Annotated in this window: 51 protein-coding genes, 1 tRNA gene and 4 pseudogenes (1 of these 56 running past the window's edge); 29 read left to right on the top strand and 27 right to left on the bottom strand. The window is 61.0% G+C overall.

Annotated elements, in window-relative coordinates:
* Together GM910_RS13450 and GM910_RS13445 are read left to right on the top strand one after the other, a co-directional pair.
* Positions 1-820 carry the 3' portion of a LacI family DNA-binding transcriptional regulator gene (locus GM910_RS13450; protein WP_159588071.1) on the top strand. The gene continues 212 nt to the left of window position 1, outside the view, so only the last 820 of its 1,032 coding nucleotides appear in the window; the start codon falls outside the window, past its left edge; the stop codon is at positions 818-820.
* Positions 821-945: 125 nt separating this feature from the next.
* Positions 946-1,953 carry an aldose epimerase family protein gene (locus tag GM910_RS13445; RefSeq protein WP_159588070.1) on the top strand — a complete coding sequence of 336 codons (1,008 nt, stop codon included), beginning with the start codon at positions 946-948 and terminating at the stop codon, positions 1,951-1,953.
* Between the two features lie 170 nt (positions 1,954-2,123).
* Here the strand turns inward: GM910_RS13445 and purU are convergent, their stop codons facing one another.
* From purU to GM910_RS13420, 5 genes are read right to left on the bottom strand one after another with little or no spacing between them, the layout of a single operon-like run.
* Entirely contained in the window at positions 2,124-2,984 is an 861-nt protein-coding gene (purU, locus tag GM910_RS13440; RefSeq protein ID WP_159588069.1) for a formyltetrahydrofolate deformylase, read from the bottom strand.
* Positions 2,985-3,034: 50 nt separating this feature from the next.
* Complete coding sequence (locus GM910_RS13435) at positions 3,035-3,838, bottom strand: 3-methyl-2-oxobutanoate hydroxymethyltransferase (protein WP_159588068.1); 804 nt, start codon at positions 3,836-3,838, stop codon at positions 3,035-3,037.
* Positions 3,835-5,028 carry an NAD(P)/FAD-dependent oxidoreductase gene (locus tag GM910_RS13430; RefSeq protein WP_159588067.1) on the bottom strand — a complete coding sequence of 398 codons (1,194 nt, stop codon included), beginning with the start codon at positions 5,026-5,028 and terminating at the stop codon, positions 3,835-3,837. The genes GM910_RS13435 and GM910_RS13430 overlap by 4 nt, the downstream gene beginning before the upstream one ends.
* Before the next feature lie 5 nt (positions 5,029-5,033).
* Positions 5,034-5,348: a MocE family 2Fe-2S type ferredoxin gene (locus GM910_RS13425; protein ID WP_159588066.1), complete on the bottom strand. Its 315-nt coding sequence runs from the start codon at positions 5,346-5,348 to the stop codon at positions 5,034-5,036.
* A gap of 23 nt (positions 5,349-5,371) precedes the next feature.
* The gene (locus tag GM910_RS13420; RefSeq protein ID WP_159588065.1) at positions 5,372-6,448 is read right to left on the bottom strand and encodes a fatty acid desaturase family protein; all 1,077 of its coding nucleotides are present in this window, start codon (positions 6,446-6,448) and stop codon (positions 5,372-5,374) included.
* A gap of 136 nt (positions 6,449-6,584) precedes the next feature.
* Here GM910_RS13420 and GM910_RS13415 point away from each other — a divergent pair, with 136 nt between their 5' ends.
* The 13 genes from GM910_RS13415 to iolB all read left to right on the top strand — a co-directional run bounded on the left by GM910_RS13415 (position 6,585) and on the right by iolB (position 20,939).
* Complete coding sequence (locus tag GM910_RS13415; protein WP_159588064.1) at positions 6,585-7,616, top strand: LacI family DNA-binding transcriptional regulator; 1,032 nt, start codon at positions 6,585-6,587, stop codon at positions 7,614-7,616.
* Positions 7,617-7,796: 180 nt separating this feature from the next.
* Positions 7,797-8,630, top strand: coding sequence for a TIM barrel protein (locus GM910_RS13410; protein WP_159588063.1), 834 nt, complete (start codon positions 7,797-7,799; stop codon positions 8,628-8,630).
* Between the two features lie 229 nt (positions 8,631-8,859).
* Positions 8,860-9,804 carry a sugar ABC transporter substrate-binding protein gene (locus GM910_RS13405; RefSeq protein WP_159588062.1) on the top strand — a complete coding sequence of 315 codons (945 nt, stop codon included), beginning with the start codon at positions 8,860-8,862 and terminating at the stop codon, positions 9,802-9,804.
* Between the two features lie 100 nt (positions 9,805-9,904).
* Entirely contained in the window at positions 9,905-10,948 is a 1,044-nt protein-coding gene (locus GM910_RS13400; RefSeq protein ID WP_159588061.1) for an ABC transporter permease, read from the top strand.
* 100 nt (positions 10,949-11,048) lie between these two features.
* Positions 11,049-11,828: an ATP-binding cassette domain-containing protein gene (locus tag GM910_RS13395; RefSeq protein ID WP_159588060.1), complete on the top strand. Its 780-nt coding sequence runs from the start codon at positions 11,049-11,051 to the stop codon at positions 11,826-11,828.
* Between the two features lie 63 nt (positions 11,829-11,891).
* A complete protein-coding gene (locus GM910_RS13390) occupies positions 11,892-12,671 on the top strand; it encodes an SDR family oxidoreductase (RefSeq protein ID WP_159588059.1) in 780 nt (259 codons plus the stop codon).
* A gap of 53 nt (positions 12,672-12,724) precedes the next feature.
* A complete protein-coding gene (gene iolG / locus GM910_RS13385; RefSeq protein WP_159588058.1) occupies positions 12,725-13,729 on the top strand; it encodes an inositol 2-dehydrogenase in 1,005 nt (334 codons plus the stop codon).
* A gap of 193 nt (positions 13,730-13,922) precedes the next feature.
* A complete protein-coding gene (locus tag GM910_RS13380; RefSeq protein WP_159588057.1) occupies positions 13,923-14,756 on the top strand; it encodes a MurR/RpiR family transcriptional regulator in 834 nt (277 codons plus the stop codon).
* Positions 14,757-15,022: 266 nt separating this feature from the next.
* Entirely contained in the window at positions 15,023-16,939 is a 1,917-nt protein-coding gene (locus tag GM910_RS13375; RefSeq protein ID WP_159588056.1) for a bifunctional 5-dehydro-2-deoxygluconokinase/5-dehydro-2-deoxyphosphogluconate aldolase, read from the top strand.
* The gene (gene iolD, locus GM910_RS13370; RefSeq protein ID WP_159588055.1) at positions 16,936-18,759 is read left to right on the top strand and encodes a 3D-(3,5/4)-trihydroxycyclohexane-1,2-dione acylhydrolase (decyclizing); all 1,824 of its coding nucleotides are present in this window, start codon (positions 16,936-16,938) and stop codon (positions 18,757-18,759) included. Before GM910_RS13375 ends, iolD begins: the two co-directional genes overlap by 4 nt.
* A complete protein-coding gene (iolE, locus tag GM910_RS13365; protein ID WP_159588054.1) occupies positions 18,760-19,659 on the top strand; it encodes a myo-inosose-2 dehydratase in 900 nt (299 codons plus the stop codon).
* 241 nt (positions 19,660-19,900) lie between these two features.
* Positions 19,901-20,113 carry a DUF3329 domain-containing protein gene (locus GM910_RS13360; RefSeq protein WP_159588053.1) on the top strand — a complete coding sequence of 71 codons (213 nt, stop codon included), beginning with the start codon at positions 19,901-19,903 and terminating at the stop codon, positions 20,111-20,113.
* A 10-nt stretch (positions 20,114-20,123) separates the two neighbouring features.
* Positions 20,124-20,939 (top strand): 5-deoxy-glucuronate isomerase, encoded by an 816-nt coding sequence (gene iolB, locus GM910_RS13355; RefSeq protein WP_159588052.1) that lies wholly within the window; start codon positions 20,124-20,126, stop codon positions 20,937-20,939.
* Here the strand turns inward: iolB and GM910_RS13350 are convergent.
* Together GM910_RS13350 and GM910_RS13345 are read right to left on the bottom strand one after the other, a co-directional pair.
* Positions 20,936-21,586, bottom strand: a complete 651-nt coding sequence (locus GM910_RS13350; protein WP_159588051.1) for a hypothetical protein — start codon at positions 21,584-21,586, stop codon at positions 20,936-20,938. The genes iolB and GM910_RS13350 overlap by 4 nt on opposite strands.
* 91 nt (positions 21,587-21,677) lie before the next feature.
* The gene (locus GM910_RS13345) at positions 21,678-22,643 is read right to left on the bottom strand and encodes a GGDEF domain-containing protein (protein ID WP_246226096.1); all 966 of its coding nucleotides are present in this window, start codon (positions 22,641-22,643) and stop codon (positions 21,678-21,680) included.
* Between the two features lie 203 nt (positions 22,644-22,846).
* On the opposite strand from GM910_RS13345, the gene GM910_RS13340 reads away from it, so the two are divergent.
* From GM910_RS13340 to GM910_RS13295, 10 genes are all read left to right on the top strand, one after another.
* Positions 22,847-23,269 carry a LysR substrate-binding domain-containing protein gene (locus GM910_RS13340; RefSeq protein WP_246226094.1) on the top strand — a complete coding sequence of 141 codons (423 nt, stop codon included), beginning with the start codon at positions 22,847-22,849 and terminating at the stop codon, positions 23,267-23,269.
* Positions 23,270-23,396: 127 nt separating this feature from the next.
* Positions 23,397-24,326: a glycosyltransferase family 2 protein gene (locus GM910_RS13335; RefSeq protein WP_159588048.1), complete on the top strand. Its 930-nt coding sequence runs from the start codon at positions 23,397-23,399 to the stop codon at positions 24,324-24,326.
* Between the two features lie 29 nt (positions 24,327-24,355).
* Entirely contained in the window at positions 24,356-25,237 is an 882-nt protein-coding gene (gene rfbA / locus GM910_RS13330; protein ID WP_159588047.1) for a glucose-1-phosphate thymidylyltransferase RfbA, read from the top strand.
* Positions 25,234-25,785, top strand: coding sequence for a dTDP-4-dehydrorhamnose 3,5-epimerase (rfbC, locus tag GM910_RS13325; RefSeq protein WP_159588046.1), 552 nt, complete (start codon positions 25,234-25,236; stop codon positions 25,783-25,785). Before rfbA ends, rfbC begins: the two co-directional genes overlap by 4 nt.
* Before the next feature lie 32 nt (positions 25,786-25,817).
* Positions 25,818-26,888 (top strand): dTDP-glucose 4,6-dehydratase, encoded by a 1,071-nt coding sequence (gene rfbB, locus GM910_RS13320; protein WP_159588045.1) that lies wholly within the window; start codon positions 25,818-25,820, stop codon positions 26,886-26,888.
* Positions 26,885-27,778 (top strand): dTDP-4-dehydrorhamnose reductase, encoded by an 894-nt coding sequence (gene rfbD, locus GM910_RS13315; RefSeq protein WP_159588044.1) that lies wholly within the window; start codon positions 26,885-26,887, stop codon positions 27,776-27,778. Before rfbB ends, rfbD begins: the two co-directional genes overlap by 4 nt.
* Before the next feature lie 128 nt (positions 27,779-27,906).
* Positions 27,907-29,760 carry a glycosyltransferase family 2 protein gene (locus tag GM910_RS13310; protein WP_159588043.1) on the top strand — a complete coding sequence of 618 codons (1,854 nt, stop codon included), beginning with the start codon at positions 27,907-27,909 and terminating at the stop codon, positions 29,758-29,760.
* A gap of 25 nt (positions 29,761-29,785) precedes the next feature.
* A complete protein-coding gene (locus GM910_RS13305) occupies positions 29,786-30,703 on the top strand; it encodes a glycosyltransferase family 2 protein (RefSeq protein ID WP_159588042.1) in 918 nt (305 codons plus the stop codon).
* Between the two features lie 86 nt (positions 30,704-30,789).
* Entirely contained in the window at positions 30,790-32,358 is a 1,569-nt protein-coding gene (locus tag GM910_RS13300; protein ID WP_159588041.1) for a sulfotransferase family protein, read from the top strand.
* A 158-nt stretch (positions 32,359-32,516) separates the two neighbouring features.
* On the top strand, positions 32,517-33,080 hold the full coding sequence (locus tag GM910_RS13295; RefSeq protein WP_159588040.1) for a hypothetical protein: 564 nt from the start codon (positions 32,517-32,519) through the stop codon (positions 33,078-33,080).
* Here the strand turns inward: GM910_RS13295 and GM910_RS13290 are convergent, their stop codons facing one another.
* The 11 genes and pseudogenes from GM910_RS13290 to GM910_RS13240 all read right to left on the bottom strand — a co-directional run bounded on the left by GM910_RS13290 (position 33,081) and on the right by GM910_RS13240 (position 47,529).
* Positions 33,081-33,911 (bottom strand): glycosyltransferase family 2 protein, encoded by an 831-nt coding sequence (locus GM910_RS13290; protein ID WP_159588039.1) that lies wholly within the window; start codon positions 33,909-33,911, stop codon positions 33,081-33,083.
* Between the two features lie 5 nt (positions 33,912-33,916).
* On the bottom strand, positions 33,917-35,812 hold the full coding sequence (locus GM910_RS13285) for a glycosyltransferase (protein ID WP_159588038.1): 1,896 nt from the start codon (positions 35,810-35,812) through the stop codon (positions 33,917-33,919).
* A gap of 305 nt (positions 35,813-36,117) precedes the next feature.
* On the bottom strand, positions 36,118-37,458 hold the full coding sequence (locus GM910_RS13280) for a UDP-glucose dehydrogenase family protein (protein WP_159588037.1): 1,341 nt from the start codon (positions 37,456-37,458) through the stop codon (positions 36,118-36,120).
* 72 nt (positions 37,459-37,530) lie between these two features.
* A complete protein-coding gene (locus GM910_RS13275) occupies positions 37,531-38,256 on the bottom strand; it encodes an ABC transporter ATP-binding protein (protein WP_159588036.1) in 726 nt (241 codons plus the stop codon).
* Positions 38,256-39,050, bottom strand: coding sequence for an ABC transporter permease (locus GM910_RS13270; RefSeq protein WP_246226092.1), 795 nt, complete (start codon positions 39,048-39,050; stop codon positions 38,256-38,258). Before GM910_RS13270 ends, GM910_RS13275 begins: the two co-directional genes overlap by 1 nt.
* A gap of 396 nt (positions 39,051-39,446) precedes the next feature.
* Positions 39,447-40,552 (bottom strand): annotated as a pseudogene (locus GM910_RS13265) (IS256 family transposase).
* Positions 40,553-40,730: 178 nt separating this feature from the next.
* Positions 40,731-42,134: a hypothetical protein gene (locus tag GM910_RS13260; protein WP_159588035.1), complete on the bottom strand. Its 1,404-nt coding sequence runs from the start codon at positions 42,132-42,134 to the stop codon at positions 40,731-40,733.
* A 31-nt stretch (positions 42,135-42,165) separates the two neighbouring features.
* Positions 42,166-43,479: an HlyD family type I secretion periplasmic adaptor subunit gene (locus GM910_RS13255; protein ID WP_159588034.1), complete on the bottom strand. Its 1,314-nt coding sequence runs from the start codon at positions 43,477-43,479 to the stop codon at positions 42,166-42,168.
* On the bottom strand, positions 43,479-45,203 hold the full coding sequence (locus GM910_RS13250; protein ID WP_159588033.1) for a type I secretion system permease/ATPase: 1,725 nt from the start codon (positions 45,201-45,203) through the stop codon (positions 43,479-43,481). Before GM910_RS13250 ends, GM910_RS13255 begins: the two co-directional genes overlap by 1 nt.
* A gap of 440 nt (positions 45,204-45,643) precedes the next feature.
* Entirely contained in the window at positions 45,644-46,552 is a 909-nt protein-coding gene (locus GM910_RS13245) for a polysaccharide pyruvyl transferase family protein (protein WP_159588032.1), read from the bottom strand.
* Positions 46,549-47,529 (bottom strand): glycosyltransferase family 29 protein, encoded by a 981-nt coding sequence (locus GM910_RS13240; RefSeq protein WP_159588031.1) that lies wholly within the window; start codon positions 47,527-47,529, stop codon positions 46,549-46,551. The genes GM910_RS13245 and GM910_RS13240 overlap by 4 nt, the downstream gene beginning before the upstream one ends.
* Before the next feature lie 175 nt (positions 47,530-47,704).
* Here GM910_RS13240 and GM910_RS13235 point away from each other — a divergent pair, with 175 nt between their 5' ends.
* Together GM910_RS13235 and GM910_RS13230 are read left to right on the top strand one after the other, a co-directional pair.
* A complete protein-coding gene (locus GM910_RS13235; protein WP_159588030.1) occupies positions 47,705-49,120 on the top strand; it encodes a glycosyltransferase in 1,416 nt (471 codons plus the stop codon).
* 386 nt (positions 49,121-49,506) lie between these two features.
* Complete coding sequence (locus GM910_RS13230; RefSeq protein WP_159588029.1) at positions 49,507-49,890, top strand: hypothetical protein; 384 nt, start codon at positions 49,507-49,509, stop codon at positions 49,888-49,890.
* Between the two features lie 410 nt (positions 49,891-50,300).
* Here the strand turns inward: GM910_RS13230 and GM910_RS13225 are convergent, their stop codons facing one another.
* The 9 genes and pseudogenes from GM910_RS13225 to GM910_RS13190 all read right to left on the bottom strand — a co-directional run bounded on the left by GM910_RS13225 (position 50,301) and on the right by GM910_RS13190 (position 55,233).
* The gene (locus GM910_RS13225; RefSeq protein ID WP_159588028.1) at positions 50,301-51,092 is read right to left on the bottom strand and encodes a class I SAM-dependent methyltransferase; all 792 of its coding nucleotides are present in this window, start codon (positions 51,090-51,092) and stop codon (positions 50,301-50,303) included.
* Between the two features lie 677 nt (positions 51,093-51,769).
* Positions 51,770-51,964 carry a type IV toxin-antitoxin system AbiEi family antitoxin domain-containing protein gene (locus tag GM910_RS13220; RefSeq protein WP_159588027.1) on the bottom strand — a complete coding sequence of 65 codons (195 nt, stop codon included), beginning with the start codon at positions 51,962-51,964 and terminating at the stop codon, positions 51,770-51,772.
* Between the two features lie 107 nt (positions 51,965-52,071).
* Positions 52,072-52,389: a DUF736 domain-containing protein gene (locus GM910_RS13215; RefSeq protein WP_159588026.1), complete on the bottom strand. Its 318-nt coding sequence runs from the start codon at positions 52,387-52,389 to the stop codon at positions 52,072-52,074.
* A gap of 210 nt (positions 52,390-52,599) precedes the next feature.
* A pseudogene (locus tag GM910_RS27285) lies at positions 52,600-52,827 on the bottom strand (DUF2274 domain-containing protein); the annotation flags it as partial.
* Entirely contained in the window at positions 52,815-53,369 is a 555-nt protein-coding gene (locus tag GM910_RS27280) for a TraB/TrbI/VirB10 family type IV secretion system protein (RefSeq protein WP_246226090.1), read from the bottom strand. The gene GM910_RS27280 and the pseudogene GM910_RS27285, both read right to left, overlap by 13 nt.
* A 15-nt stretch (positions 53,370-53,384) precedes the next feature.
* On the bottom strand, positions 53,385-54,017 hold the full coding sequence (locus GM910_RS27275; RefSeq protein ID WP_246226088.1) for a hypothetical protein: 633 nt from the start codon (positions 54,015-54,017) through the stop codon (positions 53,385-53,387).
* Positions 54,014-54,367: pseudogene (locus GM910_RS13200) on the bottom strand (TrbG/VirB9 family P-type conjugative transfer protein); the annotation flags it as partial. The gene GM910_RS27275 and the pseudogene GM910_RS13200, both read right to left, overlap by 4 nt.
* Before the next feature lie 25 nt (positions 54,368-54,392).
* Positions 54,393-54,889 (bottom strand): annotated as a pseudogene (locus GM910_RS13195) (transposase); the annotation flags it as partial.
* A gap of 270 nt (positions 54,890-55,159) precedes the next feature.
* Positions 55,160-55,233 (bottom strand) — tRNA-Gln (locus GM910_RS13190).
* A gap of 266 nt (positions 55,234-55,499) precedes the next feature.
* Here GM910_RS13190 and GM910_RS13185 point away from each other — a divergent pair.
* Positions 55,500-56,846, top strand: a complete 1,347-nt coding sequence (locus GM910_RS13185; protein ID WP_425482681.1) for a Ppx/GppA phosphatase family protein — start codon at positions 55,500-55,502, stop codon at positions 56,844-56,846.
* On the top strand, positions 56,834-57,544 hold the full coding sequence (locus tag GM910_RS13180) for an RlmE family RNA methyltransferase (RefSeq protein WP_159588024.1): 711 nt from the start codon (positions 56,834-56,836) through the stop codon (positions 57,542-57,544). The genes GM910_RS13185 and GM910_RS13180 overlap by 13 nt, the downstream gene beginning before the upstream one ends.
* Positions 57,545-57,671 lie beyond the last annotated feature (127 nt).

Genomic DNA, 57,671 nt, shown 5'->3' with positions numbered 1-57,671 from the left:
AGATCTCGGCAATCCCTTCTTCTCGCGTATCCTGGCCGGCATCGAGCACGTGGCGGCTCCGGCGGGCTTTTCCGTACTGATCGTCGACACCAAGCAGCCGCATGCCGAGGAAGGGCAGCTCTTCACCTACCTCCACAACACGCGCGCCGACGGCCTGATCTCGCTTGATGGCTCGCTGCCGCGCGCGCTTCTGGAGCGGCTGGACGGTTCCAACGGCCTGCCGCCGATCGTCTTCGCCTGCGAATGGATGGCCGGCGGCCTCTTCTCCAAGGTGGTGATCGACAACGCCGCCGGCGCGGCCATGGCCGTCCGCCATCTCCACGGCCACGGCCACCGCCGCATCGGCCATGTGCTAGGGCCGCAGGGCAATGTGCTGACGAGCGCGCGGCTCAAGGGCACGCGCGCGGCCCTCGAGGATCTCGACCTTCGGATCGTTCCCGAGTGGTTCTTCGACGGCGACTTCTCGCTCCAGTCGGGGGCCGAGGCGGCGCGGGCATGGCTGGCGCTTCAGGAGCGGCCGACAGCCGTCTTCTGTGCCAGCGACCAGATGGCCTGCGGCTTCATCTCGGAGCTGAGCATGGAGGGCTATTCGGTGCCGCAGGACGTGTCGGTGGTCGGCTTCGACGACATCGACATCGCCCGCCGCTTCATCCCGTCGCTGACAACGATCCACCAGCCGCGCAACGACATCGGCGCCGAGGCCGCCAAGCTGCTCATCGAGCGCATCGGCAACGGCAAGGCCGCCGCGCCCGCTGTGGAGGAGGTGCTGCCGGTGGAACTGGTGGCCCGCGAGAGTTCCGGACCGGCCGAGCCGTTCTAGCGCAATTCCAGGAAAAGTGGAAACCGGTTTTCTGTCCGGAATTGCGGCAAAACAAGGAGTTAGACCAGTTCATCGATCCCATGAAACGATGAACTGGTCTAAAAATTCACTGGAGTAGAGAGATCATGACGGACGAATTGAAGAAGATCGGCACGTTCGAGGGGCGCGACGTGCTCGAAGCGACGCTTGAAAGCGAGACGGGGGTCAGCATCGCCGTCATCGGCTATGGCGCGGTCATCCGCGACTGGCGGGTGCCGGTTGAGGGCGGCATGCGTTCCGTGTTGCTGGGTTTCGACCGCTTCGAGGACTATCCCGACCACAGCCCCTATTTCGGCGCCATCGCCGGCCGCGTCGCAAACCGCATCGGCGGCTCGTGCTTCACGCTGAACGGGAAGGAATACCGGCTGCCGGCAAACGAGGGGCCGAACCACCTGCATGGCGGGCCGAAAGGCATCGGCAGGCAGGTCTGGGATATGGAGCCGCTGGGTAAGGAGGCGGTGCGCCTGTCGCTTTCAAGCCCCGACGGCCAGATGGGCTATCCGGGCACGCTCGACATCGCCGTAACCTACCGGCTTTCCGGCAATTGCCTGCGCGTGGAGTTTTCCGCCGAGACCGACGCGCCGACTCCGGTCAACATCGTCCAGCACAACTACTTCAACCTGATGGGCGAGGGGAACGTCGGCAGCCACACGCTGCAGGCCCCCGCCAGCGCCTACACGGTGCCGGGGGAAGGGCTGATCCCGACCGGTGAGATCCGGCCCGTTACCGGCACGCATCTCGATTTCCGCAAGCCGCGGCGTCTGAGCGACGAGGCGGGAGAGCCGATCGCCTACGACAACAACCTCGTGCTCGATACCGGCCGCGACCTTTCCGCACCGGCGGCGGTGGCGACCGCACCGGACGGCTCGCTGACACTAACCTTGAAGACGGACCAGCCGGGACTGCAGGTCTATACCGGGGATAAGATGAACGTGGCGGTTCCCGGTCTCGGCGGGCGGCGCTATCCGCGCTTCGGGGGGCTTTGTCTGGAAGACCAGAATTTTCCCGATGCCATCAACAATCCGCATTTTCCAAGCCCGGTGGTAACGCCGGAGCGGCCGTATCGGCACTGGTGCGAGATCGAGATTGGGTAGAGGGGAAAGCCCCCTCTCTTGCGGCGTCAACGCTTCAGCAGACCGCGAACGTTGGCGATTGGAGGCAAGGTTGATGCCCGTGTTTTCTCCCCCTGGTGGGGGAGAAAGCGAATTCTTGGGCTTGGCGAAGCCAAGTCCTTAGAATTTGCAAGAGAGAGGGTTCCGCCTCCTCAACCCTTCGAAAACACCACCGTCTTGTGCCCGTTGAGCATCACCCGGCTTTCCAGGTGCAGCTTCACCGCCCGCGCCAGCACCCGGCTTTCGATATCCCGCCCCGCCGCCACGAAATCCTCCGCGCTCATGGCATGCGTCACCCGTTCCGTCTCCTGCTCGATGATCGGCCCCTCGTCGAGGTCCGGCGTCACGTAGTGCGCCGTGGCGCCGATGAGCTTCACCCCGCGCTCGTACGCCTGGTGGTAGGGCTTCGCCCCCTTGAAGCTCGGCAGGAAGGAGTGGTGGATGTTGATGATCTTGCCGAAGAGCCGGTTCGATAGCGCGTTGGAGAGCACCTGCATATAGCGGGCGAGGATGACGAGGTCGGCGCCCGTCTCCTTCACCAGCGCAAGCAACCTTTCCTCCTGCTCGGCCTTGTTCTCCCTGGTCACGGGCCAGTGGTGATAGGGGATGCCCTCCGCCTCCGCCGTCGCCCGCGAATCCTCGTGGTTGGAGACGATGGCAACCACCTCGGCGTCTAGCCAGCCCACGCGGATCTGGTAGAGGAGGTGGAGAAGCGCGTGGTCGAATTTCGAGACCATGATGACGATCTTCGGTTGCCGCGAGCGATTGGCGAGCGCCGTCTTCATGTCGAAGCGGGCGACGGCCGGCTCCAGCGCGCGGGCAATCGCATCACGGTCCACGCCATCGGGCGCGGTAAACGAGATGCGCATGAAGAAGCGGTTGGTCTGCCGGTCCCAGAACTGGTTGGACTCGGCGATGTTGGCGCCGAGGGCGGCAAGCTCCGTGGTCACCGCGGCGACGATGCCCGGACGGTCCTCGCAGGAGAGATTGATGTCGAAGGTATTTTCGCTCATGGGCTGGTCTCGGCAGGTGCTGGAAGATGAGGGTTCAGGGTATTTATCCCCTATTGCGCCTCCAGCCAATCGCGGAAGCGGGAAACCGTCTCCCCGTCCGCCTCGACCTTGTGCCCGGCCTGCGGGTAGGTGCCTGAGCGCACATCGTCGGCGAACTCGCGATAGGCGCCGATGCGCTCCGCCTGCAGGCGGGCGTACTCGGCGGCGAAGTTGCGGTAGGTCCTGGCATGCCGCGGCACGTGGCCCCTATTGGCGCCCAGCACATCGTCGGAGAAGAGGTACTGCGCATCGCAGCCGGCGCCGGCGCCCATCGAGATCATGAAGAGGCTGGTGCGCCTGGAAATCTCGCTGGCGATCGCCTCCGGCACCACCTCGATCTCCGCCGCAAACGCTCCGGCCTCCTCCAGCGCCTTGACCTGCTTCCAGACGAGCTGGGCCGTCTCGAACGTCTTGCCCACAGCCTTGAAGCCACCCGTCCATGTGGCCTTGGAGGGGATGAGACCGACATGGCCGCACACGGGAATGCCTTCCCCGGCGAGCCGACGTACGGTCTCCGTGCCGGCCGAGCAGTAGACCGCGTCCGCTCCCGCCTTATAGAGGCGGAAGGCCCAACGGATGAAATCCTCTGCCGTGCCGATCTCGAAGAAGTTGTCGCCGGGGACGGCGAAGACCGTGGGCGCGGCATCCCGGAAGGCGGGGTCGAGCATCAGGGAAGGCGGCACCGACACCATGTCGATCTCCGCCCGCTCGGCGGCCTCGGCCTCTTCCAACGTTTCCACGCGCAGCATGGCGAGCTGGCGCCGGCCGCGCAGCGCGCGCAAGTCGGCAATGGTCTTTCTGTTCGGCCTCTTCATGCCGGCACCCCTTTCAAAACCGTTTTCAAATTGACCGCCGGGTCCTTCAGCTGCGTGGGGTCCGGCCTGAGGCCCTTTTCCATGATCATCTCGGCAAGCCTGATGTCCTTGGCGACGGCATTGCCGCTCCCCACCCCGCTGGCCGAGACGAGGCGGCCGGCATCGTCGCGCTGGAACAGGATGAAGGCGCCGCCGCCGAGATCGCGGCGGACATGGCCGAGCGATGGATCGGGCAGCCCCGCCACCTGCAAAGTCAGGTCGTACTGATCCGACCAGAACCACGGCACGCGGGCGTAGGCCTCCTCGCAGCCGAGCATGGCGCGGGCGGCATGCGCGCCCTGGTCCTGCGCACAGCGCCAGCTTTCCAACCGCACGCGCGCGCCGTTGAATGGGAAGGAGCAGCAGTCGCCGGCGGCGAAGATGTGAGGATCGCTGGTGGCGAGCCGACCGTCGACGACGATGCCGTTGGCGACCTCGAGCCCGGCCTCAGCGGCAAGCCGCGTCTCCGGCTCCGCGCCGACGCCGGCCACCACCATATCCGCCTCGATAATACGCCCGTCGGCAAGGGTGATGCCGTTGGTGCGCACCTCGGCCACACCCGTACCGAGGATCAGTCGGGCACCCTCCGCCCTGTGTCGCCCGGCCATCGCTTCGGCGATCTCCGCCGGCACGATGCGCGCCATCAGCCGCTCCGCCGCCTCCACCAGGGTGACCTCGGTGCCCAGCTTGCGCGCGGTGGCGGCAAGCTCGAGGCCGATGAAGCCGCCGCCGATGATGGCGAGCCTGAGGCCCGGTCCGAGCGCGTCAAGAATGCCGCGCGCGTCATCGAGGCTGCGCAAGGTGCGTGCCGCCTCCATGCCCGGAAAGCGGCGCGCCCGCGCCCCGGTGGCGATCAGGAGCTTTTTATAGGGGAGGGCGCTGCCGTCTGAAAGCCGCACACGCCGTTCCGCGCGGTTGATGCTCTCCACGCGGCTGCAGCGCATCAGTGCGATTCCGGCCTCCACGTAGCCTGCCTCCTCGGCGATGATCTTCGGCGCCGTCGGCGCGGTCTTGGAAAGGGGCGGGCGCTCGTAGGGCAGGTGGGGCTCCGCGCCAATGAGCGCGATACCGCCCTCGTGCCCCGCCTCGCGCAGCGCGAAGGCGGCGCGCACGCCGCATTCGCCGGCGCCGATGATGAGGATGTCGCTCATCGCGTTCACGCCACGTCGATGAAGACGCGGCCGTCCTCGACCTTGACGGGATAGGTCTTCAGGTTGACGCAGACCGGGGCGCCCTTGGCCTCGCCCGTGCGGTAGTCGAAGCGGCCGTTATGCTTCGGGCACTCGATGATGTAGTCCATCACCAGCCCATCTGCGAGAAGCGCATGCTCGTGCGTGCAGATCCCATCCGTGGCGAAGAAATCGTCATCCGGGCTGCGATAGATGGCGAAGGTCTTTCCGTCGTGGTCGAAGCGGATCAGGTCTTCCTCCTCCACGTCGTCGACGGCGCACGCGTCCACCCATTCGGACATGTCTTGCCTCCCTTGGTTGCGGTTTATTCGGCTGCCTGCGGCGCCACGTCGTGGAATTCGGCCCGGTAGGGCTTCGCCGTCGGCGGCAATTCGCGCTTGATGAAGTAGTCCTCGTAGCGCAGCTGCCGCAGGAACGCCGGGAACATCTCGCGGTAGCCGTCGAGGATCGACGTGTTCGGCGCCGGCAGGTCGTGCTTGATCATTTCATGCAGCTTCGGCAGCGCGTGATAGGGCACCATGGGGAACATGTGGTGCTCCACGTGGTAGTTCATGTTCCAATAGATGAAGCGGCTGACCGGGTTCATATGGACCGTGCGGCTGTTGAGCCGATGGTCGGTCACGTCCTCCGCGAGCCCGCCATGCTGCAGAAGCCCCGTCATCACATGGTGCCAGGCGCCATAAAGGCGCGGACCGCCAATGAGGAGGAACGGCAGGATGGACCCGGTGTAGACCGCGGCCGCGGCTGTTGCGGCGTAGATCGCCACCCAGATGCGGGCCACGAAGATCGCCTTCGGCTGCTCCTGTTCTGGAACGAAGGTCTTCTCCTCGGCGCTGATGATGCCCGCGGCGTTGCGCGCCATGTCGATGACGGCGTGCCAAACGTCGAGAATGCCGAAGAAGTTGAGCGCCAGGCGCAGAAGGTCCGGCGGCCGCATGACGACGATCTCCGGGTCGCGGCCGACGATGATGGTGTCGGTGTGGTGCCGCGCGTGGCTCCAGCGCCAGGTCACCGGGTTGCGCATCATGGTGAAGGAGGCGATCTGGTAGACGGCGTCGTTCATCCAGCGCGTCTTGAACGCGGTGCCGTGGCCGCATTCGTGCCAGCGGGAATCGCCGGCCGAGCCGTAGAGCACGCCATAGGCAAGGAAGAAGGGGATCGACCAGAGGGACGGCCACAGCCATGCGGCCGCGCCGGCAAAGGCCGCCATGCCGCCGAGCCAGACGATGGTATCGCGGATGGCCGGCCCGTCGCTGCGCTTCATCAGCGCCTTCATCTCCTTGCGGGAGATGTCCGTGTGATACCACTCGGCCGAGGCAAGGCCGGTCTCGACGGCGCGGCTGGCATTCGGTCCGATAAGGCTGTAGTCGCGTTTGGCCATCTCTATGCACCTCCTCCGATGGCCCTGATGCTACGCACAGGCTTGGGAGTCCTCAAGCAGCGTGCAATTTTTTCTATCATTTTCTATCAAATAATGATTAGATTTCCTGATAGATCATTATCAAGGGGAGGTTTCGATGGGCCGGCGTCCGACCATCGCCGATCTGGCAAGAAAGGCCGGCGTCAGCGTTGCCACCGTCGACCGGGTTCTGAACGGCCGCCACCGCGTCCGCGAGGAGACGGCGCGCCGTGTCTACGAGGCGGCGAGCGAGATCGGCTATCACGCCGCCGCCCTCATCCACCAGCGCATCACCGCCGACCTGCCGAGGATGAACTTCGCCTTCCTCCTGCAGAAGGAGGCACAGCCTTTCTACCAGGCCTTTGGCAAGGCCCTGCAGGAGGCGGCCGAGGCGACAACCGGCGTGCGCGTCAACGCGCATATCGAGTATGTGAAAAACCAGACGCCGGCGGAGGTGGCGGAGCGGCTGGAGGCGCTTGGCCAGCGCGCGCAGGCGATCGCCGCCACCAGTCTTGACCATCACACCGTGACGCAGGCCGTGGAGGCATTGAGGGCCGAGGGCAAGCCCGTCTTCTCGCTGCTGTCGGATTTCGCCCAAGGAGTGCGCGAAAGCTATGTGGGCTTGAACAATCTCAAGGTCGGGCGCATGGCCGCCTGGCTCATCTCGCGCACCGCGCCGCGCCCCGGCAAGGTGGCGGTCTTCGTCGGCAGCCACCGCTGGCACGGGCACGAACTGCGTGAAACCGGCTTCCGCAGCTACTTTCGCGAATATGCGCCGCAATTCGAGATCCTGGAGACGCTGGTCAATCTGGAGACCCGGCAAGTCACCTACGAGGCGACGCTGAACCTTATGGACCGGTACCCCGACATCGTCGGCTTCTACGTCGCCGGCGGCGGCATGGAGGGCGCCATCGCGGCGCTCCGCGACGAGCCGCCGGATCCGATGCCCTCGGTCGTCGTCAACGAACTGACGCAGGATTCGGCCGCCGCCCTTCAGGATCACCAGATCGTCGCCGCCATCGCCACGCCGCTTCCCGCCCTTTGCCGCGCGCTGCTGGACCACATGGCAAGCGCGGTGCGCGAAGGGCCGTCGGAGACCCCGGGCCAGCTTTTCCTGACGCCGGCGTTGCATGTGCCGGAAAGCATATGATGCCAACGGCCTTTGTCGCCCATTGCTGGCCGCATGATACTCAATGAGATGTTGCAGATGAGAATCTATCATAAATGATGGGTTTTCCCGCAGGATTGCGTTGACCGCCCGCGGGCGGCTATTCATCCTCTTGCTCCAGGGCGGCCGCCTTCCCTTTGGCCCGCCAAGGAGGACCCAATCATGACGGCAGACAGCCCCGCTTTCGCGCTCAACCACATGTGCGCAGCTGGCCTTTCCATTTCCGCCTTCTTCGATCTGGCGAGGGCAATCGGTGCGGTGGGCGTCGAAATCCGCAACGATATCGACGGCAATGCCATTGCCGACGGCACGGAGCCGGCGGCGATTGCCGAGGCTGCCACCGCCCGCGGCCTGCGCGTCATCTCCATCAATGCGCTGCAGCGCTTCAACGCCTGGGGCGAGGCGCGCGAGGAAGAGGCCCGCGCGCTCGTCGCTTATGCGAAGGCGTGCGGAGCGGAGGCCCTGGTGCTTGTGCCCGCCAATGACGGCACGGGCCGGGCAAACGGCGAGCGTCAGGCAAACCTGCGCATCGCGTTGAAGGCGCTGCGGCCGATCCTCGCCGAAGCCGGGATCGTCGGCCTGGTGGAGCCGCTCGGCTTCGAGACCTCCTCCCTGCGCTACAAGTCCGAGGCGGTGGAGGCGATCGAGGCGCTCGGCGCCAGCGGCGCCTTCCGCATCGTCCATGATACGTTCCATCACCATCTGGCCGGCGAGACGGCGCTTTTTGCGGCCCATACCGGCCTCGTGCACATCTCCGGCGTCACCGACGGCGCCATTGCCACGGCTGAGATGCGCGATGGTCACCGCGTCCTCGTCGATGAACACGACCGGCTCGACAATACCGGCCAGATCGCAGCGCTTCTCTCAGCCGGGTATGACGGGCCGCTGTCCTTCGAGCCCTTTTCGCAGATCGTGCACGAGCTGCCCGACCTCGGCGCCGCGCTCGCCCGCAGCATCGCCCATGTCTCGGCGCGTTCGCGCCGCCAGGCGGCATGAAACGAATGAGGAAACCGAATACGCCTTGACGTGACGGCAGAAAATGGAATAAATATTTTATATCGAGAAAAGAACGGTGGCGATGTTCTATTTTCCGGGAGGGAGGAGGCGCGGAATGCCCCGCGCTCCCGGTTGAAGCCACAGGAAATGCTCGCAAGGATTCCCGCTAAGGGGATTTCCGGCCAAAAAGGGGTGCTACCGGACACCCATCGTGTGGAGGAGCAATCTGATGAAAAAGCTTTTGCTGGGCGTTGCCGTTTCAGCGCTGATGACGACGTCGGCCTTTGCCGAAACGATCGGCGTCACCATGGCGCTGTTCGACGACAACTTCCTCACCGTGCTGCGCAACGGCATGCAGGACTACGCCGACGAGCTCGGCGATGTGGAATTGCAGGTCGAGGACGCGCAGAACGACGTCGGCAAGCAGCTCAACCAGATCCAGAACTTCATCGCCTCCGGCGTCGACGCGGTGATCGTCAACCCGGTCGACACCGACGCCACGGTCGCCATGACCAAGGCGGCGGCCGATGCCGGCGTGGTGCTGGTCTACGTCAACCGCGAGCCGGTGAATGTCGATGATCTGCCCGAGAACCAGGCCTTCGTGGCTTCCGACGAGCGCGAGTCCGGCACCTTGGAGACGCAGGAGATCTGCCGCCTCCTGAAGGAGCAGGGCAAGGGCGACGGCGCCAAGATCGTCGTCATGATGGGCGAATTGTCCAACCAGGCCGCCCGCCAGCGCACCCAGGACGTCCACGACGTCATCGCCACGGAGGAGTGTTCCTTCATGGAGATCGTCGAGGAGCAGACGGCCAATTGGCAGCGCACGGAAGCCGCCGACCTTATGACCAACTGGCTGTCGGCCGGGCTCGAGTTCGATGCCCTCGTCTCCAACAATGACGAGATGGCCATCGGCGCTATCCAGGCCATGAAGACAGCCGGCATTTCCATGGACGAGATGCTGGTCGGCGGCGTCGATGCCACCCAGGATGCGCTGGCCGCCATGGCCGCCGGCGATCTCGACGTGACCGTGTTCCAGGACGCGGCGGGTCAAGGCAAGGGCGCGGTCGACACGGCGCTGAAGCTCGTGCGCGGTGAAGAGGTCGACCAGAAGGTGTATATTCCCTTCCAGCTCGTCACGCCCGAGAACATGGAAAAGTTCACGAGCATGAACTGACACGCATGGGCTTGAGCCGTCGGGCGGGCCTGACCCCGCCCGACGACCAGACGGCGGCCGGCTTAAGGCCGGTGCGCCCGCCAAGGGAGGTATGGCCGTCATGGCGGAAAGAACGGTGACAAATCAGGCGGAACCGGTTGCCGCGGCGGCGACCGTTGAAGGCGGAAAACGGCAGCGCTCTCATGAGCTGAATGCGCTCATCGGGCTTGTCGGCATCGCGCTCATCTTCGAGATTCTCGGCTGGATTTTCCAGGGGCAGAGCTTCCTGTTCAACACCCAGCGCCTCAGCATCATCATCCTCCAGGTCGCGGTGGTGGGCATTATCGCCATCGGGGTAACGCAGGTGATCATAACCGGCGGCATCGACCTCTCATCGGGCTCCATCGTCGGCCTGACGGCCATGGTCGCCATGAGTTTCGCCCAGGTCGGCACCTATCCGCGCGCTGTCTATCCCAACCTGACGGACCTGCCGGTCGTCATTCCCGTGCTTATCGGGCTGGGTGTCGGGCTGGCGGCGGGGTTCATCAACGGCGCGCTGATCGCCTATACGCGGATTCCGCCCTTCATCGCCACACTCGGGATGATGGTCACCGCGCGCGGAGCTGCCAAGTGGTACACGCGGGGCCAGCCGGTCTCCTTCCCCACCGACAGTTTCGCCGCCATCGGCCAAGGCATGACGCCGGTCGTCATTTTCCTGGCGATTGCCCTGCTCTTCCACGTCGCGCTGAAATACACCGTCTACGGCAAGCACACCTATGCCATCGGCTCCAACGAGAGTGCGGCAAGGGTTTCCGGCATCAGCGTCGAGCGGCACCTGATCCTGGTCTATTCCATCGCGGGCGTTCTCGCCGCGCTCGCCGGCATCGTGATCGCCTCCCGCGGCCTCACCGCACAGGCCGGCATGGGCGTCATGTACGAATTGCAGGCGATTGCCATGGCAGTCATCGGCGGCGTGTCGCTCTCGGGCGGCCGCGGCTCGATCGTCGGCACGGTCATCGGCGCGGCAATCTTCGGCGTCATCATCTCCGGCTTCACCTTCCTGAGGCTGAGCGCCTACTACCAGGAGATGATCATGGGCGCGATCATCGTCGCCGCCGTGGTGGCCGACGTGTACCGCCAGAGATACCGCACAGGTGCGCGCTAGAGCATGATCCCGAAAAGTGGGAAAGATCAGGCTCAAACAAAGAGATAGATCATGATGCCGATTCAACGAAAAGGCATCGTGATCTAGGCAGGAGGATAGAATGGCGAATGACGGCATTGTCCTGAAGACCGAAGGTCTGACCAAATATTACGGCGGCGTGCACGCGCTCGAGGATGCCGATTTCACCCTCCACGAAGGCGAGCACGTGGCCATCGTCGGCGACAACGGCGCCGGCAAGTCCACCTTCGTGCGCCAGATCACCGGCGTCGAGCAGCCGACGGCGGGCAAGGTCTTTTTCGACGGCAAGGAGGTTCACTTCACCAGCCCCATCGACGCCCGCGATGTCGGCATCGAGGCGGTGTTCCAGAACCTGGCGCTCGCCGATGATCTCGACGTGCCGTCCAACATCTTCCTTGGCCGCGAGGAGACCTATTTCAACCTCGGGCCCTTCAGCTTCCTGAACGAGAAGAAGATGTACAAAAGATCGATGGAGGCGCTGGAGCGGACGGGCGTGAAGATCCCAAACCTGCGCAACAACATCGCCAACATGTCAGGGGGCCAGCGCCAGTGCGTGGCCATCTCGCGCGCCGCCAGCTTCGCTTCAAAGCTCATCATCATGGACGAGCCGACGGCCGCCCTAGGCGTGCAGGAGACGACGCAGGTCGAGAACATCATCCGCGGCCTGAAGAAACAGGGCATTCCGTTGATCCTCGTCAGCCACAATCTGCGGCAGGTCTTCAACCTGGTCGACAAGATCTGGGTCTTCCGCCGCGGCAAGATCGCCGGCATGCTGGAGGCCGACAAGACCGACGGCAACGAGGTCGTCTCGCTGATCACCGGCGTGAAGACCGGCGTGCACGAGAACGCCAGCTATATCTGATCTTCGCTCCTCCGTCGGCGCAGGCCGGCGGGCGGGGGCAAGCGCAATCGTTTCGGACCCACCATGCAGAACAGAGACACACGCGCCGTCATCGTCGGAGGCACACAGGGGCTTGGCTCCGCCATTGCCCGGCAACTTCTGGAAGAGGGATGCCAGCGGCTCGTTCTCTCCGGGCGCGATAGCGAAAAGGGTCGGGCCGCGGCGGCGGAGCTTGCGGCCCTTGGCTGTGAGGCGCATTTCGTGGCCGCCGACCTCGGCAATATCGAAGATTGCCACGCGGTAATCGCCGAGGCGGGCCGGCTGATCGGGCCGCCCAATGCCCTTGTGAACGCCGCCGCCAGTTGCGACCGGGGCTCGCTGCTCGACACCACGCCCGAGATCTGGACGAAACTCATGGAGGTCAACGCGCGCGGTCCCTTCTTCACCATGCAGGCTTTCGTCAGGCAGGCGTTAGAGCATCGCCTGCCGGCCTCCATCGTCAATATCGTGTCTATGGTCATCCATTGTGGGCAGTCCTATCTGGCGCCCTATTCCGCCTCCAAGGCGGCGCTCGCCAACATCACCAGGAATACCGCCCAGGCACACCGCCGCGACCGCATCCGCTGCAACGCGATCGCCTGTGGCTGGATGGACACGCCCGGCGAGGACACCACCCAGAAGCGGTTTCACGGAGCCTCGGACGACTGGCTGACCGAGGCCGAGGCCAAACAGCCCTTCGGCCAGCTCGTCAAGCCGGCCGAAGTCGCGCCGCTTGCGAGCTATCTTCTGTCGCCGCGGTCGGGCGTCATGACGGGGGCCATCATCGACTGCGACCAGAATGTGGCCGGGGCCTATCCCGAGTAGGCCCGTTGCGAAGCCGAAAAGAGCAACCTTCCAAACAGCGAAAGACAACGGAAATGACAGTGAAATTCGGTCTTCTCGGCGCCGGGCGCATCGGCAAGGTCCACGCCCGCGCCATCTCCGGCAATGCGGATGCACAACTTGTGGCGGTGGCGGACGCCTTTGCCGAGGCGGCCAACGCCGTAGCCGATGCCTATGGTTGCGCTGTGCGCACGGTAGAGGAGATCGAGGCGGCTTCCGACATCGACGCGGTGGTGATCTGCACGCCCACCGACACCCACGCCGACCTGATCGAGCGCTTCGCTCGCGCCGGCAAGGCGGTCTTCTGCGAGAAGCCCATCGACCTCGATCTCGCCCGCGTGAAGGCCTGCCTGAAGGTGGTGGAGGAGACCGGCACTACCCTCATGGTCGGCTTCAACCGCCGGTTCGACCCGCATTTTTCAGCCGTGCGCGCGGCTATCGACGAAGGCAGGATCGGCAAGGTCGAGATGGTGCAGATCACATCGCGCGACCCCGGCCCGCCGCCGGCCGCCTATATCCGTTCCTCGGGCGGCATCCTGCGCGACATGACGATCCACGACTTCGACATGGCGCGGTTCCTCCTGGGCGAGGAGCCGGAGACGGTCTATGCCGTCGGCTCCGTTCTGGTCGACCCGGAGATTGGCGAATTGGGCGACCATGACAGCGTGTCGGTGGTGCTCGCCACGGCGTCGGGTCGGCAATGCTCCATCTCCAACTCGCGCCGTGCAACCTACGGCTACGACCAGCGCATCGAGGTGCTGGGTGAAAAAGGCGCGGTCTCGGCGGAGAACCAGCGGCCGGTGTCGATAGAGATCGCCACGGGCGAGGGCTTCACGAGACCGCCGCTGCACGACTTCTTCATGACCCGCTATACCGAGGCCTATGCGGCCGAGATGGCGGCGTTCATCGATGCGATAGGGGGTGGCAGGACGGCGTCTCCCTCCGGCGAGGACGGGCTGAAGGCGCTGGCGCTGGCCGACGCGGCCTACCGCTCGCTGAAGGAGGGACGGAGCGTGAAGGTGGCGGAGGTGCTGGGGTAGCGTTGCCAAGAGTGGAATTTTTATTCCAAGCGCGATAGCGTTGGGAGAATTCTCTCTAGTGGTGCGATCCTGACAGATGGTACCCATCTGTCAGGACAAATCGCCCCACCAGATTAATAGCTTGTGGGCTGACTTTTCCAAACAGATGGGCATCATCTGTTTGGGTCAGACCACTAGGACGGAAAGACGACACATGGATGCACGTTCGGCCCCGGCAAGTGTAGAGGAGCTGCTCGACCGCGTCCTCGAGGTTTCGGACGGCCTGCCGAAACGGCTCAAACAGTGCGCCGACTATGTGGCGGCCAATCCCGACCGCGTCGCCGTCTCCACCGTGGCCGAGATGTCCGAGGGGGCCGGCGTCCAACCGTCGGCCTTCATGCGTTTCTGCCAGGTTTTGGGCTTCTCCGGCTTCTCGCAGATGCAGCGCCTGTTCCGCGATTCCTACGCGCAGAACTGGCCCGACTATGCGACCCGCCTGGAGAAACTGCGCGAGAGCGGGGCCGGCAGTCCTTCGGCGCTCCTCGCCGAGTTCGTCGAGGCGGGGCGGCTGTCGCTCGAAAATCTCGCCAAGACGCTCGACCCGCGCACGCTCGACGCGGCCATCAAGGCACTGTCGGAGGCGAACATGGTGCACATTGTCGGCATGCGCCGCGCCTTCTCCGTCGCCTCCTATCTCGCCTACGCCTTCGAGAAGATGAACGTGCCGACCATGCTGCATGACAGCGTCGGCAAGCTCGACAGCCGCCATGCCATCCGCGCCGGCGATGCCGTGATCGCCATCACCTTCGCCCCCTATTCGCCGGAGACGGTGGCGCTGGCGGAAGCCGGCTCGCGCGCCGGCGCCAAGGTGGTGGCTATCACCGATTCGCTGGCAAGCCCCTTGCGGCCGGTTACGCCGCTCCTGCTCACCGTCTCTGAAGCCGATTTCGGCGATTTCCGCTCGCTTTCGGCAACACTTTCGCTCGCCGTGGCGCTAGTCGTCGCCGTGGGCACGGCCAACCGTGCCCGGAAAAATGGAATTCCGTGATTGATCTTGCGCGCAAAATGGAACATATCTTCTATGTCCGGAACCAGATGGGACGTCATCCCGGAAGCTGAAGCTCGTAGGGCGAAGGCTGTCCGGGACCCATTCTCGCCTCGCTGAAGCTTCGGCGAAGCGGGCCGGAGCGTAAACGTCACGGAATAGATCCCGGACAAGCCTTCGCTTCGCTCAAGCTTTCCGGGATGACGGTGGGTATGTTGCGGCGCCCGGAGGCCCGCTGGAACGCGCATCGATCAGGGAGGAGTGAGTTGATGAAGCCCCTCGACGTCATCACCATCGGCCGTTCGTCGGTCGATCTCTACGGAGCGCAGGTCGGCGGGCGGCTGGAGGACATGGCCTCCTTCAACAAATATATCGGTGGCTCGCCCACCAACATCGCCGCGGGTGCGGCCCGCCTGGGGCTGAAGTCGGCGCTGATCACGCGCGTCGGCGATGAGCACATGGGCCGCTTCATCCGCGAGGAGCTGGAGCGCGAGGGCGTCGACGTGCGGGGCGTGAAGACCGATCCCGAGCGGCTGACCGCGCTCGTGCTCTTGGGCATCCGCGACCAGGAGCAGTTCCCGCTCATCTTCTACCGCGAGAACTGCGCCGACATGGCGCTCGACGAGGACGACATCGACGCCGCCTTCATCGCCGAGGCGGGCTGCGTGTGCGCTACCGGCACACACCTGTCGCACCCGCGCACGGAGGCCGCGGTCCTGAAGGCATTGGAGCTGGCGCGCGAGAGCGGCGCCAGAACGGCGCTCGACATCGATTACCGCCCCAATCTCTGGGGCCTCGCCGGCCATGGCGCGGGCGAAAGCCGCTTCATCGAATCCGAGCGGGTGACCGCCAAGCTCCAGAAGACGCTCCCGCTCTTCGACCTGATCGTCGGCACGGAGGAAGAGTTCCACATCGCCGGCGGCTCCACCGACACCATCGAAGCCCTGCGCGCCGTGCGCGGCCTCACCGACGCCGTGCTGGTGTGCAAGCGCGGGCCGATGGGCGCCTCCGCCTTCGCCGGCGACATCCCCGACACGCTCGACGAGGGCGAGGCGGGGGAGGGATTCCCCATCGAGGTCTTCAACGTTCTGGGCGCCGGTGACGGCTTCATGGCCGGGCTCTTGAAGGGCTGGCTCACCGGCGAGGATTGGTCGACGACGCTGAAGATAGCCAACGCCTGCGGCGCCTTCGCCGTCTCCCGCCACGGCTGCACGCCGGCCTATCCCTCCTGGGAGGAGCTGCAATATTTCTTCCGCACCGGCATAAAGGACCGCGCCCTGCGCAAGGATGCGGACTTGGAGCAGGTCCACTGGTCGACCAACCGCAAGGGCGACTGGCAGGACATGCGCGTCTTTGCCTTCGACCACCGCATGCAGCTCGAGGAAATGGCCGACAGCGCCGGCGCCCCGCATGAGCGTATCGGCGCGTTCAAGGTGCTATGCTTGGAGGCCGCGCGCCAGGTGTCCGGCGGCAAGCACGGCTACGGCATCCTCTGCGATGGCCGGCATGGCCGCGAGGCGCTCTACCGGGCGGCCGGCAGCGGCCTGTGGATCGGCCGGCCGGTCGAATGGCCGGGTTCCCGGCCGCTCAGGCTGGAGCCGGAGATCGGGCTGGATTTCGGCGGCGTCGTTGAATGGCCGCTGGAGCACGTGGTGAAGGTCCTGTGCTTCTACCACCCCGACGACGGCGCGGAGGTGAAGGCGCGCCAGGAGGACGTGGTCAAGAGGCTCTTCGCCGCCAGCCGCCGCAACGGGCTGGAGATGCTTCTGGAGGTCATCCCCTCCAAGGTACGCCCCGTCGACGATGAGACCGCCGCCGCCGTCATCGGACGCTTCTACGAGATCGGCGTCTATCCCGACTGGTGGAAGCTGGAGCCGATGACGTCCGGGAAGGCGTGGAAAAATGCCTGCGGCGCCATCACCCGCAACGACCCCTATACGCGCGGCATCGTCGTCCTGGGGCTTGACGCGCCGGCCGCCGAGCTTGAGGAGAGTTTTGCGGTTGCAGCCGGCTTCGATCTTGTGAAAGGCTTCGCCGTCGGCCGCACCATCTTCGCCGACGCCGCGCGCCAGTGGCTCGCCGGCGAGATCGGCGACCGGGAGGCCGTCGCCACGATGACAGAGAAATATCGGGCCCTGTGCGCGGTGTGGGACCGCGCGCGGGCCAAACATGGGAGGGCCGCATGAAGACGGTTAGACTGACCGCCGCCCAGGCCGCGACACGCTATCTGGCGGCACAGATGAACGAGGACGGCGAACCCTTCATCGCCGGCGTATGGGCGATCTTCGGCCACGGCAATGTCGCCGCCCTTGGCGAGGCGCTTTATGCCGTGCGCGAGACGTTGCCCACCTATCGCGGCCATAACGAGCAGTCGATGGCGCACGCGGCCATTGCCTATGCAAAGCAGCTCGGCCGCAAGCGCGCCATGGCCGTCACCTCTTCCATCGGCCCCGGCGCCACCAACATGGTGACGGCTGCCGCCCTTGCCCACGTCAACCGCCTGCCGGTGCTCTTCATGCCGGGCGACATTTTTGCAAATCGCGGCCCGGACCCTGTCCTGCAGCAGGTGGAAAACTTTGGCGACGGCACCATCAGTGCCAATGACTGCTTCCGCCCCGTCTCGCGCTATTTCGACCGCATCACCCGGCCCGAGCAGTTGCTCACCGCCCTGCCGCGCGCCTTCCGCACCATGACGGACCCGGCCGACTGCGGCCCCGTCACGCTCGCCTTCTGCCAGGACGTGCAGGCCGAGGCCTACGACTGGCCGGAGAGCTTCTTCGCGCGACAAGTCTGGCGGCAGCGCCGCATCCAGCCCGACCCGGTCGAGGTCGAGGAGGCGGCGAAGATCATCGCGGCGGCGAAGGCGCCTGTCATCATCGCCGGCGGCGGTGTCCACTATTCCCATGCCCACGACGCGTTCAAATTCTTCGTCGAGGCCCATCGGATCCCGGTGGTGGAGACCCAGGCCGGCAAATCGGTGCTGCCCTGGGACCACCCGTATAACCTTGGCCCGGTCGGCGTCACCGGCTCGTCCAGCGCCAATCAGCGCTGCGCCGAGGCGGACGTGGTCATCGGCGTCGGCACCCGGTTCCAGGATTTCACCACCGGTTCGTGGTCGCTCTTCTCAAAGCCGGGGCGCAAGCTCATCAGCCTGAACGTCAACGCCTATGACGCGGTCAAGCATGGCGCCACGCCCCTTTGTGCGGATGCCCGCGTGGGGCTCGAAGCCCTTTCGCGTGCCCTGGGCGACAAGCGGTTCGATCCACCCGCCCCGAAGCTGAAGGCGGACTGGTTCGCCGCCGCCGACGCCGTGACCGCGGCGCCCGAGGTCACCAACGCGCTTCCCACCGACATGCAGGTGATCGGCGCCGTGCAGCGCGCGGCGACCGAGAACACGGTGGTCATGTGCGCCGCCGGCACCATGCCGGGCGAGCTCCACAAGCTGTGGAAGGCCGGGCGGCCAATGTCCTACCACATGGAATACGGCTATTCCTGCATGGGCTACGAGATCGCCGGGGGTATGGGCATCAAGATGGCCGAGCCTGACCGCGACGTAGTCGTCATGGTGGGCGACGGCTCCTATATGATGATGAACTCGGAGCTGGCGACGGCGGCGATGATGGGCGTCAAGATCACCGTCGTCATCACCGACAACCGTGGCTACGGCTGCATCAATCGGCTGCAGATGGCGACCGGCGGCGCCGAGTTCAACAATCTGCTCGACCACGCGCAGCACGTGAACCCCTCGCAGATCGACTTCGTCGCCCACGCCGCCTCCATGGGCGCCCATGCGGAGAAGGCGGGCTCGATAGCCGAGCTGGAAGAAGCGCTGGCGCGCGCCCGGGCGGCCGACGGCCCCTTCGTCGTCGTCATCGACACCGACCCCTATCCTTCCACCGAGGCCGGCGGCCACTGGTGGGATGTCGCCGTGCCCGAGGTATCGGAACGCGACGAGGTGAAAAAAGCCCGCGCAGGCTACGAAGCCGCGCTCAAGGAGAGGCTCTGAATGATCCGCTACGGCACCAACCCCATCGCCTGGTCCAACGACGACGACCAGGAAATAGGCGCCCACATCCCGCTGGAGCAGTGCCTGCGCGAGGCCGCCGCGATCGGCTTTTCCGGCATCGAGAAGGGCCACAAGATGCCCTCCGACGGCGATGCGCTGAGACAAGTGCTGGCCGCCCACGGCCTCCTCTTCATCTCCGGCTGGCACTCCCTGAACCTGCTCGTCAACGACATAGAGACGGAAAAGCGCGCCATCCAGCCGCATCTCGACATGCTGAAGGCGAATGCTTGCCAAGTCTGCATCGTCTGCGAGACCTCCAACGCCATCCACGGCAATGATGCCGTCGCGCTCAAGGACAAGCCGGTACTGGCCGAGGAGGATTGGCCGGAATTCTGCGCCGGTGTCGAAGCCGTCGCCGAATATTGCGCGAGCCAAGGGATCGACCTCGTCTACCATCATCACATGGGGACGATCGTTGAGACCCGCCAGGAGATCGGCCGCCTGATGGCCGGTACGGGGCCGGCGACGAGGCTCCTCCTCGACGTCGGCCACGCCTGGTTCGGCGGCGCCGACCCGGTGGAGCTCGCCCGTGCCTATATGGACCGGGTGCGTCACTTCCACGCCAAGAACGTCCGCCCCGCGATCAAGAAGCAGGTGGAGGAGGAGGGCCTTTCCTTCCTTGAAGGCGTACGCCGTGGCGTCTTCACCGTGCCCGGCGACCCGGAAGGGGCGCTCGACTTCGAACCGGTGCTGAAGATCGCCGCCGAGCACGGCTATGACGGCTGGCTGGTCATCGAGGCCGAGCAGGATCCGCTGAAGGCCGACCCGGTGAAGTACCAGTCCATGGGGCTGAAGGCACTCCAGACCGCGGCCAGGGCCGCTGGGCTGGACCGGGCGTGAGGGCGACGTGGGTTTAGCCAGATCGATCCACGCGCGTCATCCCGGAAAGCCCGAGCGAAGCGAGGGTTTGTCCGGGACCCATTCCGTGACATCGACGTTCCGGCCCGCTTCGCCGAGCCTCAGCGAGGCGAGAATGGGTCCCGGACAGCCTCCGCCCTTACGGGCTCCGGCTTCCGGGATGACGCGCGTGGATTGATCCACCCTCATTCATCTTGCTCCATAGACCATCTATAGTCAGCGGATGCACAAGCTCTTCGACCTTCATCATCCTTTCTTCGCCCCGCTCTGGCGGCGGGTGGCGATCATCGTGGTCTGCCTCGGCTGGGGCATCTTCGAGTTCATCATGGGCGCGCCCTTCTGGGGCATGCTCTTCGCTGGTCTCGGCATCTATTGCGCCTGGGTGTTCCTGTACGACTACGAGCCCCGCACCGAGACCGACAACAAGACGGAATAGGGAGAGATAGATGTCGAAACTTCTGGTCAGGCCCGCCGGCAGCGCCGGCAAGGTGCACGACATCACACCGCGAAGCGCCGGCTGGAGCTATGTCGGCTTCGGCCTCTACCGCCTGCAAGCTGGCGAGATTGCCATGGAGGAGACGGGCGATACCGAGGTCATCCTGGTGCTGGTGGAGGGCAAGGCCGAGATCGCCTCGGAGGGTAAGAGCTTCGGCGAACTGGGCGAGCGCATGAACGTCTTCGAGCGCCTGCCGCCCCATGCCGTCTACATTCCCAACGGCTCCCACTGGACCGCGACGGCGACCACGGATTGCACGCTCGCCGTCTGCGCGGCTCCAGGCAAGCGTGGCCACGAGGCCCAGGTGATCGGCCCGGCCGGAATCTCCCTCGCCGAGCGCGGCAAGGGTGCCAACACCCGCTACATCCACGCCATCGCCATGGAAGAGCGCGACGTCGCCGACAGCCTGCTGGTGACGGAGGTCTACACGCCCCAGGGCAACTGGTCGTCCTACCCGCCGCACCGGCACGACGAGGATAACTGGCCCGAGATGACCTATCTGGAGGAGACTTACTACCACCGCCTGAACCCGGCCAAAGGATTCGGCTTCCAGCGCGTCTTTACCGAGGACGGCGAACTCGACGAGGCGATCGCCGTCGAAAATCACGACGTCGTCCTCGTCCCGCGCGGCCACCACCCCTGCGGTGCGCCTTATGGCTACGAGATGTACTATCTCAACGTCATGGCCGGCCCCCGCCGCGCCTGGCGCTTCAAGAACCACCCCGACCACGACTGGATCTTTCAGCGGGACAGTGGAAACGGCTAAAAGCGATAGCGAAGGCCGATGGTATTGGCGTTGGCCCCCTCGCCGAGGTCGCCGAATATCCCGTTGGCGCCGGACCGATGGTGAAGCTGGTAGACGAGTTCGACGTTCGGAGCCTGCCGCAACCGGAACGCAATCTCCGGCCCGACAAAGCCCAGCAAGGTCGCGTCGCCGCCATGTGCGATCTCACGCCTGCGTTCGATCTCCGTCGGGGCGGTGACCGCGCTGAAACCCAGTGTCAGCCCCGGCGCGATCGCCAGATCGCCGATGACCAGACCGTGGTGGCGGATCCTTAGTCCCGCCCAGATCTCGCCGCTGGTATCGTCGTCCTCGCCGAAGCGGAGTGCTGCACCCGCCACCCCGCCGAGAACGAAACCCGCTCCAAGCTCACGAAAGTCACGGCCGTAGGCCCCGCCGATCATATAGTTGCTGGTATAGTCGGCATCCCAGAACCGGATGACGCCGCCGAGCGACTTTTCGGCAAAGACACCGCCGAACACGTGGATATCGTTCTTCACCGCCGGTGTTTCGGGGCCGACAAACGGGTCCTCGGTAGCGAAATGCAAGAACGGCTCACCATCAGCCGCGTAGCCAACGCCAACCGACACCGCCAGCAAGGCCACGGCGAGAAAGGGCCTGATTCCGTTCATGGAAGTCCCCCCGAATCACGACGCCGACACTATCCTAGAGCTGGCAGCAACGGCTGTCCAAAGGTCTTCCGCACCGCTCAGCCCATATCCGCTATCCGACGCGATCGGCTCGGTCGATTTCAGCCCCAGCGCCGTCGTCCGTGGCGACAACACTGTCTCGGCCGCTCCTCTTTGCTGCATATAAGCGCCGGTCGGCCACACTGAATGCGTCGCGATAGCTGCTCCCTCGATGCCATTCGGCGATGCCGAAGCTGGCCGTGATGTGGCGCCCCTCCGGGAGAAACGCGAACCGGGCTTTTTTGATCTCTTGCCTCAGCCGGCTCGACAGTTCACGTGCCCCGAATATGTCCGTGTCTGAAAGCAGAAGCGCAAATTCCTCTCCGCCGATGCGACCGACGATGTCATGCTCGCGCACGGCTCCCTGCAGGATGAAGCCAAACGCCTTCAAGACAGCGTCTCCCGCGCTGTGCCCGTAGGTGTCGTTTATCTGCTTGAATCGATCGAGGTCGCAAAGGATCAGCACCCCATCGTCCGTTCTGCGGCGGCCACGGAGGCGCGATGTTCGTTCCTCGAACCCACGGCGATTGAGCACGCCGGTAAGCCCATCCTTGTCACGCTCGTCCCGCAGACCGTCCATTGCGTCCGTCAACGTCGCAGCGAGGACTGTCAACGCCAGGCCGGCACCGAAGACGCCGAGCGAGAGCTGGAGCATCTTCCAGAAGGCCGATGCGCCAAACGCCTCAGGCGACGACTGGGGAGCCGAAAAACCGATCGTGAAGAGTGTTCGCGGGAAGAAATGAACGGCAAACAACAACAAGCTCCAAACGAGCACCCGGTCGATCGTTCGCCGTGACCTTGTCCGACCCATAACGATTGCAGTGACTAGGAGAACGAGCCCGTACCCGAAGTTTTGGGTGTAGACGCGAGCCAACAGGTTTCGCTCGACGTAGAAGAAGTACCAGAGCAGGAGCATGATGCCCAGGAAGGAGATCGCATGCAGACGCCAGCCGAGGGTCGCTCCGGAGCGTCGCAGGATCGCCTCACACGCGATCAGCACGGCAAGGGTGTAAAGGGCGCCGGATATCAGCGTTCCTGGGCCGAGTGCGCGCGGGATGTGGAGAACCTGGGACGATATTCCGGCGGAAAACAGAAGGCACGCTCCCGCGAGGAAGAGCGGATATGTCCTACTCCTGTCGACCGTCCACGCCCAGACGAAGCCGGCAGCGAAGACAACCATGATGCCTGGCGTGACCAACTCCGTTGGAATCCAAAGCGACAGTCTCTCCATCAGGTCTCGCCCACGCCCTACATCTGGCCGTGCACGGGACACCGAAGCGGCTCGATGAACTCGCCGGCCACGCAATCGTCGGTTTCGACCAAGACGTCGTTTCTGCCCGCGCCATTGCGGCAAGCGGCCTGCCGCTGACACGCGAGATGTTCGCTTTCCGCACGGACAACCAGCTCGCCCAGCTCGCCGCCATCCGTGCGGGATGCGGCATAAGCATCTGCCAGATGGGCCTGGCCAGCCACACCCCAAAACTCGCCCGGCTGCTGCCCGACATGGTGGCGGTTCCGATCGAGACCTGGATCACCATACACGAGGACCTGCGCAGCGATCAGCGCATGCGGCTGACATTCGATCACCTCCATCAGGCAATCACCGCCTATGCCGCGATCTCTTGAGGGCGCCACCTACATCATGAATTGCCACGCATCTTGGCGCGGAGGATGGTGTAGCCGCTCCATTGCCTGATTGCTTCTAATCCTCCATAAGCAATCCGGTCAAGAGTGTGGAGAAGGACGGCCGCCTGTGACGGGCAAACCAACCGTAGCGGTTTTGCTGGCGACCTATAACGGCGCGTCGTTTCTGGAGGAGCAATTGGATTCCATCGCTCGCCAGGACTTGCCTTTCATCGACGTGTGGGCGAGCGATGATGGATCGACAGACGGCACCCTTGAGATATTGAAAGCTTGGCGCGCCCGATGGAGCAAGGGCGTTTTTCATGTCATCGCCGGACCCCGGCAAGGCTACGTCGAGAATTTTCGTCGGATGATGGCCATGAAATCCGTTGGCGGCGCGTACATTGCTTTCAGCGATCAGGACGATGTCTGGGACCCAAACAAATTGTCCTATGCCGTAAAGAAACTTGATGAGGTTCAGCCGCAGGCCTTGGCTATGTACTGCGGTCGAACGAGGCTCATTGGGAAGAATGGCGCTGCAAGGGGTCTGTCTCCTCTTTTTGCCCGCCAACCCGACTTCGGCAACGCAATCGTCCAAAGCATAGCTGGAGGAAATACCATCGTACTCAACAGAGCAGCTTTCAATCTCATACATGAGAGCTGCCTGCGGACCAGTTTCGTTAGCCACGATTGGTGGTGCTATCAAATTGTTTCGGGGGCAGGTGGCACAATCATCTACGATCCCATACCAAGGATTAGCTACCGCCAGCATGGCGGCAATCTTATAGGCGAGAACCAGGGCTGGGTTTCTCGCATGAAGCGGTTGCAAGCGTTGGCGTATGGTAGATTCGCTGACTGGAATGTCGTTAACATCGACGCACTGGACAGGTGCAGAGACCTGCTCGACGAAAGTGGGCGCCAGACGCTGGACGGTTTTAAAGCCGCCCGCAAGAGTGGTTCGCTGCAGAGCCTGCGTTCACTGTGGACACACCGAATTCACCGCCAAACACCGGTCTCGGACGTGGCACTTTATCTTGCCGCAGCTTTTGGCAGATTGTAGTCAATATACATCGATCTTTGGAGGGTAGTTTGAAGGGTATTATTCTTGCAGGGGGAAGCGGCACACGGCTCTACCCACTGACTTTGGCCGTCTCGAAACAGATTCTGCCTGTCTATGACAAACCAATGATATATTATCCTTTGAGCACGCTCATGCTCGCCGGGATTCGCGAAATCCTGATCATTTCGACACCGCGTGACCTGCCGGCCTTTAGACAGCTTCTGGGAACAGGCGAGCAATTCGGTGTCACGTTCTCTTATGCGGAACAGCCACAACCGAATGGTCTTGCCGAAGCCTTTATCATCGGGCGCGATTTCATCGGCTCCGACCCCGTTTCGATGATCCTCGGTGATAACATCTATTATGGTGTTGGATTGCCGGCGCTTTGTGCCGAGGCGATCAGACTGGAGCGCGGTGCCACCGTCTTCGCCTACCACGTAGACGACCCGCAGCGGTACGGCGTCGTCGAATTCGATCGCGAAACCGGGTTGGCCCGGTCGATCGAGGAAAAGCCCGAGAAGCCGAAGTCCAGTTGGGCTGTCACGGGTCTCTATTTTTACGATAATGACGTTGTGGATATCGCTGCCAGCATTGAGCCATCGGCACGCGGCGAACTTGAGATCACGACTGTCAACAATACATATCTCGAGCGTGGCAATTTGGGTGTTCAGCAACTGGGTAGAGGATATGCCTGGCTCGACACCGGCACCCATGACAGCCTGCACGAAGCTTCCTCCTTCGTACGGACCATTGAGCATCGGCAGGGAATAAAGATCGCCTGTCCTGAAGAGATCGGCTTCGAAATGGGCTGGCTCAGCGCGGAGCAGGTGCTGGAACGCGCGAAAGACCTCGGCAAAACGGAATATGCCGCCTACCTGAAGCGGCGCGTGTCGGAGAAGGAGACTACATGATCGAAGTGCGCCCACTCGGCCTTGATGGCGTGCTCGAGATCATCCCACAGAAGTTCGGGGATGAGCGGGGCTATTTCAGTGAGACATATAATCGGGCAAAGTTCTCCGAACAGGGCGTGAGCATCGAGTTCGTCCAGGACAACCAGTCCTATTCCGCTCGCAAGGGCGTGCTGCGCGGTCTTCACTACCAACTGCCGCCGCGCGCGCAGGACAAGCTCGTGCGCGTGCTGAAGGGCCGTATCTTCGATGTGGCGGTGGATATCCGGCGCGATTCCCCCACCTTCGGCCGCTGGGTAGGGCTGGAGCTTTCCGAAGAAAGATGGAACCAGATCCTGATGCCCAAAGGTTTCGCTCATGGTTTCGTCACACTGGAGGAGCATACGGTCGTTGCCTACAAAGTGAGTGACTATTATTCACCTGAGCATGATCGCGGCATCCGCTACGACGATCCGCAAATAGGGATAGATTGGCCGGTAAAGGGCCTTGAGGTTCAGCTCTCGAAGAAAGATGCAGGAGCACCTCTTTTTCGGGATTCCGAGACGTTTTGATCCGTAACGCCAAAGCCGGGACAGTGGGGACAATGAACATTCTGGTAACCGGAGGGGCAGGTTTTATCGGTTCTGCCGTATGCCGTCTGCTTGTGGGGAGAGAGGGCGTCAAAGTCATCAACCTCGACAAGCTCACCTACGCTGGCAATCTGCAGTCTCTGCGCCCGATCGAGAACGCCGCAAACTATAAGCATTACCCTGTCGACATATGCGACGATGCGAAGGTGCTCGAGATCCTCTGTCGCGAGGATATCGACACGATCATGCATCTGGCCGCGGAAAGCCATGTCGATCGTTCAATCGACGGCCCGGACGCATTCATCGAGACGAATGTGGTCGGCACGTTCCGGCTGCTCAACGCATCGCTCGCATATTGGCGAGATCTGTCGTCCGAAAGACAAGAGCGGTTCCGCTTCCACCATGTTTCCACGGACGAGGTCTTTGGCGATTTGCCTTTCGACGAGGGCGTCTTCACCGAAGATACGCCCTATGCCCCATCCTCACCCTATTCGGCCTCAAAGGCAGCATCGGATCATTTTGTGCGAGCTTGGCACGAGACCTACGGTCTGCCGGTCGTTCTTTCCAATTGCTCGAACAATTACGGCCCGTTCCATTTTCCAGAGAAGCTGATCCCGCTGGTCATTCTCAACGCGCTCGACGAGCAGCCGTTGCCCGTCTACGGCAAGGGGGCCAATATCCGCGACTGGCTCTATGTCGAGGATCACGCCCGCGCGCTGGAGCTGGTGGCGACCAAGGGACATGTCGGGCACAGCTACAATATCGGCGGCCGTGCCGAGCGCACCAATCTCGCGGTCGTTGAGGCGATCTGCGACCTCCTGGATGAGAGGCGCCCGCGCGCGGTCAGTAAAAACTATCGCGACCTAATCACCTTCGTTGCCGACCGACCGGGCCACGACCAGCGTTACGCCATCGATCCGTCCAAAATTGAGCGCGAGCTCGGCTGGAAAGCTGAGCAGACCTTCGAAAGCGGTCTTGCCCGGACGATCGACTGGTATTTGGAGAACGAATGGTGGTGGCAACCCATCCGGCGCGAACATTATCGCGGTGAGCGGCTCGGCGAGGCGGTAAAGGGGGCGGCATGAGAATTGTCGTCACCGGCAGCCAGGGCCAGGTCGTGCAAAGTCTTCTGGAAAGGGCGCAGGGGCGCCCCGACATTGACGTGGCAACCGTCGGCCGCCCGGTGCTCGACCTCGCCCACTCTGAAACCGTGGCTCCCGCACTTGAAGCTGCGCGGCCCGATCTCGTTGTTTCCGCTGCCGCTTACACAGCGGTCGACCAGGCGGAGGATGAACCTGAGCGCGCCTTTGCCATTAATGCCAAAGGCGCGGGCGCGGTGGCCGAAGCGGCGGCTGCCCTCGGCGTGCCCGTGATCCACCTTTCGACCGACTATGTCTTTGACGGTACTAAAGAAGGCCCCTACCTGGAAGAAGACGCGCCGGCGCCGAAGAGCGTGTACGGCGCTTCCAAGCTTGCCGGGGAAGAGGCCGTGGCGGCAGCCAATCCGCGCCATTTCATTTTGCGCACGGCCTGGGTCTACAGCCCTTTCGGAAAGAATTTTGTGAAGACCATGCTGAAGTTGGCGGAAACGCGAGACGAAGTCAGCGTAGTCGCCGACCAGGCAGGAAATCCTACCTCTGCGCTGGATATTGCTGACGGAATACTTGCCGTTGTCGAGCGTCAGGCGAGCCATTCCGGCGCCTTTGGCTGCTATCATCTTGCCGCAAGCGGCAGTGCAAGCTGGTACGACGTGGCGCGCCGCGTCTTCGAGGTCAGCCGCGCATGTGGAGGACCGACCGCCGAGGTGCGGGCCATCACTACGGCTGAATTCCCGACGAAAGCTAAGCGACCGCACAATTCACAGCTTGATAGTTCCCGCTTCGTCTCCAACTTCGGCTATTGCGCACCGGAGTGGCATCAAAGCACGAAGGCTGTCATTCATCGGCTAATCGGCAACATGGGCCCGTCCGAGTGAAAGTAGTCTGCGTTTGGACAGTTTGCGCAAGCGGAAGTGCGGGACAATAGCGGCAGGCCGCATCTGTGTCGGCCTTGTCGTTAGGGAAGAGGTATTCACTGAGTAATTTCGCTCTCCAGTATGCACGAATGAAGCAGTCCATCAGTCTGATCGCCGGCTTCCTCGCCCACGCTTCGCGGGATCGCCAATTTGCCGCCAGAGTTATAAGTCGTGCTTGGCAGGTTTTCAGGCAGAAGGGAGCGCGCGGCGTCGTTGGGGTGCTTCGCGCCAGGGGTGAGGCCGTCCTTAGGAGAAGCGTCAGTTACGAGAAATGGATCGCGCTTCATGATACTCTAGAGAATTCGGATGGGGTCGCTCTAAAGGCACAACTGGAACAGTTCGATCACCGCCCGCTGATTTCCGTATTAATGCCGGTAAATAATACGCCGGAGAAGTACTTAGTTGAAGCAATAGAAAGTGTTCTATCTCAAATATACGATAGGTGGGAACTTTGTATTTCAGACGATGCTTCTACTGAACCTCATGTGCGCCAGGTTTTAGAAAAATACAGCGAAGATCCCCGTATAAAGGTGGCTTACTGCCGAGAGAACGGTCACATCTCGCGTGCTTCCAATGCTGCCTTCGATCTGGTCACGGGTGAATGGGTGGCAATGCTTGATCACGACGATGTCCTGCGGCCCCATGCTCTAGCTGAGGTCGCCTTGGAAATCTGCCGTGATTCTGACGCTGAGCTGATCTATAGTGACGAGGATAAGATTGACGCGCAAGGGAAGCGCTTTGACCCTTATTTCAAGCCCGATTTCTCTCGCGAACTCTTCCGTTCGCAGAACTATCTTAATCACCTCACTGTCCATCGGGCGGATAATATCCGCGCCGTTGGAGGCTGGCGTCCGGGCTTTGAAGGAAGTCAGGATTACGATCTGAATTTGCGCATTTTCGAGCGTATAGGCGCCAAGGGAATTCGTCATGTTCCCAAGGTGCTCTACCATTGGCGAGCAATAAAGGGCTCGACAGCGTCCGAGGGCTCTGAAAAGAGCTATGCCTTTAGTGCTGGCTTGCGCGCCCTCGAGGAGCATGTGGAGCGGATGGGCCTTCCAGCGAAAGTTGAGCAAGCCCCCGACACGCCGTTTTATCGCCTCCGTTTCTCTCTGCCGGAGCCGGAGCCTCTTGTGAGCCTGATCATTCCAACGCGCGATAAGGTTGAGCTTTTGCGTGGCTGCGTGGAGTCGATCCGCTTAAGGACTACTTACCGGAACTATGAAATCATCGTGGTGGATAACGGATCAGTAGAGCCTGAAACGCTTTCCTATCTTGATGCACTTCGTGAAGGACAGAATACACAAGTACTGCATTACAAAAATGAATTTAACTATTCCGCTATCAATAATTTTTCTGCCAGAAAAACTGCAGGATCGGTTATCGGACTCGTCAACAACGACATAGAGGTAATATCACCGGATTGGCTGACAGAAATGGTTTCGTGGGCGATCCAGCCAGATGTCGGTTGCGTAGGAGCAAAGCTCTACTACAGTAACGACACGCTTCAGCACGGTGGCGTCATCACTGGTCTTGGCGGAGTTGCCGGCCACTCTCACAAGCATTTTTCCCGTAGCCACCCAGGATATTTTTTCAGGCTGAAGGTTGTACAGAATCTCTCCGCTGTAACCGCCGCATGCCTTGTCGTTCGCAAGAATGTCTTTGAAGAGGTGGATGGCTTCAACGAGAAAGACCTGACCATCGCCTTCAATGATGTGGACTTCTGTCTCAAGGTTCGTGAGGCCGGTTATCTCAATGTTTGGACGCCTTACGCCGAACTTTATCATCTCGAAAGCATCTCACGGGGAGCAGAGGATGATCCCAACAAGATCAGACGCTTTCAGGCGGAAATAGCCTATATGAAGAGGCGGTGGCCCCTCATCCCGGATCCCTATTATTCGGTCAACTTGACGCTCGACCGGGAGGATTTTTCACTTGGAGTCTAGGTCGGGAACCGTAGCAGGCCCGAAAATGGCCATTGGTGCGATCGTCAAAAATGAAGGCCCTTACATTCTGGAGTGGGTCGCGTATCATCGTGTTCTGGGCATCGAGCGGTTTTTCATCGCCGATAACAATTCTGATGATGGCACAACGGAACTGCTGGCGACGTTGCAATCCATCGGCCTGATCGACCATATTCCCTTTCCGCACGTCCCGGGAAAGGCTCCGCAGCTTCCCGCCTATGTAGAAATCATGCGTCGACATGCCCGTGACGCGGAATGGATCGCTTTCATTGATGCGGACGAGTTCTTTCATCTCGCGGATGACTTCCTGTCGATCCCGTTGTTGTTCAATGGATTCGGTAGGGACGTGGGAGCGGTGGTTGTCAATTGGGCCACCTACGGCTCGTCGTTCCGAACGGAGCCGTCCGACGGTTTGGTGGTGGAGCGGTTTATCCATCGGGCTGAGAAGAATTTCGGCGTAAATCACCATTACAAGTCAGTGATCCGCCCTTCAGCCTACTTGTCGCACAGTGGAACGCCTCATCATTTTAAGGTTGGGCGCAAATTCCGCCATGCTTATGCAGATGGCGAGCCGCTATCCGAACATCCAGTGCACGGTATCGGCTTGAGCGCCAGCGTATGTTGGCGCCCCCTCCGTCTAAACCATTACGTTATCAAATCACGTGCTGAGTTTGATCGGAAGAAAGCGGCGCGAGGTCGAGCAACGACTATAGCTGACAAGCGGGGAGAAGGTTTTTTCGTGGGTCACGACCGTAATGAGGTGCGTGATCCCATGCCTGCCCACTTGGTCGAGGCGACAAAGGAAGAAATGGAGAAAATAAAAACGGCGTTGCGAAAGAACGGTTGCGATGAGCCGATCGTTCGGCTCGATGACACGGTATCGGAATTGACGCCGTTTGCCCGCCCTGACAAAGCCATGCAGTAAGCTGAACATTGCGGGTGCACGAAAGTCCCTTGGAAAATGCAAAAAGCTGCGCCAAGAGATAACGACAACATTGAAGGGGGATTTTTGTGAAGGCAGTTCCAGGAAAGCAGCGCGCTCGCAAGGCAGCTGAGCGCTACGCGGTTCTCGTTCTTGGCATGCACCGTTCCGGCACGAGCGCGTTCACGCGCGTCCTGAGCCTTTCGGGCTGCGATCTGCCCAAGACACTGATGGGCGCCCACAAAACCAATGAGGCCGGGCACTGGGAATCGACAAGCATCCAGCATCTCAACGACCGGATCCTGGAATCTGCCGGCACGAGCTGGGATGATTGGCTGGAGTTCAATTCCGGCTGGCTCCGATCGCCGAAGCTGAAGGAATTTCGCGAAGAGGCGCTCGTAACGCTGCAGGAGCAGTTCGGCTCCTCCTCCCTATTGGTGCTTAAAGATCCTCGAATCTGCCGCATGGCCCCCTTCTGGCTGGACGTTCTGGAGGGGGCCGGCGTTGCGCCACTGGTAATTTCCCCAATCCGCAATCCGCTGGAAGTAGGCGCGTCGCTGGAAAAGCGCAACGGCTTCGAGCCGGACTTCGGCCATCTCTTGTGGCTGCGCCACGTGCTTGATGCCGAGGTCGCTTCGCGCGGGTTGCCGCGCTTTTTCGCCGGTTACGACCAGCTGATGAAAGATTGGAACCGTGTGTTGACGGGGGCAGAAACCGCCCTGGGCATTGGTTGGCCGCGGCTGTCCGGCAATGCGGCGGAGATCGACGGTTTCCTGTCGGAGCGATACAGGCACCACAAGGAGGCGCCGGAACGTGTCGCAGACAACCCGATGCTGTCCGGCTGGCTGCGCGATACCTTCCAGATTTTCAGCGCTTGGACGGCAGAGGGTGAAAGACAGGAGGATTTCCCCGTTCTCGACCGTATCCGGGCCGAACTCGGCACTGCGGGGCCTGCCTTTGGGCGCCTGATCGTGGCGGGGCGGAAGGCCGCAAAAAAATCGCGGGATATGGAGCAGAAACTCCACGAGGCCGAACTCGCACTGGCGGAGCGGGCGGAGAAGGCTGAGCGCCTCGAGGCCGAGCTGGAGAGCCGGGCTCATGCGGCCGCCGAAGCGGAAGAGGCGCTCGCTGCCGCGCAAGATAAACTCTCCGAGACCGACAGCGCACTCGCTAAGGCTCGCCAGGAGGCCGACCGGATGGCGGAGGCCTATGCCAGGCAAGAGGCGCTTGTGGCGAGCTACAAGGAACAAGTCGAACTGCTGCTGGGCGATCTGAAAACGCAAACGGAAGCCGCGTTGGTGAAGACCAGGGAACCGGCAAATGACCACCTTGCCGAAAAGCAGCAGATCGAACGCCGCTTGCAGGAGCGTTTCTCGGAGATCGCCACGCTGACGCAGCTCCTGCGCGTGAAGGAAGAGCAGGCGGAATGGCTGCGGCAGGTCGCGTCAACCTTGATCGGCGACAGCCGGAGCGGCCGACTCGCCGGCCTGCTGCCCGGCCCTCTGGCCCTCGCCCTGCGCAAGATCCAGTTGAAGCGCCGGGGCCTGTTCGACGGACAAGCTTATCTGCGCGCTCATCCCGATGTGGCGCGTGACCGGGTTGACCCATTGCGCCATTATCTCAGCCACGGAATAAGGGAAGAGCGCGTGCGCGGCTAAGGCTGGTAAGGAACGCCTTGTTCTTTGCACTGATCTGCAACATTGGTCGGACGGAACGCACTTTTGGGGCTGCCGGGCTAATCCCGGAAGTATACACAAGAGGTGCTTTCTTTTTGCCTAAGAGTTGCTATAGCCCCTCTTTAAAGAAGGAGCAGACAATGAAAGTTATCATGCAGCCGGAAGAGCTGGAACTATTTAAGGCATTTCTCTCTGAAGCCGATGCCTATTTTGAATTCGGCATGGGAGGGAGCACCTGCCTAGCAGCCACTTTGGTAAAGAAAAGAATAAGCGCAGTTGATAGCGATAGAGTGTGGGTTTCAAAAGTTAGAGGAGAGATAGGGAACTCGACCAAGCATGTCGATTTGAGACATGTGGATATCGGACCAACTGGGGCGTGGGGAACGCCCGTCTCGCGCGAGAACGAACATCTGTTCAGAAGTTATTCCGGGTCAATCGTAGAAACTGGCTTTCGCGATTTTGATCTCTGCCTTGTAGATGGGCGTTTCCGGGTTGCCTGCTTTCTTCAGGCGCTGCAATTTCTTAGACCTGGTGCGATCATTGGCATCCACGATTATGTAATGCGTCCAGCCTATAAGATTGTTGAGGATTTTGCTCGCCCGATAGCATCTCGACAACAGCTAAAGTTCTTTGTGCGCCGTACTGATTGGAACGAGATGGGACTAAAGGATGCTTTGGAGGCTCATCGCCTGAACTGGGCCTAGTCAGGCAGACGCATTGCTCCCCTGGGTTAAATCGGCTAGGGGCTTTTGGTATTTCTCCTCAATCACACGCCTAATTTGGTCATGGTAGACAGGGGATGACACGTCGAGAACCATCTCTCGTGTCATCAACCCACTGCGAAGTTGATCGATCCGCGGCGCACCGCTCCAAACACCCTTCTCATGTAGGTGATATATGCTCATCGGCTCGTTCATGAAGCCAAGCTTACCATGCCGCTCGAAATAGAAGGCCATCGCTATCTCGTTGAACCGTCCCTCGAACAATTTGATTGGTAGCGTCTTCACGATATCTGCTCTCAACATGCAAGAGGAGAGGTTCGCGATTAGATTCATAGTGGGTTCGGCTAAAAAGTCCGATCCATCCAGCTTGCTCTTTGCAATGGCTGTCTGTCTTGGGAGATAGCTTTCCTCTCCAGACGGAAGTTTTTTCACAAGAATTTTAGAAAACACCATCGAGCAATCAGCGTTTCCCATCAAAAATGCTAGTTGTTTCGCTAGTTTCAGGTGATCGCTCCAGATGTCGTCTCCTTCAAGGATCGCAACGTAGTCACCAGTTGCTGCATCGAAAAGCCGCTTGAAGTTGCCAGAGATTCCGACGTTGCTATCATCGCTGATGTCACGGATCAGGCCAGGGAAGCGGCGACGTAGTGCGTCGACCTTTTGGCGGGTGCCATCCGTTGAGCCATCGCTTGAGACGATAACCTCGTGATCAAAATCGCCAATCTGCATCACGGCGCTCTCGACTGCCGCGACGATATATTCCTCCTGATTGTAGGTCGGTATGACAGTTGAAATTCTCGGGAGTGCAATCATGCTGCTCAGGCCGCCAATCGAGTAAGTGTGACTGAAACTCCCTCGTTCGTATGGCCAACACCAACGGGAAATTCCTCGACCGTTCCATCAGTTACAAGTCCAACCCGCGAGCGCTCTTGAGCCGAGATACAGAGACCGAACATTCGTTCGAGGCCGTGTTCTAGAGCGCCGTCCTGCCGAAATATGGTGCTATATCCTTGGGAATCGCACATGTATCGGCCCAAGCGGAAATATTCCTGTGGCCTGACCCAAAACATCGTCCCAGCAACAAAGGCCCACTCACGTGACAAAAGGTCCGCCATTCCCATATCTGCTGCTAGCTTCTTCACTTGATTCAATGTCTCAGGAATGGAGTTCTTCACTCCGTGTTTATAGAAGTCCTTCGAACAGACCAGTTTTAGCTGCGGATTAAGTTTAAAGCTTGTGACGATCTCATTTATTAAATCGGTGGAATTTAAGACGGACCGCAACAGCACCGAGCGCCAAGTATCACCCCAGCGGCCGACATCGCGCTTGGTATGAATTTTGCAAACTAGCCAGTAATTTTTGAGTGTCGACATCAATTCCAAGAAAGGAGCGATATCGGCTCCTGCATTTGGATATCTGAACAAAAACGCTCTCGGGAACACGTCGATTATTGAGGCGATGCATGGCTCGCTTTCTTTAAGCGGAGTAGTAACAAATAGATCAAATTCAAAATCTATATTCTTTAAATATCTGATGCACTCCTCAACCCTTTCGGGGTGAAATACATGCAGCACCACGGCCACTCGGTAACTCGCCAAGTCTCTTATCGGCGCTGCCTCGGTGAGATAGGATTTAGCCCGAGCCCTTATACTGGTAACCAAATCACCCAATTCGCCAGCCTGCGTATGCTCGCGATTGCTAACTCGATCATTCGCGCCGTCGTAGTAGTCGACCCCAATATACGGCAGCCCCACAATCCTAGTATGGGCGCCGATCCGGAGAATGAAATCCCAATCCACCAACCGTCTGAGATTCTCATCGAAAAAGATGTCGCGGAAACGCCCTTCTCGTCTTAGAAAGAAGCAGTTAAGGTCAATGAAATTCTCTTTAAGACACGATTCATAGTCGAAATCAGCATAGAGAACAGCTTTTCTCTGGCCCCTGTCGTCCTGCAAATTGGCCGCACAATAGCCAGCTGAAATCTGCGATCGTCTTGCGTGCTTCAGCATGAATTCGATCATGTTGCAGCGCCAAGCATTATCTGAGTCGAGGAAAAATACCCATTCCCCGCGCGCAGTCCGGAGCCCAATGTTTCTGGCCTTTGAGGGGCCCCCACTTTCTGTATTCTTGATATACCGAATGCGTGGATCGTTGATTGACGTGATTACCTTCTCAGTATTGTCGGTGCTGCCGTCGTCCACCACAATCAATTCAAAGTTGCTATGAGTTTGGGAAATGACAGACTCGATGGCATGTCCTATGCAATAAGCCCGGTTTCTGGTAGGCATGATAATAGAGACCAGATTAGAGTCTTCCTGATACTCTAGTATAGATAGGTCATAGATTGCGCGCTGCTCGATTTTATCATTCCAGTCGATGTGACGCCTCTTTACAATGCGTTTCGCGGTTATCCTTGCATGCTTATCTTCTTGAGTAAGAACCGGGTAAACAGGGCGATTCTCTTTCTGACCGCACCTAAGGTAATGCACGAGAGGATTTATACCCATGCGCTTGACGTCTGGATTAGCTTCCAAGTAGCTGCGTGAGCAAAATTTCAGGGATGGATTTCGCCCCAACCTAATGCCCAGCCACAAGTAATGTTCAACTGGGTCCATACCCAACATATCGACATCGAGGTACATCTTCTTATACCAATCGATATCAAATAAATTGGAAGAGCGAAGCAGAGCTGCATCAGAGGTCGATATTGGCAATTCCATATCCGATCGCAAAAAGGACCTTCCCTTTTGAGGAAAGCTTTTAGCAGGGATGCCTTGAGAAGGCTAGACATGCGACATACCGTGCAACTGCCGAATTTCTGGCAGCGTAACAGCTATCATCTCCCAAGAGCTTCCAGGACGGCATCTGGTACTGAAGTGATGCCGCCGACCGCTGGATGAGCCTCTGAAGGTATAGACGACAGTCAAGCGTCTACTGAGTAGGAACAACTAATGGCGATTTGTTCGAAAAGATTTTTATATTTATAGTGGTCGGCATAGTTCTTCCTAGTGAAGCAATTTTAAGTATTTAAACCTGTTCTCCTCCCGACGCCGTAGATCTTAAAGCCATGCCTCCCCGCAACCTTGGGATCATAAATATTCCGCCCGTCAAAGATAACCGGCTCCTTGAGCGTGGCCTTGAGTGAAGGAAAGTCGGGGGCCTGGAAGCTCTTCCATTCGGTGACCACCACCAGGGCATCGGCCCCGGCCAGCGCCTCCTCCTTGGTTTCGCACAGGGTCAGGTCCTCTCGCGCACCATAGATGCGCTGGCATTCTTCCATCGCTTCGGGGTCATAGGCGCGCACGCTTGCGCCGGCCTGCCACAGGGCCTCCATGAGCACGCGGGAGGGGGCTTCGCGCATGTCGTTGGTGTTGGGCTTGAAGGCGAGGCCCCACAGGGCGAATGTGCGCCCGCGCAGGTCGCCCTTGAAGTGGCTGTCTATCCTGGCGAACAGGAATTCCTTCTGCGCCTCGTTGCGGCGCTCCACGGCCTTCAGTACCATCGCGTCGAAATCGAGCGTCTCGGCCGTGTGGATCATGGCCCGCACGTCCTTCGGGAAGCAGGAGCCGCCATAGCCTACGCCCGGATAGATGAAGTGATAGCCGATGCGCGGGTCGGCGCCTATGCCCAGCCGCACCTTCTCGATGTCCGCGCCGAGTGTGCCGGCGAGGTTGGCCATCTCGTTCATGAAGCTGATCTTCGTGGCCAGCATGCAGTTGGCCGCATATTTGGTGAGCTCGGCGCTGCGCACATCCATGGCGATGATTTTTTCGTGGTTGCGGTTGAAGGGCGCGTATAGCTCGCGCAGCATGCGCTCGGTCTCGGCGCTTTCCGTGCCGATGATGATACGATCGGGCTTGGTGCAGTCGGCCACCGCGGAGCCCTCCTTGAGGAACTCGGGGTTCGATGCCACATCGAAGGGGATCTCCGTCCGTCCGCGCTGCGCAAGCCGCGCCTTCATCGCGGCTCGGACCCGGTCGGATGTGCCCACGGGCACCGTCGATTTCACGACGACAAGCCTTTGCTGGTCCATATGGGCGGCGATGCTGTCGGCGACGGCAAGCACGTGCTTCAGATCGGCGGAGCCGTCCTCGTCCGGCGGCGTGCCGACGGCGATGAACTGCACGAGACCGTGACGGACGCCTTCCGCCGCATCGGTGGTGAAACGAAGACGCCTCGATGCGCCGTTTTCCCTGACCAGATGCTCCAGGCCCGGCTCATAGATCGGAACTTCGCCCCGCTTGAGCTGCTCGACCTTTCCGTCATCGATGTCGACGCACACGACGTCATAGCCGGCCTCCGCGAAGACCGCGGCCTGCACTAGGCCCACATAGCCGGTCCCAAAAATCGTAATCTGCAACGGATTGACCCCTATTACCGAAAAATGCCTTGGCAAAGCGTTCGTCCCATGGCGGAGGCAACAACATCGCCGTCACGCCGATGCAGCCCATTCCTCTGCCAGATGGAGGCTTTTTACGCCGCCGTTCTCAAGCTCCAATATCTTGTTGCATGTCTTCTTGAGCAGAGCGTGGTTGTGGCTGGCGAGCACGATGATGCCCGCCTTCTCCGCCAGTTCCGACATGCGGTCGCGTGCCTTGTCCTGAAACTTGGGATCGCCGGCGCCGATCCATTCGTCCATCAGCAGGATCTCCGGGTCCAGACTGGTGGCAACGGAGAAGGCGAGGCGGGCGGCCATGCCCTGGCTGTATGTCTTGAAGGGGAGATCGATGAAGTCGCCGAGCTCGCTGAACTCGATGACATCCTCCATGCGGGCTTCGATTTCGTCCATGTTCCAGCCGTTCATGAGACCGCGCAGCACGATATTGCGGCGGCCGGTCGCCTCCCGACGGAAGCCGAGGCTGATGTTGAACAGAGCATCCACCCGGCCCTCCACCTCGACGCTGCCCGAGGTTGGCGCATAGATGCCGTAGAGGACTTTGAGCAGCGTCGTCTTGCCCGCGCCATTCGCGCCCACAAGGCCCAGCCGATCACCGGCCGTAAGCTCGAAATTCACGCCATCGAGCGCGGTAACGTACTGGGTACGGCCTTTGCCTTCCAACCGGCCCCCGGTGGGGAGGCGTCGGTCGCGCGCGGCAAGCGTCAGTTTTTTGCGCAGGCGATAGACCAAGCCAAGATTGCTGACACGGATCGAGACCATCAGATGACGAAGACCACCCGTTTGCGGAATAGACCAAGCACCATAAGCGCCGCTGTCCACAGTACCAGGCCGATTGCCCCACACAGCAGAAGGGAGTCGATCGGCGGCCCGCCGGTCAGGATAGGCACACGTACGATCTCTAGAAAATAGGTAAAGGGGTTCCAGTAGTAGAGAAGATGCCGCACTCCGCCCGAGCCCTCATAGGACCAGAACACCGGCGTCAAGAACATGCCGATCCGCATGATGTTGGACACGATAAACTGGCTGTCGGGGAAATAGGCTCCCAGAAAAGCAAAAAGAATGATCGCCGCCGGGGTTGTTGCAAGAATGAGAAGCACGCCCAGAGCCGACCACAGCCAGGCGGTCGAAAGGGCGGTTCCGCTCAGGAGAAGAATCACGATACACCCAACCAGCGCATAGGCTGCACGAATGGCCGACTGCATGAGAAGCCGCATCACGTAGACGGATAGCGGAAGTGTCGTTCCCTTGATGAAGCCTTCTTCGCGCACAAACAGCGAAACGCTCTGCGACAGCGTCTCCATGATGTAAAACCATACAAGCAGTCCGGTCGCCACGTAGGCAGCATAGCTCCCCGTGCTCGTATCGCCACGATGGATGACGAAGATGAACGTGCCGGCGAAGGCAAAATAATTGATCAGCAACCACAGTGGTCCCAGTGCGGTTCGCCGATGCTGGTCTCCGATATCCTCTTGAGCCAGCGCAATCCAGACCCGCCGCATACGCAGGCCGGAATGTATGTCGTCCAGAGCGCTCTCGATTGTGGCAAGCATCATCGACCTTCCAAGTCGCTGGCTGTTAACATGTGCGGACACGAATGCAAACAGGCTTCAGTTCTGCAACTGCGGCATTCCAGCGCTTCTTGGCTCCGCTTGCCTGGAAGCGCGGCACCAGGTGACGTCCGGTTTGGCGTTGCGATCGCACGGCGATCAACTGGGTGAAGCAACTTGGAGTGAATGGGCGTGCACCCGCGCCGGCTGCGCCAACGTGTTGTGGGGAAAAATTCTTCGCTTTGTGCCGTCTTGTGAAGGAACTGGCCGATGAGCGCTGCTTGATCGTCGTTGACTACCGCACAGCGTGGGAGCTCGTCCACGCGTGGGAGTGGGCAGCTTTTCAAAAATGCCGACTGCCGGGGGGACTGTCGGATATTTTGTGCCTGAGGCCTGTTTTCGTCATTGGCTGACGAACCTTTCGCCGAATACGACGGCGAACTGGGTCTTGGCTCGAACCACTCGCGCGGCGCAGCTTTGAGTTCAGCGCTTCGATGGCATTCGTGGTGTAGATGATCCGGCGCACGCTCTCGGGGAAGGCGAAGAAGGGCACCACATGTTCGCAGTTGCGCCGCCAACTCTGCGCGATCGCCGGATAGCGCTGCCCCCAATAACCGGCCTCGAATTCCTCCAGAGCCTTCATGCCCGCTTCGGCGTCACTGGCCCGGTAGATGGCTCTGAGCGCCGGCATCACCGTCTTGCGGTCCTTCCAGGACACGAACTCCAGCGAATGGCGGATGAGATGCACGATGCAGGTCTGCACGACGGTCTGCGGAAAGACGGCGTTGATGGCCTCGGGGAAGCCCTTCAGGCCGTCGACGACGGCGATCAAGATGTCGCCGACGCCGCGGTTTTTGAGCTCGTTCATAACCCTGAGCCAGAACTTGGCGCCTTCCGTCTGCTCGATCCAGAGGCCCAAAATCTCCTTGGTGCCGTCGGGGAGGATGCCGAGCGCGATGTAGACGGCCTTGTTCCGGACGAAGCCTTCGTCCCTGATCTTGACCCGCATGGCGTCGAAGAAGACGAGCGTATAGACGGCGTCGAGCGGCCTGTTCTGCCATTCACCGACCTCCTCCCGCACGGCATCGGTCACCGCCGAGATCAGGTCGGGCGACACGTCGATGCCGTAGAGCTCTTCTAGATGGCCGCGGATCTCGCGAACCGTCATGCCGCGCGCATACATGGAGATGATCTTCTCATCAAAATCGGGGGAAGCGGCGCTGGTATTTGGCGATCAGCTTCGGATCGAAGGTACCAGCCCGGTCGCGCGGGATCGCAAGCGTCATCCTCGACGTGCCGGTCAGGACCGACTTCTTCGACACGCCGTTACGCCGGTTCGCAGGGCCGCCGGCCCCACGCTCATCATCCAGATGCTCATCCAGCTCGGCGTTCAGAATGCGCTCAGAAAGCGCCTTCTTCAACTCGTCGAGCAGTCCCTCCTTGGCAAACACCTCGTTCGGATCGCGTCCGCAAAGCAATTGGTCCAAAAGTTCTTTCTCAATGGCCATGTGATGATTCTCCTTTCCATCATCATGGCCTCAGACACGAAATTCCGGACAGTCCCACGGCCGGCGAACAGACGCCCTGAGGTCGCTCGCCGGTGGGCAATAGGCAAGTACCGAGGCCGACGCCACGTCCCAAACCTACGTAGCTGCCGGCACGCCTCTCGATCAGATCGGTCGTTGTTCAGCCCCAAAGGTGAAAAAGAGAACCGTTCGGGTGTGCCGCCTCAGCCCCGGAATCCGCTATAGATTGCCCCATGAAGCCTATATCTGGAATGAGGATGCTGAGAAGCCCGTCGGAGACCTGCAATGCATCGTTGGCGGCCTCGAAGATATTCGGCTGATTTTGACCAGATGCCTGCGCGTCATCTGTGGTAGATGAGGAGGCCGTATCTACGGCATCGGCCGCGCCCGGCGCGGTCGACCCAGCGTTGGCAACCGAACCTGATCCGCCGCCCAGAAGGCTTCCGACAAGGTCGCCGACGCCCGAGACGGTGCCGGCCAGTGTGTCGGCCACATCACCAACCGCGTCTGTTGCGGTTTCAACGGCATCGGGCGCGCCGCCGGATTCGCCGCCACCGCCCAAGAGGTCTCCCGCGACATCGGTTGCCGCTCCAAGCGTACCCGCTACAGTAGTTCCCGTCCCACCCAGAAGGCCAGAACCGCTTCCTCCACCAAGGAGGCCTCCGACGAGGTCGCCGACCGTGTCCACCACGTCATCCACGACTTCGACCACATCGCCGACCGTGTCCGATACGGTTTCAACCACTTCGGGAACGAGGCCGGAGCCGTCGCCATTCCCCACGAGGCCTCCGACGAGGTCGCCAACCGTGTCCACCACATCATCCACGACCTCGACCACGTCGGGGACGATGCCGGAGCCGTTCTCGCCGCCCAGGACATCTTCGATGAACTCGCCTACCGGGACTATCGATCCCACGATAGGAATGTTGCCCGAGCCACTGCTGCCCGGCAGAAGGTCGTCCAGGATATCGGATACCGGCGCAAGCGGGTCTGTAATCGTCGAGCCCGAAGGACGTACGCTGCCACCGCCCGAAATGACGTTGGCCACACTGGACCCGGAGCCGGACCCGGAACTGGAGCCGAGTGCTTCGGTCACTGTTCCTGAGTCGTAGGAAGCGTACTGCACGGGGCCTTCTGCTTCAGCAGGCGCGCCTTCCGGGTGGGCAGAAAGGGCGGTCTCCTGAGCGCCGCTCTCTACAGCCAGGGTCTTGATCTGCTGGAGAAGTCCCTGCAGATCGAGCGACGGGCCAGGGGTTGCTGTAGCTACGGTGACGGGCACGCTTTGCCCGTCAGATGTAGCAGGATCGCCGATCTCCGAATAATCGAAGTTTGCAGTGACCTGACCCGCCGTCTCGGAAATACTTGAAGTATGGGTGTAGTCGATGTTGGAGCCGTCCGCGTCGGTTGCGGCTGCCGCTGCCGCCTGTTCCTGCTCGAGCAGCGTTATCCCAAGCCCCAGCGCACCCGCCGTAACCGCAAGGGACAGATTGCCTTCCGACTTGGTGGCGGTCGATTTCCCGGCCTCTGTCTTGGAGTCCGATTGCCGCCCCTTGTGGGCGCTCATCTTTTTTACTGCGCGAGACATTTGATGATCCTCACTGTTCTCGAAATGCGTATCCGATCTCGTCGAGTAGCGGCCCCAGAAGATAACCTGCCAGAGTTCGCGACTTCGCCGTGACCACCACCTCCGCCGGCATTCCCGGCTGTAATCTCACTGTCGAATTTTTCATATCCTCCGGATTGAGCTTTACCCGCACGGCGAAGTATTCAGCTCCGGACTGGGAATCGGTGAACTTGTCCGCCGATACGCTGATGATCTCGCCCCGCAACTGCGGACGGTCGTTCCTTGTGACACCCGTCAACCGCACGTCTGCCTCGATACCCGGCCTTACATAGTTGATATCGGACAAGGGCAGTCTCGCGTCGACGACGATAGGACTGTCCTCAGGCACGATATCCATCAATTGCGCACCGGCCTGGATGACACCGCCCTCGGTGAAAACGGACAGGCCCACGATCGATCCGCTTACGGGGGCTCTGATCACCGTCCGGTTCATGACGTCCCGGGCGGCATCGAGTTTCGGCAGAGCCTCCGCCAGTGAGGATTGTGTCTTTCGGATCTGGTCGGTGATGTCGCTTATCCGCTCGCGGCCCAGCCTGGCGACTGCCAGCTCGGCCTCACTGATCTCTTGCTTCGCCTCGGCCATGTCCGCTAACCGCGAGCCTTTGTCGGCAAGCAGTCCTGCAGAGGTTCTTTCCAGTTGCAGTACGCGCGTTTTCGGAGTGTAACCCGAGGCAAGCAATTTCTGGGCACCCTCGATCTCCCCTTGCAACGAGATGCTCTGCTTTGTGAGCCCTTCGATTTGGGCCGTCAGTCCGGCAATTCGCTCCTGGAGCTGTGCCGCCTTCGAGGTGAGCATCCCCTTCTCGGCTTCGTAATGCTCCGCTCGCGCAAGCATGACCGCACGTTCATTCGCAACAGCCTCCGCCAGGCCAGGGCGCGAACGGTTCTCCGCCTTGAAATCATCGAGGCACTCAGGCCCGGCATTGTCGCGCTCGCAGATCAGTCGAGCCTGCTGCGCCAGAAGAGACACGACTTCGGCATTGGCAATGTCCAGCTTCGCACGCACCTCCGCCACGTCAAGTTCCACCAGGGGCTGGCCGCGCTCAACGTGCTGCCCTTCCACGACTAGAAGCTCTGAGATCACGCCTCCGTAAGGATGCTGCACCGACTGCCTCTGCCCCTGCACCTGAAGGCTGCCTTCGGCGATTGCGGCGCTCGACAAGGGTGCCACGTAGCCCCAGACGACGAACAGCAGCACGAACGCGAGGATCGCGACAAGCCCCCACAGGGCGGGCCTGAGTGGATCGCGGTAGGCGGCGTTGTCGAGAGTGGGAGCCGTGGTCATCAGTGCACCGATAGCTGCGCCGTTGTCTGGGTCCCCAACGTCTCAGGCGGGCCCATCCTGTCGATCTTTCCGGATTTCAGGACAAGCACGGTGTCGACGACATCGAGAATCGCAGGCTGATGCGTGATCACAACAATGGCCGTGCCCTGCGCCTTCATGACGAACAAGGCCTTGCTGAGCGCGGTTTCGCCGGCGACGTCCAGATGGGCGTTCGGCTCGTCCAGTACGAGCAGCCTGGGCCGGGCCAGCAACGCCCTTGCCAAGCCGATGCGCTGGCGCTGTCCGCCTGAAAGGCCGAGCCCTCCCGGCCCCAGCATCGTGTCGTATTGCTGCGGCAGGTCCAGTATCATTTCGTGGATGCCGGCAAGGGTTGCCGCTTCGATCACCTGGTCGACGGACGTATCGCTGAAGCGTGAAATGTTCTCCCGGACGGTGCCGGCAAACAAACCGACATCCTGGGGCAGATATCCCGTGATGCGGCCGAACTCGGTGGCGTCCCAATGCGCGTAGTTCAGCCCACCGAACCAAATCTCGCCACCGGACGGCTGGAGGGCACCGATCAGCAGCTTGGCAAGCGTGCTCTTGCCGGAGCCGCTCGGGCCGACAATTCCAAGGGCCTCGCCTTCTCCGATCTTGAAGGACAGCGCGTCGAGCACCGGCGTCGACCGCCTGGCTACACGGTATGTAAGTTCCTTCACCTCCAGCGCGGTCTCGTTTGTGGGGACGATGGTCTTGAGATTGGCGACCGGGTTCTCCTTCAGGATATCTCTTACCCGCCTGTACCCGCTCCGCGCCGCAGACGCCTGCTTCCACGCCGCGACAGACTGCTCGACGGGCACCAGGGCCCGGCCCATGATGATACTGGCGGCGAAGATCGTTGCAGGCATGATCGTATGGTCGATGGCAAGCCAGGCACCCGTGCCCAGCATCAGCGCCTGAAGCAACAATCTTGCAAATCTGATGGTGGCCGAAATCAGCGCGTTCCGATCGCTCGCAAAGGCTTGCTGCAGAAGCATGCCGGCGCGGCTGCCTTGCCAATGGCGCTCCACTGCAGACTGCATTCCCATCGCTCGAATGACGTCGGCGTGCTGCATAATGTTTTCGGTAAAGGAGAATGAGCGTCGTGCAGCGTTCCGTGCATCCTCCATTGGCTTCTTGGTGACGGATTCGTTCACGAACGCCAATCCCAGCAGGAGCACGGCACCCACGGTTGCGACCACGCCCAGAATTGGGTGGATGAGGTAGAGGAGCCCAAGATAAAGCGGGATCCAGGGCAGGTCGAACGCGAAATAAATGCCCGGCCCTGTGACAAAGGTGCGGAAATCATCGAGTTCCCGCAGAGGCTGGGCACCCAGAGAGAAACCTTGCCTCGAAGACTTCTGAATGAGTGCGGAGAACAGGCGCCCCGCCAACTTCTGATCAAGCAGAATTCCCGATCTTACCAGCACCTGCGCACGCGCCGCGTCCAATACGGCCATCACGATCAGTGCAATGACCAGCATCACGGTAAGCAACGCCAGCGTCGGCATGCTTTCGCTTACCAGGACACGGTTATAGACCTGCATGAGGTAAAGTGGCGAGCTGAGATAGAGCACGTTGATCATGCTCGAGAAGACGCCCACGATGACAAAATGCAGGCGAAGCGACCTTAGCGCCGCATCGATTTCGTTGCCTGCTTGCCCTTCGGCAAGCCTGGGTACTGCGGTCGTATCAGCCAGGGACATCAGTCAGCCTAAACAGAATCATTCGATTGATAACCAGCCATAACAGCGCTTGACGACCGGGACGAAACTCACGCCACCCGGCGCAACGTGTGAGAAAATCCCGATAAACTGACCGAAAAGCATCACAACTCCCCCTGTCACCGCGATGGCCACCCCGAGAAGATAGCTGAAAGTGCAGCTTATGGTAGCAATAGATGAGATTGCATCAACAAATTAACGAGCTTTGCTTATAACGTGCCTTCGATTCATTGACCATAATGAGTCTATCCTTCATGAATGTGTCAACTCAAAAATAACCGTAAAATCATGAAAAGGAAGAGGTTTTGAGCGTGCGGCTTCCTGCGTCAAGCGGCGGGTGCAACTGTATTCAGTGCCGGTCACCGCGGGCCGGCCGTTACAATCGAGGTGCAACCGCTGCCGACGATCTTAAACCTGCCGTTTCAACTCGTCGCGCGGTGTAATGCTGCAATAAGTTTGTTTCCCACCACGCGAAGCAGGTCGGCTCGCACTACGCCTACATCGATCATTGGCGGATTCCAGTTGATCTGATCGAATTTATCGGGCGTGTAGATCGGCAACAGCTTTTCCACGAAACTGAACCGTACGTCATTCCCATCCCTGCAGATGATGGTTGGGATGCCGAACGCCATACAGGGTGCTGCGACGTGATGGAGTGGCGTCAGAACCAACGTCGCCTCCCGGCGATACCGGGCAAACAATGCTTCTTCATAAAGCTCGGCTTCCCGGCGCATCTCCAGATCGAAGGGAAATCTGCTGGCATGGAAACGGTGGTAGATCAGCTCGGCCTTGCTGAGAATATTTTCCGGAATGCTTCGGAACACGATCGGCGGCAGCCGTCCCGCACCACTGCCATAGACAATCAGGAGCTTTGGATTTTTGGGCTCTTGCTCGCGGCGAGGAAGAGCCAGGGTTAGGCAGCCTGTCGTAAAGGCCTCGATGCCGAGATTTCTCATTCGCACCGTCGTCCCTTCATCCCGACAGCCAATGGGCTGGTGCTTTCTGAGAAAATCCTGCTGCTCTTTGATCACGTGCTCGGGAGCATGAAAGCCTACGAAAACTGGAGTGATCGCTGCAGGTAAGGGAAACGCCGATTGGTAGAAGACCCCGTTCATTAGCAGAAGGGCGGGCTCTCCATCATATTGCGGCAGCGCATCGCGATTGATGTCGATCATCTGATCATCGCGGACGCCGAAATGCCGGTAAATATGGCGGATCGCTATAGATTGGGCGTTGTCGCCTAAATTCGCTTCATAGAAGCCGTGATTCGCAAGTTGATCGGCAAAGCTGGTGAAGCTGTCGTAGCCAAACGTAAGGACCCCAAATTTCATTTAATGCTTCGCCACGTTTGCTGAACTTGCTGCTCTTCGTTCCAATAGAATGTCCCGCCCTTCGCCAAAATCCGCTGCTTCACACCCATCAGGACCTCATAGTCAAATTGAAGATCGTGACCGAACCACACCCCGTCCCGTGAGAAGTTGAACAAGTTGGTGCCGAATATCGCTATATCTTTTGCCCCACAGAGCTCAATCAGCAATATCATCCTTGTTCCGGTCAGGAGAAGATCGAAATGGGGCAGTCCAACGATGTTGTTTATCTGAGCCGATATGGAAAATATCTTCCTGAGATCCTCCGCATCCATATGCGAGCAGGCGATCTCGTAAATATTGGCGGAAGGAGGCACGACGAGGAGGCGATCAAGAAGGCCTCGATGGCTCAGCCACCAATAGGCGTCAAGGGAGATGTGGAATGGCGAAGACGCCCACAATCCCGCTCCATTTTCCAACAGCTCCGCGAACTTGTCGTTCGCTTCAAGCTCTCCCCTGTTGTTTCGGTGGACGACCAACCAGGGATGGCCTGACCAAGTCGTCACGCGGGTTCCGTCGTGAACCGGATTCTTCTGCCAATTCCGCATCGTCGAGATACGAATGACCTCGTCGCAGCTGTCGATAAGTGCGCCGCAGTTCAGAATGGGCCCATTCCCGACAACGGCCACCTTCTTTCCGGAGAGATCCCAACGCATTCCGTAGCGATGGTCGGACATCAGTACCCTGACATCACTGTCGTAATCAGCCTCCGCCAGAGAGGGCGTCTCCTCTACGAAACGGAGCCCGAACGACCGTTGATAACTGGCAAGGCCGATCGGTCCAAGCCGAAAATCTTTTTCCCGAGCGTCTGGCCGCGGCAAATCGTTGACCACGCCAGTGCGAGGCGCTCCGATGTGTTTCTGTCCAGCATGTTCCACGGGAGATAAAAGTCTGGCCGGTCTGACCTTACCCCGAAGCAGAGCGAAAAGGTTCTTCATCATCCTGATTGATCGTGATCATCCTGAGTGATCGTGACCGGCTTGCAACCACGAGAAGCAATCACGCGATCATTTGAGATTGTCTTTCCATTACCATTTCAACCTACTAGTGTCACTGTGAGCCGGGACGTAGTCGCTCGGCCGTCAACACCATTCTCGGGCAGTGGGGGCATCCACGGTGTCAATTTGGGAAGCGCAGCCGAACTGCGTCTACGACGTGGCGGGCTATTTTCTGCGTGCTACGGGACGATCGACGATTGTCGACATCGGGTGTGGAACCGGCAATCAATTGTTGCAGGTGGACGCGGCGAGACGCCTAGGGATCGACCACGCCGACAATATCGAGAAGTGCAGGCAGGAGCACGAAGGGAAAGCCGAGTGGTATGAGTTGGAGGCTGCTCGGCAACAATGCGTTGCCCTTCCCGACAACGATTCCATCGTCGTCTGTGCGATTACGCAACGGACCGATCTGGCGGGCCTGTTTGGCCTGTTATCCATATGCTGGGCACGCGGCGCGCTGATACTGACTAGCGCTCCCGATGGCACCATGTTTTCGCTCCCCAGCCAGACACGTCCGGGTTCCCCCGATGCAGATGGGTCGCTCCAAAAGTACAGAGATCTTCTCGACGCCAAGAACCTGCCTCCGATCTATGTAGGTCGCACGCCGAACCGAAGCTCCGGTCAATCGCTCTCAAGGATAATCTCGCTCCACGATCCATCGGTCGAGCAAGCCAAGTCGCAGCTGACCGAAGGAGGGTGCCGCCCGCTGGCGATCCTTTCGACATATAATGAAAGCGATGTCATCACCGAGGTTATGCAGGATCTGGTCGAGCAGGGGTGCGATCTAGTCGTCATCGACAACTGGTCGACAGATGGGACATGGGAGCTCATCCAGCAGTTCGAGCGAAGCCACCCCGACCGGGTCGAGAGCGAACGCTTTCCATTCAGCGGATCTGCCGAGAACTATGAATGGCAAAAAATCCTCCGCCGGAAGGAGGAGATCGCTGCCACGTGTCCCGGTCGCTGGGTCATCCATACCGATGCCGACGAGCTCCGCCGATCGCCATTCCCGGGCCTGACGCTTGCTCAGGGATTGGAGATCGCATCGATAACCGGCGCCAATCGTGTGAACTTCAATTTGATCAACTTTCGGCCGGTCGACGACAGGCCATTTTCCCCGGGCTCGCTCAGCACCAGCTTCACGCATTTCGAATTCGGAACACGTCCGGGGCATTTTGCACAAGCCAAGGCCTGGCTCCAAGGAGACGAGAAGGTCAGCCTTGCAGCCAGCGGGGGGCATATGGCCAAATTCACGGGCGCGCGCGATTTCCCCTACCGGTTCCTGCTTCGGCACTATCCGATCCGTTCCAAGGAGCATGGAGCGAGAAAGGTATTTGTGGACCGATGCTCCCGGTGGTCTCCGTACGAGAAGAATACGCTTGGGTGGCATAACCACTACGATGGCTTTTCCGAAGGATCCGACTTCACCTGGCCAAAGACCGTGTTGATACCGTTCAATGAAGATTTTTGGGAGAATCACGGGCTCCATATAATCACCGACCTGTTGCAAAAGACGGTGCGAGTCGCTGGATAAACAGCTCCGAAAGACATTCTCAGTCAGGCGTCGATATATCGTGGGCACCGCTCGCGGTTGCGAGGCTCATATTCTGGCGGCCTCACCCGAAGTGTCCAAGGTGGGCGCCGGATAGCGAAATCCACAACCCATGTTCCGCAACGATCTGAAAGTAAAAATCAATTTTTAAACGACGGAAATTAGCTGGCAATCTTCTTCCATTCGTAGTGATTCCGTTTCATTTTATGTCGGGCCTTTCATTTTATATCGGACCTTCTTGGTGAAACTTTAACCCTCCTCGACTGAACAGCAGATTGGGCGTTGCACTTAGAAGTTGCCAGCGTATACTCTTTCGCAGCGCAACCTGAGATTGGGCGCGCTGAGGCAATTAACTTTAGGAGCAAAAAATGTTGGGTGGACTTTTAGGTGGTGGCCTTGGTGGCCTTGGTGGAGTGCTCGGAACTGTCACGGGCACAGTGGACGACGTCCGTGAAGCTGTGGTTGACACCGGCAATGGCCTTTCTTCCAATTTCGGTAGCGCCCTTTCGCTGACCGGCAACGTTCTCGGTGAGAGCGGCATCGTCGATGACTTGATCAACAATCTCGGCGAAGGCGACCTGACCGGAGCCGTTGCGGAGGGCTATGCCGACGTCTTCGCCCTCGGTGGCGTGATTAACAATCTCGCCGATGGTCATGGGCTGGGTGTTGAGGGCCTGCTCGGCACCGCTCTCGGCACGGTCGACGGCGTGACCGGTCCCGGTGGTGGATTGCTCGACGGTCTTCTGGGCTAGTCGCAAGCATTTGTCCTAAGGGCGATCGATGTGTTCATCGATCGCCCTTAGGGTATCTGAGGGCATTTTGTGTATTTGACTTCGAGTGCGCCGACCATCACGCTAGCCACTCTGTGGTTGGGTGCCTTTCGTTGAGCGTTGTGTACGACGCCGATGGCTATAGTGCGAAAGCGGTTGTTGCCGTACCATAGATCGCTGGTCGGCGGCGGCTGTGAATGCAATCAAGGCTAATGGCGGATTGGCGCAGATCGCCCGCCGTCTCAAAGCGCTGAGCTATGCCGACTTCGGCGCAGTCGTCCCTTTCTTCCCGTTTGGATGTAGCGTAAACTGAGAGGGCAGCTCCGCCGCTTCCGGCTGTACCGGCCTCGGTATCCTCAACTACTGGAGAAGAATGGCTACCTCTGGATGGCCTAATCACGAAACAAGGAAGACATCCAGCTAAGCAGGGTCGCCCTGGGTGCTTTCACTTGATCAGATCCAACGGCATCGCCGATAACATCGCCTTCGTCGATGGCTGAGAGGATAGCGACGGCTCGCGTGTCCGGTGCCCCATGGCCGGAGACTGCCCGATCGTGCAGAGTGGCAATTGTTTTCAGTTCCCGGGCCTGGTTGTTGTTGATTGTGTATCCGGCGAACGCAGCCGGCAGGCCATGACGCAGAAGAAACTGCTTATACTCATCTTTTGCCCATTCGCGGATATGTGATTGATTTGGCGGGGGGCCGCGATGATCCTCACCGCGGACACGAATCCGGTCCGGCGTGCTTGTGAGGACGATCGCTCCGTTTCGGTAGCATTCCGCGAGCAAGGCTACGAGCGGCCTGGGATCGACGAGGTGCTCCACGACGTCGGCGCACACCACAACCGATTGATTGTCTGAGTGGCTTGCCAGGCTGATGCATTCGGGCTTGGAGAGATCGGCCTCGATCCATTTCACTCCGGTGGGATATCTATGCCGGCAAGACGCTATGTTGATACCAAAATCGATGCCGACTTTTATATCAGCCCCGACGCCCTGCAGCTTCCGCCCATTTCCGCACCCGATATCGATAATTGTGGACCTGCGCGCGACGCGGCAGAAGTAATCTGCGGCGTCATATACCTTAGGCTGATGGATAATGTCGCTATCGAAATATGGAGAATCATCGAAATAGTGCGCCTCACGGCGCGCAAGGTAGTCATCTGGCAAACAGAACTCGTCCAAAAGTGCCTCCCGTGTCGAAACCCATCACCGCGGGGCGAACGTAGTCCTTTTGACCCTGAGGCGCCAGAAAGGTCCCCTGAAATCTCGAAAGAAAGACCACGTTCGACGAACCGGTCGTTAGTGGTTGGGCGCAATGCTGTGCGTACGGAAGTCCGAGTTCTATGCTTGGCTGGTCGCCACGGAGACGGAAAGTGGTGGCCGGGCACCTGCCACCGTTAACGATCTCAAGGAGCCGCTGATCTGCTTCGATGGGCACCATTTCAATCCGCCTCACCGGCGAAAGGCGTCAACCTATGCAGCGATCGGGCCGGCGCCTCCGGGAATCATCGGAGGCATTGCCTGAGATGCCCGCCCCTGCGGTTTGCCCTTGGCAGTCCGCCGCACCGCCTTGGTGACGGATTCGCCTGCTGATCCCAATTCACGTTGCGTAACGACGCGTTACTAAACTCATCACCTGAAAGGAAAGAACCGCGGACCGCACGGTATTCGCCGGAAGCAGCCGCCGCTGATCTGTTTCGCACGCCCCACGCCCCCTCGGCGGGTTTTTCGGCGCCCATTTCTTGTGACCGATCAGCATCCAGACCTGATGCGGCAGCTGGGTCGTGAGTTCGTGGAATCTGAGCGCGGAGAGCAGGCGGATGACACCATGCGGCACGGCCCGGGCGACTTCGGCCAGGCTATGGGATTCGGACCATTCCCATCGGCAGGCTGAGAGAGACCGCGCCCGGGCGTACCAGAAGGCCCTGGTCCTGCAGCCGCCGCAGATAGGCACGCGGGACGCCCGCCGCATCGAAGTCGCGCACGCGCGCGATGCCGCGCTCCTTGGCGATGGTGAGCGCGCGATCCTTCAGCGTTCCCTGGGTCGCTCCCATGTTCCTATGCTCGGCAATAATATATAAATGCCGAGACTTTGAATCATGACCAGCGGTGCCCTGCAACCGGAACCGGGCAGCTCGACTATGAGTGTGGCGCTCATATGCTATTGTTTCCGCCTTCTGTTCCACACCAGCCGGGCCTTATCGGCTTCGTCAGAAAGGAACAGTGCAGCAGTATGCGGGGCGGGCAGGCTCGGATCGTCGAGGTGGAGACGCAAGTAATATCTCGGATTGTCTCCAGAGCTCCGGGCATCCCAAGCGTCGCCAATGCGGGCGCTGCCGACAAGCACACGGAAAGCCGGGGCGTTGTCGCTATTGCGGTCGTCGTTGGGGACGAGGCGGACCTTGGCGTCGATGGTCAGGGTACGGATGGCGCCGGTCCAGCCGCCATCCTTGGCGAGGGTGAAATGCCCGATCTGCATGGCTCAGTCCTCCTGGTTTGGTGATGTGGGGGAGGCAAAGGACGATGCGAAAGATCCGTCTGCGTCGCTTGCCTCCGTCTCCGGTCCGCTTGTTCTGGACATGCGGCTCCGGCGCGCGGGCCGTTCTGGCTCGGACTCCGGCATTAGCCCTTCGCTTTCGCTCAGGGCGTTCGGTCCTGAAAACATGTCACCGGCATGTTTTCCCCGCCCTGCGGTCGGTCGGCCCTCACTCTTCCGGGCCTTGGCGAAGGTGCGGTCGCTGTCGAGGAAGGCTTCCAGCATGAAGGGGATCAGATCGGCGACTTTTTCTGACGCGCCATAGGTGGCGGTATAAAGCCTCTGATAATCGCAGAGCGCCTGGCTAAGATCGGCGTTTACGGTGATGGTGATCCTGGTCGGCGTGCGGTCGGGGAGTTTTGCGAGTTTCAGGTTAGCCATAGTGATTCCTCCTCAGCCTCGGTATGGCCGCAATACGATGTCCTTTTGAACGACAATGCGCAGCGGCCAGCCAGGGCGGATGGTGATGGTGGGTTGGATGTTTTCTTCTCGGTGATGCGCTGGCCTGCCTGAGCAACGTTCTGCTGTGTCGTTTCACGGATGGCGCGGACGAGATCGCTCTCATTGCTGCCAAAGCTCAATTCGGTGCCCACACCGAGCAGCGTCGCCATGGCAATGCCCTTCAGGAGCCGCCAGGTGTGGTAATCGACTTCATCTTCCAGTCCGGCATAGCCGGCGGTGTCGGTAGCGGGCAGATTGTCAATCTCGATGGACGAGCTGTCAGGCAGGATGATGCGCTGCCAGACCAGCAGCGCACGGGACTGGCCGAATGCGACGACGCTGTCGTATGTGCCGATCAGCCGCGACCCCTGCGGGATGAGGAGCGCCGAGCCGGTCACGGTGTCGTAGACGCTCTCGGTGACCTGCGCAGTAACGAGACCCGGCAGGTCGGAATTGATCCCCGGTGATGAGGCTGGCGGCAATGACGCTGCCTGCCATCACCTGATACGGCGAGGCCGGGGTTTGCAGGGCAGGGGGTTGTAGATGCCGCTCGTGTCACGCCGGTCCAGAAAATCGAGCTTGCGCTGCTGATTGTTCTGGTCGCGCTCGGGGTCGAGCGTCAGGCGGTCGGCGTCAGGTGAAACGGTTGCCGCTGCCATTTGCATCGGTTGCGCGGTCGCCGCTGGTACATTCTGCTGCGGCCGGTTTTCGATGCGGAAAAACACACCGGATTCCTTGGCCTGAATGGCTTGGCTTGCGAGACGCTGTTCGGCAGCGGATAATTCCGTCCCTCCCGGCACGATGCCAAGTTGGCGCTGGCGTTCAAGGATCGGCCGCCCAAGATCGCCGGGCAGCGGCGGCCCCAGTTCAGATGTTGAGGGCTGGATCTGCGAATAATCCCCCGGAAGCGCGGCAAGACCGTCGGGCGTCGGCTTTTTCTCGGTATTGTAGAGTTCCTCGGCGGGCTGGCCTACGTGCAGCGACGGACCTTGCAGCGCGAGCATGGTGACGCCCAGCAGTCCAGCCGATGCGATGGCGGTCCCGCCGATCACCACGCCTTTCCTGAACCGCACCAGCTTGCGCTTCGGTGCGGCGCGAAGGTCGAGCTTTTCCTCCTGCTTCGCCGTCATCGCGTGCTCCTCGCATTGCCCAGGAGACTGGTTCGCCGTGGCGTCCCGTCGGTGCGAGTGATGCGCACGACCTGTTGAGGTTTGGTGCCAAGCCGAAGTTCGGCGGCGGCGAAGAGGCGGTCGACGATGTAGTAATTACCACGCATGCGGTAATTGACGAGTTCACTGCCCCCGTCGGCGCCGACCACGAAGAGCGGCGGGGCCTCGCCCTGATCGATGCGGCGCGGGAACTCGATACAGACCTTGTGCCCGTCGTCGAAGGCGCGCACCGGCTTCCAGGGCGGATTGTCGCCGGTGATGGCATAGGATCGTGCCCCCAGGCGTGGTGTAGGTGACGGCATTGGTGGCCGTGCTCTCCGGCATGGGCCGGGCTGATCAGCGCGCCACTGCTGGCAGGCTGATGAGTGGATCATCGCTCATCTGGCTGATGGTCTCATGTAGCGGGAGCGCTGCACGGCCCATTCGTCGTTCTGTTCGAGCAGCAAGGCGCCGACGAGGCGGACGATGGCGTCGTCGTTGGGGAAGATGCCGACGACCTCGGTGCGCCGCTTGATCTCGCCGTTGAGCCGTTCGATCGGGTTGGTCGAGTGCAGCTTGGTCCGATGCTCCTTGGGAAAGCTCATGTAGGCGAGCACGTCGTGTTCGGCCTCATCCATGATGGCGGCGAGCTTCGGCACCTTGGGCCGGATCTGGTCGGCAACGGCTCGCCACTGCACGCTTGCCGCTTCCGCCGTCTCCTGGGCAAAGGCGGTGGCGATGAAGGCGGAGACGACGCGGCGGCCGCTCTTGCCGGCATGCGCCAATACGTTGCGGGAAAAATGAACGCGGCATCTTTGCCAGGTGGCGCACAGCACCTTCGACACCGCCGCCTGCGTTGTCGGTGTCACCTTCAACGATCTTCGCGGTACGGCCGTCACTCGCCTTGCCCTTGCCGGGTGTACGGAGGCAGAGATCGTGACAATAACGGGACACAGCCTCCGCGATGTACGGTCCATCCTCGATGCGCATTGCCTGCATCGCGATCCCGCACTTGGGGAATCGGCCATTCGGAAGATCGAAACAGGAACAAAATTTCCCGACCGCACACCCGACTGACACGAAATATTCTGGCGTACAAAGAGGAAAAGCGTAGTAAAATCAAGTGGCTGGGGAACCTGGATTCGAACCAGGACTGACGGAGTCAGAGTCCGCTGTTCTACCGTTAAACTATTCCCCAGCATGCCGCTTCGCCGCGTGGCGGTTGCGCGGGCCAAGCTATTTAGCCATGCCCCCTTAATAGTCAACCCCGCCGGCGTTTTCAAATCGCGATTGTTTCCCTCTTCGCGGCCGCGCCCGCGCCACAGTTGCAGCGGAAGCACGGCCGCCATTTCTTCGCGGCCGGCTCTTGGTCAATGGTCGCGCCGCTGCTAGTCTGTCGCCAACATAAGTATCGAGCGCCTGCTGGTGCGCCCTTTCGGTGCGCGCGGCGCGGAAGGAAATGCGGTGGACGACCACGAGGAAGGTGACGCGCCACCGGTCGCGGAGTGTGTTGGCGATCACGTCTCGGTGGGGGACGGCGTGACTGTGAACGGGCGGGAGCCGGCGTTGGTTCCTGCCGCGGGCTTCGCGGGCGACGGGCCGAGGAAGCCGAAGCGCAAGCGCAGGAGAAAGCGTGGGCGCCGCGTTTTCGTGCGCGATGGCGAAGCACGCCCCGCCCAGCAAGCCCCGATCGCTCCGGAACCGGGTGCCAAGGCGCCGGTCGGGGCTCCCGAAGAGCCGCGGCAGACGCGTGCCAGGGCCTATGCCCCGCCGAACGGCATCAACGGCTTCAATGGCGCTTCGCAGACGCTCTATGCGGCGCTCGATCTCGGCACCAACAATTGCCGCCTCTTGGTGGCGACGCCCGGCCGGCCCGGTCGCTTCCGCGTCGTCGATGCCTTCTCGCGCATCGTCCGGCTGGGCGAGGGGCTGACGGCGAGCGGGCGGTTGAGCCAGCCGGCCATGGACCGCGCCGTGGACGCGCTCGCCGTGTGCGCGGAAAAGCTCGCCGGCTGGCGGCTCAGCGGCGTGCGCATGATCGCCACCGAGGCCTGCCGCTCGGCCGAGAACGGCGGACACTTCCTCGACCGCGTGCGGCGTGAGACGGGGCTTGCCCTCGAGATGATCGACCGCCGCACGGAAGCAAGGCTCGCCGTCTCCGGCTGCAGCTCGCTGGTGACGCGCGAGACCGACGGCCTCGTGCTGTTCGACATCGGCGGCGGCTCCTCCGAAATCGCCCTCATCGATCTGTCGCGCCACCGCACGCCGCGGCTCGCCGACCACATCGTCTCCTGGACCTCGCTGCCCGTCGGCGTCGTCTCGCTCGCCGAGCGCTTCGGCGGCCGCGTCGTCACGCCCGAAAGCTTCGAGGCCATGGTGGAGGAGGTGACGATCATGCTGTCGCGCTTCGACGGCGGCGGCCGGCTGGCGCATATCGCCTCGACCGCCCGTTTCCACTTGCTCGGCACCTCCGGCACGGTCACCACGCTGGCCGGCGTCCATCTCGGGCTGAAGCGCTACGACCGCCGCCGCGTCGACGGGCTGTGGATGGAGCGCGACAGCGTCGACCGCATGATCGGGACCATCCTCGGCTGGAGTTTCGATGAGCGCAAGGCCAACCCCTGCATCGGTTCCGAGCGGGCGGACCTCGTGCTTGCCGGCTGCGCCATCCTCGAGGCGATCCGCCGCCACTGGCCGGCCGAGCGCCTGCGCGTCGCCGACCGGGGCCTGCGCGAAGGCATGCTCAGCGAGATGATGGCGCGCGACGGGGTGTGGCGCCGCCGCAAGCGCGCCGGGGCATGGCCGGCGTGAAGAAGGACGGCAAGCCCGGCAGCGGCGCCCGCGCGCTGAAGACGCGGGTGAAGAAGAAGCGCGGCCTGAAGAACTCCTCGCGCCGCTGGCTGGAGCGGCATCTGAACGACCCCTACGTGCAGCGCGCCACGCAGGAAGGCATGCGCTCGCGCGCCGCCTACAAGCTCACGGAGATCGACGACAAGCACCACATCCTGGCGCCGGGGATGAAGGTCATCGACCTCGGCGCCGCCCCCGGCGGCTGGTGCCAGGTGGCGGCGGGCCGCGTGAAGTCGGACCCCGAGCACCCCAGTGTCGTCGGCATCGACTATCTGGAGATGGACCCGGTGCCGGGCGCGGCGATCCTTAAGACCGATTTCCTCGACGACGATGCGCCGGACCGCCTCATCGACGTGCTGGGCGGCCCGCCCGACGTGGTGCTGTCCGATATGGCCGCCCCCACGACCGGCCACCGCCGCACCGACCATCTGCGCACCATGCACCTGTGCGAGGCGGCGGCGGATTTCGCGGTGAACGTTTTGAGGCCCGGTGGCCACTTCCTGGCCAAGACCTTCCAGGGCGGCGCCGAGGCCGAGCTTCTCACCATGCTGAAGCGCAACTTCCGCTCCGTCCACCACGTCAAGCCGCCTGCCTCGCGCGGCGAATCCGTGGAGCTCTATCTGCTCGCCAAGGGCTTCAAGGGCGCAGACGAGGGCTGATCGCCGCGACACTGCGGCCGGCTTCGCCGAACCCCACCCCTAACTGTTTAGTCCCGGCATTTGATAGATTGGATCGAGCCTGAAGCGTTCGGGCTCCTTTGTCCAGCATTTGCAGATGTATTCGTAG

This window comes from Chelativorans xinjiangensis (genome assembly GCF_009812055.1).
Taxonomy (GTDB): domain Bacteria; phylum Pseudomonadota; class Alphaproteobacteria; order Rhizobiales; family Rhizobiaceae; genus Chelativorans; species Chelativorans xinjiangense.
Note: the sequence above shows the minus strand (reverse complement) of the source record. Positions and strands in the feature narration are given on the sequence as shown.

Excerpts from the sequence above, each read along its gene's own strand:
- GM910_RS13445 (WP_159588070.1), top strand. The coding sequence starts at position 946 with ATGACGGACGAATTGAAGAAGATCGGCACGTTCGAGGGGCGCGACGTG.
- purU (WP_159588069.1), bottom strand. The coding sequence starts at position 2,984 with ATGAGCGAAAATACCTTCGACATCAATCTCTCCTGCGAGGACCGTCCG.
- GM910_RS13435 (WP_159588068.1), bottom strand. The coding sequence starts at position 3,838 with ATGAAGAGGCCGAACAGAAAGACCATTGCCGACTTGCGCGCGCTGCGC.
- GM910_RS13430 (WP_159588067.1), bottom strand. The coding sequence starts at position 5,028 with ATGAGCGACATCCTCATCATCGGCGCCGGCGAATGCGGCGTGCGCGCC.
- GM910_RS13425 (WP_159588066.1), bottom strand. The coding sequence starts at position 5,348 with ATGTCCGAATGGGTGGACGCGTGCGCCGTCGACGACGTGGAGGAGGAA.
- GM910_RS13420 (WP_159588065.1), bottom strand. The coding sequence starts at position 6,448 with ATGGCCAAACGCGACTACAGCCTTATCGGACCGAATGCCAGCCGCGCC.
- GM910_RS13415 (WP_159588064.1), top strand. The coding sequence starts at position 6,585 with ATGGGCCGGCGTCCGACCATCGCCGATCTGGCAAGAAAGGCCGGCGTC.
- GM910_RS13410 (WP_159588063.1), top strand. The coding sequence starts at position 7,797 with ATGACGGCAGACAGCCCCGCTTTCGCGCTCAACCACATGTGCGCAGCT.
- GM910_RS13405 (WP_159588062.1), top strand. The coding sequence starts at position 8,860 with ATGAAAAAGCTTTTGCTGGGCGTTGCCGTTTCAGCGCTGATGACGACG.
- GM910_RS13400 (WP_159588061.1), top strand. The coding sequence starts at position 9,905 with ATGGCGGAAAGAACGGTGACAAATCAGGCGGAACCGGTTGCCGCGGCG.
- GM910_RS13395 (WP_159588060.1), top strand. The coding sequence starts at position 11,049 with ATGGCGAATGACGGCATTGTCCTGAAGACCGAAGGTCTGACCAAATAT.
- GM910_RS13390 (WP_159588059.1), top strand. The coding sequence starts at position 11,892 with ATGCAGAACAGAGACACACGCGCCGTCATCGTCGGAGGCACACAGGGG.
- iolG (WP_159588058.1), top strand. The coding sequence starts at position 12,725 with ATGACAGTGAAATTCGGTCTTCTCGGCGCCGGGCGCATCGGCAAGGTC.
- GM910_RS13380 (WP_159588057.1), top strand. The coding sequence starts at position 13,923 with ATGGATGCACGTTCGGCCCCGGCAAGTGTAGAGGAGCTGCTCGACCGC.
- GM910_RS13375 (WP_159588056.1), top strand. The coding sequence starts at position 15,023 with ATGAAGCCCCTCGACGTCATCACCATCGGCCGTTCGTCGGTCGATCTC.
- iolD (WP_159588055.1), top strand. The coding sequence starts at position 16,936 with ATGAAGACGGTTAGACTGACCGCCGCCCAGGCCGCGACACGCTATCTG.
- iolE (WP_159588054.1), top strand. The coding sequence starts at position 18,760 with ATGATCCGCTACGGCACCAACCCCATCGCCTGGTCCAACGACGACGAC.
- GM910_RS13360 (WP_159588053.1), top strand. The coding sequence starts at position 19,901 with ATGCACAAGCTCTTCGACCTTCATCATCCTTTCTTCGCCCCGCTCTGG.
- iolB (WP_159588052.1), top strand. The coding sequence starts at position 20,124 with ATGTCGAAACTTCTGGTCAGGCCCGCCGGCAGCGCCGGCAAGGTGCAC.
- GM910_RS13350 (WP_159588051.1), bottom strand. The coding sequence starts at position 21,586 with ATGAACGGAATCAGGCCCTTTCTCGCCGTGGCCTTGCTGGCGGTGTCG.
- rfbC (WP_159588046.1), top strand. The coding sequence starts at position 25,234 with ATGATCGAAGTGCGCCCACTCGGCCTTGATGGCGTGCTCGAGATCATC.
- rfbB (WP_159588045.1), top strand. The coding sequence starts at position 25,818 with ATGAACATTCTGGTAACCGGAGGGGCAGGTTTTATCGGTTCTGCCGTA.
- rfbD (WP_159588044.1), top strand. The coding sequence starts at position 26,885 with ATGAGAATTGTCGTCACCGGCAGCCAGGGCCAGGTCGTGCAAAGTCTT.
- GM910_RS13310 (WP_159588043.1), top strand. The coding sequence starts at position 27,907 with ATGAAGCAGTCCATCAGTCTGATCGCCGGCTTCCTCGCCCACGCTTCG.
- GM910_RS13305 (WP_159588042.1), top strand. The coding sequence starts at position 29,786 with ATGGCCATTGGTGCGATCGTCAAAAATGAAGGCCCTTACATTCTGGAG.
- GM910_RS13295 (WP_159588040.1), top strand. The coding sequence starts at position 32,517 with ATGAAAGTTATCATGCAGCCGGAAGAGCTGGAACTATTTAAGGCATTT.
- GM910_RS13290 (WP_159588039.1), bottom strand. The coding sequence starts at position 33,911 with ATGATTGCACTCCCGAGAATTTCAACTGTCATACCGACCTACAATCAG.
- GM910_RS13275 (WP_159588036.1), bottom strand. The coding sequence starts at position 38,256 with ATGGTCTCGATCCGTGTCAGCAATCTTGGCTTGGTCTATCGCCTGCGC.
- GM910_RS13270 (WP_246226092.1), bottom strand. The coding sequence starts at position 39,050 with ATGATGCTTGCCACAATCGAGAGCGCTCTGGACGACATACATTCCGGC.
- GM910_RS13260 (WP_159588035.1), bottom strand. The coding sequence starts at position 42,134 with ATGAGCGCCCACAAGGGGCGGCAATCGGACTCCAAGACAGAGGCCGGG.
- GM910_RS13255 (WP_159588034.1), bottom strand. The coding sequence starts at position 43,479 with ATGACCACGGCTCCCACTCTCGACAACGCCGCCTACCGCGATCCACTC.
- GM910_RS13250 (WP_159588033.1), bottom strand. The coding sequence starts at position 45,203 with ATGTCCCTGGCTGATACGACCGCAGTACCCAGGCTTGCCGAAGGGCAA.
- GM910_RS13245 (WP_159588032.1), bottom strand. The coding sequence starts at position 46,552 with ATGAAATTTGGGGTCCTTACGTTTGGCTACGACAGCTTCACCAGCTTT.
- GM910_RS13240 (WP_159588031.1), bottom strand. The coding sequence starts at position 47,529 with ATGATGAAGAACCTTTTCGCTCTGCTTCGGGGTAAGGTCAGACCGGCC.
- GM910_RS13230 (WP_159588029.1), top strand. The coding sequence starts at position 49,507 with ATGTTGGGTGGACTTTTAGGTGGTGGCCTTGGTGGCCTTGGTGGAGTG.
- GM910_RS13220 (WP_159588027.1), bottom strand. The coding sequence starts at position 51,964 with ATGGGAGCGACCCAGGGAACGCTGAAGGATCGCGCGCTCACCATCGCC.
- GM910_RS13215 (WP_159588026.1), bottom strand. The coding sequence starts at position 52,389 with ATGCAGATCGGGCATTTCACCCTCGCCAAGGATGGCGGCTGGACCGGC.
- GM910_RS27275 (WP_246226088.1), bottom strand. The coding sequence starts at position 54,017 with ATGACGGCGAAGCAGGAGGAAAAGCTCGACCTTCGCGCCGCACCGAAG.
- GM910_RS13180 (WP_159588024.1), top strand. The coding sequence starts at position 56,834 with ATGGCCGGCGTGAAGAAGGACGGCAAGCCCGGCAGCGGCGCCCGCGCG.